We start from the raw sequence: 57671 nt of genomic DNA, 5'->3' as shown, positions 1-57671 counted from the left end.
GCTCCCGCCTGAGATCGCCGAGTCCGTCTCTGTCATGGCGCTCATTGAGCGGGGAAAGGCTGAGGGGCAGATCGCCGGCGACGATGTGCGTCGGGCCTTCGAAGCTGACCAGATTCCGGCCACTCAGTGGAAGAACGTACTGCGCAGCCTCAACCAGATCCTCGAGGAAGAGGGTGTGACGCTGATGGTCAGTGCCGCGGAGCCCAAGCGCACCCGAAAGAGCGTCGCAGCGAAGAGTCCGGCCAAGCGCACCGCCACCAAGACGGTCGCGGCGAAGGCGGTGACCACGAGGAAGGCCACCGCCACGGCCGCCCCGGCCACCCCGGCCGCTCCCACTGTGGACGATTCCGCAGACGAAGCCGCCCCTGCCAAGAAGGCGGCTGCCAAGAAGACGACCGCCAAGAAGGCGGTCGCGAAGAAGACCGTCGCCAAGAAGACGGCGGCCAAGAAGACCGCAGGCAAGGACGACGCCGAGGTTGCCGAGGACGAGGTCCTCGAGGACGCCAAGCCCGGCGAAGAGGAAGAGGAGGGGACCGAGAACAAGGGTTTCGTCCTCTCCGACGACGACGAGGACGACGCGCCCGCCCAGCAGGTCGCCGTGGCCGGTGCCACCGCCGACCCGGTGAAGGACTACCTCAAGCAGATCGGCAAGGTCCCGCTGCTCAACGCCGAGCAGGAGGTCGAGCTCGCCAAGCGCATCGAGGCCGGTCTGTTCGCCGAGGACAAGCTGGCCAACGCCGACAAGCTCGCCCCGAAGCTCAAGCGCGAGCTGGAGATCATCGCCGAGGACGGCCGACGCGCCAAGAACCACCTCCTGGAGGCCAACCTCCGTCTGGTGGTCTCCCTGGCCAAGCGTTACACCGGTCGCGGCATGCTCTTCCTGGATCTCATCCAGGAGGGCAACCTCGGTCTGATCCGCGCGGTCGAGAAGTTCGACTACACCAAGGGCTACAAGTTCTCCACGTACGCCACCTGGTGGATCCGTCAGGCGATCACCCGCGCCATGGCCGACCAGGCCCGCACCATCCGTATCCCGGTGCACATGGTCGAGGTCATCAACAAGCTCGCGCGCGTGCAGCGCCAGATGCTCCAGGACCTGGGCCGCGAGCCCACCCCGGAGGAGCTGGCCAAGGAACTCGACATGACTCCGGAGAAGGTCATCGAGGTCCAGAAGTACGGCCGTGAGCCCATCTCGCTGCACACCCCGCTGGGTGAGGACGGTGACAGCGAGTTCGGTGACCTCATCGAGGACTCCGAGGCCGTGGTCCCGGCCGACGCGGTCAGCTTCACGCTCCTCCAGGAGCAGCTGCACTCCGTCCTCGACACCCTGTCCGAGCGCGAGGCGGGCGTCGTCTCCATGCGGTTCGGTCTCACCGACGGTCAGCCGAAGACCCTCGACGAGATCGGCAAGGTGTACGGCGTGACGCGCGAGCGCATCCGCCAGATCGAGTCCAAGACCATGTCCAAGCTGCGCCACCCGTCCCGTTCGCAGGTGCTGCGCGACTACCTCGACTAGGTCGTAGCCGTACGAAGCCGAAGGCCCGGTCTCCCGTCGAGGGGGCCGGGCCTTCGGCTTCGGCGCGGGGGTGCGGGCTGCCGCGTGCTGGATCACTCTGGGTGTCCATCAGTCACTTCAGAGTGAGGAGCACGCATGCGTCGTCCCCTTGTCCGGGCCTTGTCCCGGCCGTTGATCCTGGCGGCCGCGGCGGTGGCCATACCCTTGGGCTCCGCCGCCCCGGCGGCCTCCGACGGTGTTGTCGTGGGCGGCTTCCCGGTCGATGTCTCCCAGAGCCCGTGGACGGTCGCGCTGTCCAGTCGTGACCGGTTCGGAGGTATGCGCTCCGGGCAGTTCTGCGGAGGCGTGGCGGTCGGCCCCTCCACCGTGCTCACTGCGGCCCACTGCATGGGCGAGGACGTCCTGGGGGCACCGCCTGGGCAGCTGGCCGACCTGAAGGTCGTCGCGGGCCGTACGGACCTGCACAGGGACACCGGACAGGAGGTCTCCGTGCGTAGCGTCTGGGTGAATCCGGGCTACGACGGTGTCAGCAACGCCGGCGACTTCGCCGTACTCACCCTTGCCCAGCCGCTTCCGGCGGCGGCGGTCATCCCCATGGCCGCCGAGGGTGATCCGGCGTACGACGCCGGCACGGAGGCCGTGGTCTACGGCTGGGGCGACAGCACCGGGTTCGGTGCGTACGCCCACAGTCTGCGAGCGGCTCGTGTGCATGTGCTGTCCGACGCGTCCTGCGAGCGGGCCTACCCGGGAACCTCCGACGGCACCTACGACGCGCGGAGCATGGTGTGCGCCGGCGAGGAGCGCGGTGGTCGCGATGCCTGCCAGGGGGACAGCGGCGGGCCGCTGGTCGCACAGGGCCGACTCATCGGGCTCGTGTCGTGGGGCAGCGGCTGTGGGCGGCCGGGAAATCCCGGTGTCTACACGCGTGTGTCCGACGCCGTGAAGACGCTCGGCTGGTCGCGGGCGCTCGGGGACCCCACGAGGCTTCCTGGGGGCGCCTGAGCAAGCCCCGCCCCCTCGTGGTTGATCTGCGGGTCACGAGAGCGGGCGGCCGCCCCTGAAGCAGGGGCGGCCGCCCGTATACCGGCCTGTGCCGGTCATGGCTCGTCGTGGACGCGCAGATCAGCGCTCTTCTTCCGGGGTAGAGGCCGGAACGGTCGTCAGCCGCTCTGTCTCGTCCTGTATCTCAGCGGCGATCTTCTTGAGTTCCGGCTCGAACTTGCGGCCGTGGTGGGCGCAGAAGAGCAGTTCTCCGCCGCTGAGCAGCACGACGCGTACGTACGCCTGGGCGCCGCAGCGGTCGCAGCGGTCCGCGGCCGTCAGCGGGCTCGCGGGGGTCAGAACAGTAGTCACGTCGCCTCTTCTCTAGCTCGACGAGCTGTCGTACCAGGGTCAACATCCAACCAGCCCCAAAACGTTCCCGCTCGTGGCTTGTCCTCGAAAAAATCTTTCCGAGGTGGCCGTCTGCTGCCGGTTTGGCGGCGAATGTGCCGTATTGCGTGGTCTGTAGTGCTTACGGTTTCGCGCTGTCGGTCATGGTTCGATCCTCCCGGCTGGGTTGCCGGTTGTTCATGAGGACGTGCCCGGAGCCTAAATGGTTCATGCCCCGAAGGGAACGTGATATGTACTTCACTCAATCGAGGGATCGAACACGTATGCGAAGCTGGACTAGTCTCAGTTCCACACGAGGGTGGCGTTACAACGGCTCTACCAGGCCTCGGTACCCTCTTGGCGGCAACCCAAGCCGCGCCCTTGCCCAGAAGGGCCTCAAGTGAAATTCAGCGAGGAGCGAACCGCGTGACCGCCGAAACGTCCGTGCCGTCCACAGCGCTGCTGGCAGGAGCAGACCGGGACGGTTCCAACTACACCGCGCGGCACCTGCTCGTCCTCGAGGGACTCGAGGCCGTGCGGAAGCGCCCGGGTATGTACATCGGCTCGACCGACAGCCGTGGTCTGATGCACTGCCTGTGGGAAATCATCGACAACTCCGTCGACGAGGCCCTTGGCGGCTATTGCGACCACATCGAGGTGATCCTCCACGACGACGCCTCGGTCGAGGTCCGTGACAACGGCCGTGGCATCCCGGTCGACGTCGAGCCCAAGACGGGCCTGTCCGGCGTCGAGGTCGTCATGACCAAGCTGCACGCCGGCGGCAAGTTCGGCGGCGGCTCCTACGCGGCCTCCGGCGGTCTTCACGGTGTCGGCGCCTCCGTGGTCAACGCCCTGTCCGCCCGCCTCGACGTCGAGGTGGACCGCGGCGGCCACACGCACGCGATCAGCTTCCGGCGCGGTGTTCCGGGCGCCTTCGCCGCGGACGGCCCCGACTCCAAGTTCGAGACGGGCGGCCTTCGGAAGATCAAGAGGGTCGCCAAGAACCGGACCGGCACGCGCGTGCGCTACTGGGCCGACCGTCAGATCTTCCTCAAGGACGCCAAGCTCTCCCTCGAGAACCTCCATCAGCGCGCCCGCCAGACCGCCTTCCTGGTGCCCGGCCTGACCATCGTCGTCCGCGACGAGTACGGGCTCGGCGAGGGCGGCAGCAAGGGCGAGGAGTCCTTCCGCTTCGACGGTGGCATCAGTGAGTTCTGCGAGTACCTGGCCACCGACAAGCCCGTCTGCGATGTCCTCCGCTTCACCGGACAGGGCACCTTCAAGGAGACCGTCCCGGTCCTGGACGAGCACGGCCAGATGACTCCGACGGAGGTCACCCGTGAGCTCGGCGTCGACGTGGCGCTGCGCTGGGGCACGGGCTACGACGTGAACCTCAAGTCGTTCGTCAACATCATCGCCACGCCCAAGGGCGGCACTCACGTCGCGGGCTTCGAGCAGGCGGTCGCCAAGACGATGAACGAGGTGCTGCGCGCCAAGAAGCTGCTGCGCGTGGCCGAGGACGACATCGTGAAGGACGACGCTCTGGAGGGCCTGACCGCCGTCGTCACGGTGCGTCTCGCCGAGCCCCAGTTCGAGGGCCAGACCAAGGAGGTCCTCGGGACCTCGGCGGCCCGGCGCATCGTGAACACCGTGATCGCCAGGGAGCTCAAAGCGTTCCTGACCTCCGCCAAGCGCGATGCCGCAGCTCAGGCGCGGGTCGTCATGGAGAAGGCGGTCGCCGCCGCACGCACGCGTATCGCGGCCCGGCAGCACAAGGACGCGCAACGTCGCAAGACGGCTCTGGAGTCATCGTCCCTGCCCGCCAAGCTCGCCGACTGCCGCAGCGACGACGTCGAGCGCAGCGAGCTGTTCATCGTCGAGGGGGACTCCGCGCTCGGTACGGCCAAGCTCGCCCGGAACTCCGAGTTCCAGGCACTGCTGCCGATCCGGGGCAAGATCCTCAACGTCCAGAAGTCGTCCGTCACCGACATGCTCAAGAACGCCGAGTGCGGCGCGATCATCCAGGTCATAGGAGCGGGCTCCGGGCGCACCTTCGACATCGACGCGGCCCGCTACGGCAAGATCATCATGATGACCGACGCCGATGTGGACGGTTCCCACATCCGGACGCTGCTCCTGACGCTGTTCCACCGCTACATGCGGCCCATGGTCGAGGCCGGGCGGGTCTTCGCCGCGGTCCCGCCGCTGCATCGCATCGAGCTCATCCAGCCCAAGAAGGGCCAGGACAAGTACGTGTACACGTACTCGGACCGTGAGCTGCGCGACAAGCTGATGGAGTTCCAGAGCAAGAACGTCCGGTACAAGGACTCCATCCAGCGCTACAAGGGTCTCGGTGAGATGGACGCCGACCAGCTGGCCGAGACGACGATGGACCCGCGTTACCGCACCCTGCGCCGCATCAATCTCTCCGACCTGGAGGCGGCCGAGCAGGTGTTCGATCTGCTCATGGGCAATGACGTGGCACCGCGCAAGGAGTTCATCTCCAGCTCGGCGGCGACGCTGGACCGGTCCCGTATCGACGCGTAGACGCCGTGTTCGGTCCGGCCGGGCCCCAGGTGGATCCGGCCGGATCTCGTACAGGTCCGGCCGGTCGCCGGGCAGGTCCGGCTGGGGGTTCTCCACCCATGGGTGGAGAACCCGGGCTTCCCGAGATCCACCCATGATCCACCCCCGCTCCGATCTGTGGACCGGCCCGTTTCCGTAGCGTCGAAGGCGTCGGCAGCGCTCGCTGCCGGCCTCCCCTTCCCGCTCACGGAGGCTGCGATGTCCGGGCTCGTCAACGCGCTGGTGATCGTGGCGGTGGCCGCACTCGTGATCGTGCGGCAGTTCCGCGCAAGCCGCATCGACACGGACCGGCGATGGTGGCTCCTGCCGGGAATCGTGGCCGTCATAGCGCTGCGCGAACCCGATCTGCTCGGCACCCGTCACCACACCGAATCGGCCCTGGTGCTCGGCGCCGAACTGATCGTCGCCCTGGCCATGGGAGCCGCCTGGGCATGGACCACTCGTATCTGGGTGGAGCCGGACGGCGCCGTGTGGAGCAAGAGCACCAGAGCGAGCGTGGCCGTGTGGGGAGCCGGCATCGGTCTGCGGGTGGGTCTCTTCGGGGTGGGCGCACTGCTGGGCATCCACCAGGACAGCGCGGCCCTGATGCTGGGACTCGCGGCCACTCTGCTGGTCCGTTCCGGGATCCTGACCTGGCGCGTGCGGTCTTCGGACCAGGCTCCGGTGTACGCCGCGGCGTACGGTGACCCCGTGCCCCGGTCCTCGTGGAAGGAGCGCGTGTGACGGAGAACGTCTGGACACGCTGGCCCTCACGGGAGGCGCTGGGCCCCAGAGGGGTATCGCGCCCCAGGAGGCTGCTGGCCTGGGCCGTGAGGCTGCTGGTCGTGGGCGCCCTGGTGTGGAGCGCCCTCCACGACAGCCGCATCCAGGGGTGGATCGCGGTCGCCGGCGTCGGGGGCGTTCTTGTGGCCGGTGGCCTGGCGTGGGCCTTGTTCCGGACCACGCTCGAGCATCGGCTGTGGCCGTCCTTGGCCGTTCTCATGCTGCTGCTGGGGCTGGCGGCCGGCGCCGAGGCCGCGGACTTCCACTCCCCGGCCGCGGTCCTGTGGTGCGGATGCGCCATCGCGGCACTCGAGCGACTGCCTCTGGGCGCGGCGCTGCCGGCGGCTTCGGCCGGGTTCGCCGCCTTCGCCGTGGTCAACGGCGTCTCGGGGGTGACCACGGCCACCGCCATAGCGGGCATGGCCCTCGCCGGATACGCACTGCGTCTGGACGCCGAAGCCAGAGGCACCACACAGCGACTGCTCACCCAGGAGCGGGCCGCGCGCGCGGCCGAGGCCGAGTCGGCCGCACTCGCGGAGCGGGCCCGCATCGCCCGGGAGATCCACGACGTCCTGGCCCACAGTCTCTCGGCGCAGCTCGTGCACCTGGAGGCGGCCCGGCTGCTCATCGAGCGGGGAGCGGACCGCGACCAGATTCTCGACCGAGTGGTGGCGGCACGGGGAATGGCCCGCGACGGGCTCGAGGAGACCAGACAGTCGCTCTCCGCCTTGCGCGGTGAACTGACGCCGCTGGAGGACTTCCTGACGGATCTCGTCCGCACGTCCGACGGCGCCGAGGTCACCGTGGGCGGTGAACGCAGACCGCTGCCGGTCGAGGCGTCGCAGGCCGTGCGCCGGGCCGCTCAGGAGGCCTTGACGAACGTTCACAAACACGCACCGGGCGCCAAGGTCCGTGTCCGGCTGGAGTACGGCCGGCAGGAAGTGACCCTGGACGTGCGGGACTCGGGTGGCTCGCCGGGCGAACTCGCCGAGGCCGGCGGCGGGTACGGTCTGCTGGGTATGCGGGAGCGCGCCGAACTGCTGGGTGGTTCGCTCGCTGCCGGGCCGGACGAGGAAGGGTTCGTGGTGACGCTGAAGGTGCCGGTATGACGGAGGCGGCGGCGAGGGAGCCCGCCAGGGTGGTGGTCGCGGACGACCAGACGGTCGTCCGGGAAGGCATCGTGATGCTGCTCGGGCTGCTGCCGGGAGTCGAGGTCGTCGGTGCCGCAGGGGATGGGGAAGAGGCCGTGCGGCTGGTCGCCGAACTCGCCCCCGACGTGGTGCTGATGGACCTGCGCATGCCTCGCTGTGACGGGGTCGAGGCGACCCGGCGCATCCGGGCCGAGTATCCCGGGACACAGGTCGTGGTCCTCACGACCTACGCGGACGACGAATCCCTCTTCCCGGCGCTGAAGGCGGGCGCACGCGGGTACCTCACCAAGGACGCGGGTGGGGACGAGATCGTACGGGCCGTGCACAGTGTGCTGTCCGGGGACGCGGGGCTGTCGCCCAGTGTCCAGCGGAGGCTGCTGGAGCGCCTGTCGGCCCCCGAACCGGAACCGGCCGCGCCCGCTGTCGTCCCCGACGGGCTCACGACACGCGAGGCGGAGGTGCTGGTCCTGATCGCCGAGGGGCTCAGCAACCAGGAGATCGCACGCAGGCTGAGCGTGTCCACCGCGACGGTGAAGACACACATCAACAACATGTTCTCCAAGACGGGACTCAAGGACCGGGCCCAGGCGGTGCGTTACGCGTACGGGAAGGGGCTGGTCCGGCCGCCTGCGGGGTGAACGGCGCGTTGGTCACCTGATGGGGTGAAGTGTTCGGGGAACAATAGTCGGGGATCTTCCCGTTCTGTCCATCCTTGGGCATGCAGTCAAGCAACGGTCGTGCCCGCGCCGACGGGGACGGTCCCGATAGCGGTCCCCCCACACCACACACGTACGAGCACCATCAAGGCCAGGGCCAGGCGTACGCCGAGGTGCCAGGCGAAGTGCGCTACGAGGACCCGTGGTACGACGCGCTCGCCTCGGGCTGGGGCGAGTCGGCCATCATGGGCACGCCAGGACCCGAGGTTCCGGCGGCACGTCGGCGGGCGACCGGAACCGCCGCGGCGGCTCAGATCTACCTCGAGGTGCAGCACAGCGCGGCCTTCCAGGAGGTGCGCAGCCGGTACCGGCGGTTCGTGGTGCCCGCCGCCGCCGGGTTCTTCGTCTGGTACGTGGCGTACGTGGTCACCGCGACGACCGCGCCCGGACTCATGGCGCGGCCGGTGGCGGGCGCGGTGAACGTGGCACTGCTCGCCGGGCTGGGGCAGTTCCTCAGCACGTTCCTGCTCACCTGGGCCTACGCCCGGCACGCGCGGCTGCGCCGGGACCGTGCCGCGCTCGAACTGCGCTGGGACACACAGGAACTGACCCGGGGAGCAAAGGGCGGTGCGTCGTGACCGGCAACCATCAGGCGCTGGCGTTGTTGCTGTTCAGCGCCTTCGTCGCGGTCACGTTGGGGATCACGACCTGGGTCAGCCGCAACCGCCATGGCTCGGAGGAGGAGTTCTACGTCGGCGGGCGTCTCTTCTCGCCGATGGAGAACGGATTCGCCATCGCGGGCGACTACATGTCCGCCGCCTCCTTCCTCGGGGTCGCCGGGCTCATCGCGCTGTTCGGGTACGACGGGCTGCTGTACGGGGTCGGCTTCCTCGTGGCCTGGCTGGTGGTGCTGTTCCTCGTCGCCGAACTGGTGCGCAACTGCGGGCGGTTCACGCTCGCCGACGTGGTCGCCGCGCGGATGAGCGAGAGGCCGGTGCGGATCGCGGCGGGAACCGCCTCGGTCACCGTGTCCGTGCTCTACCTGGTGGCCCAGATGGTGGGCGCCGGCAGCCTGGTCGCGCTGCTCCTCGGGAACACCGGCGAGGCGGCCCAGTACTGGGCCGTCATCGGGGTGGGTGCGCTCATGGTGATCTATGTGTCGTTGGGAGGGATGCGGGCGACCACATGGATCCAGATCGTCAAGGCGGTGCTGTTGCTGGCCGGCACGGTCGCGCTCACCGTCCTCGTCCTGGTGCGTTTCCACGGTGACTTCGACCAGTTGCTGCGCACGGCTGCCGCGCGCAGTGGGCACGGTGACGCGTTCCTGGTACCCGGGCTGAAGTACGGCGGGGACTGGACCGCGCGTTTCGACTTCATGAGCCTGGGGCTCGCGCTGGTGCTGGGCACGGCGGGACTACCGCACATCCTGTCCCGCTTCTACACCGTGCCGACCGCGCAGGCCGCCCGTCGCTCCGTCGTCTGGGCGATCGGGCTGATCGGCGGCTTCTACCTGATGACGATCGTCCTCGGCTTCGGTGCGGCGGCGATCGTCGGCCCGGAGGCGGTGCGCGGCTCGAACGCGGCAGGGAACACGGCGGTTCCGCTGCTGGCACTCGACCTGGGCGGCGGCGCCGACTCCACCGGCGGAGCGGTGCTGTTCGCGGTCGTGGGGGCCATCGCCTTCGCCACGATCCTCGCCGTCGTCGCCGGGATCACGCTCGCCTCCTCGGCATCGGTGGCGCACGACCTGTACGCCTCCCTGCGCCGCCGGCAGGCCAAACCCCGCAGCGAGGTCGCGGTGGCGCGGGTAGCCGCCGTGGGCGTCGGCGTGGTCGCGATCGCACTCGGCCTGCTGGCCCGCGATCTCAACGTCGCCTTCCTGGTCGGGCTGGCCTTCGCCGTCGCGGCGTCCGCGAACCTGCCGGTCCTGATGTACTCGCTGTTCTGGCGGGGTTTCACCACGCGGGGAGCCGTGTGGGCGGTGTACGGCGGACTGGTTCCGGCCCTGGCGCTCGTCGTGCTGTCCCCGGTGGTCTCCGGCAGCCCCGAGTCGCTCTTCCCGACCGTGGACTTCCAGTACTTCCCGCTGCAGAACCCCGGCCTGGTCTCGATTCCACTGGGCTTCCTGGCGGGCTGGCTCGGCACGGTCACCTCGGCCGAGGTCGCGGACGAGGCCAAGCACGCGGAGACCGAGGTGCGGTCACTGACCGGGGCGGGAGCCGCGTAACGGGCTACGCCGCACCGCCGTACCGCATCGGGGTGCCTGCGCGCGGCTACGGCGCCACCCAGGCGTAGCGGTGCTCCGGGCGGCCCGTGTCGCCGTACTTGAGGGAGAGGTGCAGGCGTCCCGCCTGTTCCAGGTGGCGCAGGTAGCGCTGGGCGGTCGAGCGGCTCAGGCCGGTCTCGGCGGCGACCTCGTGGGCCGACAGAGGGTGGTTCGCGCGGTGCAGAACGTCGCAGATCAGGTCCGTGGTCGGTTCCGAGTGGCCGCTCGGCAGGCCGGGCGAGGACGGCGCCGGTCCGGTGCGCAGGGCGCCGAAGATCCGGTCGACCTGCTCCTGGCCGGCGATCCCGTGCCCGCCGACCCGGTCCACCGTGCGGCGCAGGGCGGCGTACGAGTCGAGGCGGGTGCGCAGGGCGGCGAAGGTGAACGGTTTGACCAGATAGTGCAGGGCCCCGAGGCGCATCGCGGTCTGGACCGTCGTGACGTCACCGGCCGCCGTGATCATGATGACGTCGGTGCCGTGGCCCTGCTCACGCATGCGGTGGATGAGCTGGAGGCCGGTCTGGTCGGGCAGGTAGTGGTCGAGCAGCACCAGGTCGATGGTTCCACGCTCGATGGTTCCCAGCGCCTGGGCGGCACTGTGCGCGCGGGCGGCCACCCGGAAGCCGGGAACCTTTCCCACGTACTTGGCGTTGATCTCGGCGACACGGAAGTCGTCGTCCACCACCAGGACGTCAATCATCGGGCCTCTCTCCGTCAAGGCCAGGCGGGCGTTGAGCCCGTGTTTCGGCTTCGCTGTTCTAGCGCGAGCAAAACGAGCACAACAGGCTACTGCAGGCAAAAGAAGCGCATGCGCCCAGAAGGCTGATGCCGCTTCCCGGGTCGCCTCTACCGTCCCCGGCCATGAGCGCACACACCAGCCCCGCCATCGAGCTGCGGGGCGCGAGCAAGGTCTTCAGGACCCCGTCGGGGGCTCCGCACACCGCCGTGCGGGAACTCGACCTCACGGTCGGCCGTGGCGAGTTCGTGGCCGTCGTCGGCCCGACCGGTTGCGGCAAGTCGACCACGCTGACCCTGGTCAGCGGCCTGGAAGAGCCCACCCAGGGCGAGGTCATGGTCGCCGGGCAGCCCGTGCGTGGCGTCGGTGACAAGGTCGGTTTCGTCTTCCAGCAGGACGCCACCTTTCCCTGGCGTACGGTCCTGTCCAACGTCATGGCCGGGCCCCGCTTTCGCGGTGTGCCCAAGGCGGAGGCGAAGCGGAGAGCGCGCGAGTGGCTCGCCCGGGTCGGGCTCACCGCCTTCGAGGACCGCTACCCGCATCAGCTCTCCGGCGGTCAGCGCAAGCGCGTGGCCCTCGCCGCGACCTTCGTGAACGACCCCGAGATCCTCCTCATGGACGAGCCCTTCTCGGCGCTCGACGTGCAGACCAGGGCACTGATGTCGGACGAGCTCCTGGAGCTGTGGGAGGGCACGGGCGCGTCCGTCGTCTTCGTCACCCACGACCTGGAGGAGTCCATCGCGCTGGCCGACAAGGTCGTCGTGATGACCGCCGGCCCCGCCACCGTGAAACAGGTCTTCGACATCGACCTGCCGAGGCCGCGCAAGGTCGAGTCGGTGCGTCTGGAGCCGCGGTTCATCGAGATCTACCGCGAGATCTGGGAGTCCCTCGGCGAAGAGGTCCGCATCACCCGCGAGAGAGGTGCCGCCCATGTCGCCTGAGGTTCTCAGCACACCGCTCGTCGACACGGCCAAGGTGCCGGACCGGGCCCGCTCACGCGCGCGTGCCGCTCGCAGACGCAAGGCCGTGGTGACGGCGGCGCGCGTCCTGCTCCTGGTGGCCGTGCTCGCGCTGTGGGAGGCGCTCTCCCGGGCCGAGGTCATCGATCCCTTCAACTTCTCGATGCCGTCCAGGATCTGGGACCAGATCTGGACCTGGGTGACGCACGGGACCGCGCTCGGTTCTCTGGGCGAGCAGATCTGGTACACGCTCTACGAAGCCCTGCTCGGCTGGATCATCGGTGTGGTCGCCGGTGTCGTGTGCGGTATCGCACTGGGGCGGATCACCTTCCTCGCCGACATCCTTGGTCCGTACATCAAGGTGCTCAACTCCATACCGAGGATCGTGCTGGCCCCGATCTTCGTGATCTGGTTCGGCCTCGGCCCCGCCTCCAAGGTCGCCTCGGCCGTCGTCCTGGTGTTCTTCCCGGTCTTCTTCAACGCCTTCCAGGGCGCCCGCGAGGTGGACCGCAACCTCGTCGCCAACGCCCGCATCCTCGGCGCGAGCGACCGCAGGGTGACCCTCCAGGTCGTCGTCCCGTCCGCCACCTCCTGGATCTTCACCAGCCTCCACGTGAGCTTCGGATTCGCTCTGATCGGTGCCATCGTCGGTGAGTACATCGGCGCGACCAAGGGGATCGGACTGCTCGTCGCGCAGTCGCAGGGCACGTTCAACGCGGCGGGTGTGTACGCCGCGATGGTCATCCTCGCCGTCGTCGCGCTCGTCGCGGAGGGGCTGCTGACCTTCGCCGAGCGCCGCATCTTCCGGTGGAAGCCGTCGGGCTCCGACAGCTGACTCTTCGTTCGACGATCCAACGAGGATTCGTTCCCGCGAAAGGGTCCTCCGGACCTTCCTCGGGGCAGATCCCCGCCCCCTCACTGCCGCCCCATCCCCGCATCGCCCTCTCACAAGGACGTGAACCCGCCATGCGCACAACCGCCAGATACACGGCCCTGGCCGCCGCCGGTCTGCTCGCCCTCTCCTCGCTCACCGCCTGTGCCGACGACGCGGCGAGCACCGCGTCCACGGGGTCCGGTGGCAAGGGAGACGGCAAGGGCACCAAGGTCAAGATCATGGTCGGTGGCCTGGACAAGGTCATCTACCTGCCCGCCATGCTCACCCAGCGCCTGGGCTACTTCGACGCCGAGGGCCTGGACGTCGAGATGCTGAGCGAGCCGGCCGGCGTCCAGGCCGAGACGGCGCTCGTCTCGGGCCAGGTGCAGGGAGCCGTCGGCTTCTACGACCACACCCTCGACCTTCAGGTGAAGGGCAAGGAGGTGGAGTCCGTCGTGCAGTTCTCGCACGCGCCCGGTGAGGTGGAGATCGTCTCCACCGAGGCAGAGGGCGACATCACCTCGCCCGAGGACTTCAAGGGCAGGAAACTCGGCGTCACGGGTCTCGGGTCCTCGACCGACTTCCTCACCAAGTACCTCGCGGTCAAGAACGGCGTGAAGGTCAGCGAGTTCACCCCGGTCGCCGTGGGCGCGGGGCCGACCTTCATCGCCGCGCTCCAGCAGGGCGCCATCGACGGCGGTATGACGACCGACCCGACCGTGGCGACCATCCTGGACAAGAAGGCCGGCAAGGTCCTGCTCGACATGCGCACCCCGCAGGGCTCCGAGGACGCGCTCGGCGGACCGTATCCCTCGTCAAGCCTGTACATGCAGACGGACTGGGTCAACAGTCACAAGGAGACCGTCCAGAAGTTGGCCAATGCATTCGTCAGGACGCTCAAGTGGATGTCCACCCACAGCGCGGCCGAGATCGCCGAGAAGATGCCGACGGACTACTCCCAGGGGAACAAGCTGCTGTACTCGGTGGCCATCAAGAACACGCTGCCGATGTTCACCAAGGACGGCGTGATGCCCAAGAACGGTCCCGAGACCGTCGAGAAGGTCCTCAAGGCCTTCAACCCCAACATCCAGAACGCCGACGTGGACCTGAGCAAGACCTACACGACCGAGTTCGTCGAGAAGGCCGTGGGCTGACGGTCGAGCAGGCGGCGGGCCGGGATCCGTATCCCAGGAGGGGCACGTTCCTTCCCCCGCCCCCGAGGACCGTGCCCTTCAGGCGCGGGTCGCCCACACGTAACGGTGTTCCGGGCGGCCCGCGTCGCCGTACTTCAGGGTCAGCCGGGCCCGCCCCGTGCGCTCCAGGAGCTTCAGGTAGCGCTGGGCGGTCTGGCGGCTCACCCCGGTCCGGTCGGCGATCTCCTGGGCCGAGAGGGGCCCTTCGGCGTTCATCAGGGACTGGCGTACGAGTTCGGCGGTGGTGGGGGAGTGGCCCTTGGGCAGACCGGGCTCCGAGGAGGCGGACAGCGCGCCGAAGATGCGGTCGACATCGGCCTGCTCGGCCTCCCCGCCGCCGTCGAGCGTCCGCCGCAGCTCGGCGTACGCCTCCAGCTTGGCGCGCAGACCCGCGAAGGCGAACGGCTTCACCAGGTACTGGAGGGCACCCTGGCGCATCGCGGCCTGCACCGTCGTGACGTCCCGCGCGGCGGTCACCATGATCACGTCCGTCTGGTGGCCGCGCCGGCGCATCTCCTGGACGACCTCGAGACCCGTCTCGTCGGGCAGGTAGTGGTCCAGCAGAACGAGGTCCAGGCGGGGCAGCAGCTCGAGCTGACGGAGCGCTTCGGCCGCGCTGTGGGCCTCGCCGGCGACGTGGAAGCCCGGGACCTTCCCGACGTAGGCGGCGTTGACCTGGGCGACCCGGGTGTCGTCGTCCACGACCAGGACCTCGATCATCGCGCCTCCTCCTCGGCGGTGCTCTTCGCCGGTGCCGCCAGCGCGGGTTCCAGGTCGGGCTCGGTGAGTGCCTCGGGCAGGACGACGGTGAACTCGGCGCCCCCGCCGTCCGCCTCGTCCACCGTGGCGTGGCCGCCCTGCCGCTCGGCGAGCCTGCGCACCAGGGAGAGCCCGATCCCGCGCTTGCCGTGCGCCGGGGGCTTCTTCGTGGACCAGCCCTCGGTGAAGATCAACTCGCGCTGCTCGGCCGGGATGCCCGGGCCGGTGTCGCGCACTCGCAGGACCGCGGTACGGCCCTCCGCGCGCAGTTCGACCTCCACGCGCGCGTGCGGCTTGCCCCCGACGGCGTCGAGCGCGTTGTCCACGAGGTTGCCCACGACCGTGACCAGCCCGCGCGGGTCGATCAGGCGATCGGGCAGCCGGGTGCGATCGGAGACCCACAGGGCGACACCGCGCTCGGCAGCGACGGTCGCCTTGCCCACCAGCAGGGCGGCGAGCAGCGGGTCCTCGATCTTCTCGGTCACCTGCTCGGCGGTCGCCCGGTGATCGCCGACCACCTCCCCGACGAAGTCCACCGCGTCGTCGTACATCTCCAGTTCGAGCAGCCCCAGCAGCGTGTGCATGCGGTTGGCGTGCTCGTGGTCCTGGGCGCGCAGCGCGTCGATGAGGCCGTGCGTCGAGTCGAGTTCGCGCCCGAGTTGCTCCAGCTCGGTGCGGTCGCGCAGGGTGGCCACGGCGCCGCCGTCGTCGGTGGGCATGCGGTTGACGACCAGGACGCGCTGTCCGCGGACGGCGATCAGGTCCGTGCCGGTCACCCGGCCCGCCAGGACATCGGCCGTACGTCCGTCGCCGAGCGCCTCGTCGGGCGAAGCGCCCACCGCCTCCTCCCCGATGCCGAGGAGGCGCTGGGCCTCGTCGTTGAGCAGCCGGACGCGGCCGGCGCGGTCCAGGGCGACGACACCTTCCCGGATGCCGTGCAGCATCGCCTCACGTTCGGCGAGCAGTGCCGAGATGTCCGAGAAGGCCAGGTCGCGGGTCTGTCGCTGGACCCGCCGGGAGATCAGCCAGGCGGCCAGCGCGCCCACGGCGAGGGCCCCGCCCGCATAGGCGAACAGTCCTGGGATCGCGTGGATCAGACGGGCGCGCACGCTGTCGTACTCGATGCCGACCGAGACCGCGCCGATGATCCTGCCGTCGCCGTCGCGCAGGGGCACCTTGCCCCGGGCCGAGCGGCCCAGGGTGCCGCTGTCGATCTCCATGACGTCCTTGCCCGCCAGGGCCTGGCTCGGGTCCGTCGACACATGGCCACCGACCTGCTCGGGGTCGGCGTGCGACCAGCGGGTGCCGTGCAGGTCCATCACCACGACGTACTCCGCGCCGCTGGCCTTGCGGATCCGCTCGGCCTCGTGCTGCACCGGTCCGTCGACCGACGGCCGCGTGCTCCGAAGGTCCTCGGCGATCTGCGGCACAGCCGCGGTGGTCTGCGCGATGGCGAGGGCGCGGCGCATCGCCTGGTCGTCCAGCTGATCGCTGAGCGGAGCGAGGAACAGCCCGGTCGCGAGCACCACGACTCCCGCGGCGATCGTCAGCTGCATGAGCAGGACCTGCGAGAACATGCGCCGCGGCATGCCGAGGCGCAGGCGGCGGGCGGGGGGAGTGGGGCTCATACCCAAGACGGTACGTGGGTGGACCGGCGCAGCCGTAGGGCTGGGTGGTGTGGATCTCTTGACCGACTCAAGAGGAAACGATTCCTCCGTGCCCTGCAAGGGGTGCGGCCGCACGGCGTCCGGAGGTGTGTCAGCCCACCAGGGCCGTTCCGGCCAGCTCGCGTACCGCCACGACGTCCATCCGCGCGGGTGAACCGAGGACCGAGGCGCCGCAGCTCTCCGGCCGGGGCGGCAGTGCGGCGCCCTGGTCCACGACGACCTGCCAGTGGCGTCCGTCCCGGTGCGCGACGGTCACCTCCCAGCGCGGCGCGCCGCCCGTGGTCCGGACGACGCTCAGCGCCTCCGCCGCGTCCTCTCCGGTCGCCGAGCGCACCGCCAGTTCCGCCGCCTGGCCGGGCCGCTCCCAGGCTGAGCAACCGCGGCACCCCTCCACGACGATGCGCCCGTCCCTGACGCCGTGCAGGGCCTCCTTGACGGCATGGGCATCGGCGCGGCCGTACGCGTACCCGTACGGGAGGACGAGCAGGGTGGGGGAGAAGCGATGCCCCCCCAGATGGGTGACCTCCCAGGCGCCCCGCACCCCCGAGGCGGCGAGCTGGGCGGCCAGCGGACGGCCGAGGAGCGCACAGCAGCGGTCGCGCTTGCCGTTGGTGCAGACCAGGGCGAGCGGGTCGCCCGTGTGGGGCCCGCCCCGCAGTGCCGTGTCGAAGGTGCGGTGGTCGCCCCTGCCGAGCGCGGCGAAATCGAGGTCCAGCAGCTGCCGTGGGTCGCGGGTGGCGGCGCTGCGCAGCCACACGTTTCCGGGGACGGTGTGGGCCGCGTACACCTGCCGCAGGGCCGGTGCGCCGAAGTCCGCGTGGCGCCCGGGGCGCCGGATGAGCGCGACGCGTACGCCCGTGTCCCGCGCGGCGGCATCCAGGGCTCGGCCCAGGGCCGGGTCCAGATGGCTCGACACCAGCGCTTCGGCGCCCCAGGGGCCGGGCTGTTCCAGGAGGAGCCAGGTCGTTGCCGTGGCCGCGGTTCCGGAAACGGGCTCTTCGAGATCCCGCGAGACGGTCGTGCACGTACTCACAGAGGTGAGCCTAACCTGACTTGCCGGAGTGCGGCTTCCGGCCGGGGTATGTGCTCGGCCGTGTGGGTACGCGTGCGCGTGCGGCGAGGGACGGGCAGCCTGGCCTGCCCGATCGTCGTCCCTGGTCGCAGCGGTGCCGCCGCCCGAGCAGGGGCGGCGTCCGAGCGCCGATGACACCCGAGCGGGGATGGCACCGAGCAGGGGGTGGCACCGAGCAGGGGGTGGCGCCCTGAACGGTGACGCGAGCCCGCTCGCGCGGCGGCTTGCGCGGTCCTCCTACTTCGGCAGCGGCTGGGGCGGCTTCCGCCCCACGTAGTGCCCGCTCGGGCGCATTCGCAGCGGACGTTCGCCGTACTCCTCCAGGGCGTGGGCGATCCAGCCCGCCGTACGGGCGACGGCGAAGATCGTCTCGCTGGCCGAGGACTCCATGCCGCAGGACGCGGTGAGAACGGCGAGCGCCAGGTCCACGTTGGCGTGCAGTGGTGCGTGGCGCGCGGTCGTGGCCACGATGTCCCGGGCCGCGGCGAGGGCGGGCCCGGCGGCGGGAATCTCCTCCAGGAGGGCGAACAGGGCACGCGCGCGTGGGTCCTCGCCGGCGTACAGCCGGTGACCGAGACCCGGAATGCGGCGGCCCGCGCGCAGCTCCTCGGCGATCACCGGGGCGGCACTGCCGACGTCGAGCACCTCGAGCAGCATGCGGTGGGCCAGGCCCCCGGCCGCGCCGTGCAGCGGTCCCTCGAGCACTCCGAGCCCGGCGGAGACGGCCGCGTAGGCGTGCGCACGGGCCGAAGCGGCGACACGCACCGCGAGCGTCGAGGCGGCCAGGTCGTGATCGACGAGCAGGCCGAGCGCCGTGTCGAGGACGTGCAGCTGTGCCCTCTCGGCGGGCCGTCCGCTGAGTCGGCCCCACAGGCGCAGGGCGAGCGGGCCTTCGTCGCGGTGCGTGGGCAGTTTCGGGGGCAGGGCGGCGACGAGGGTGGGGATCAGGATGCGCGCGGTGCCGAGCACGGCGTCCTCGGACAGGTCGAACCGCAGCGGGTCCGAGGCCGCGGCGGCGACCGCGGCGACCCGCAACCGGTCGGTGGGCCCGGTGTGTTCGGGCAGTGCCTCGACGACGCGTCGGGCGGCCTCGACGGATGCCTCGGGCGCGGTGAAGGTGACGCCGGGCCGCAACCGACCGGTCCACAGCCACTCCGCGACCTCTTCGTAGGAGTGCCGGGAGGCCAGTTCGACCGCGTCGACGCCCCGGAAGTAGTAGCGGTCCTGGTCGATGAAGGTGACGCGCGTGCGTACGGACAGTCCCGCCCCGGAACCCGGAATCCCGCTGCTCTCCCGCTTGTTGCGCCGCGCGAGCGCCTCGACCTCCGTGGTGTCGAAGGTGCTGCCCCGGCCCCCGGGCGTGGGCCGGCTGCTCAGCCGGCCACGACTGACGTACGCGTACACGGTCTCGGGTTTCACACCGAGCAGTTCGGCGGCCTCCTTGGTGCTCAGCCGTCGTTCGAGGGGGCCGGGTTCGTGATCGCGCATGGGGGTCACCGTATCCACGGAACAGGTGTGGACTCGGCCAATGTGAACAGATCCGTTTCCGGATGCGGTGGGCTAATGCGGTGTAGGTGCACCACCGTCCTGTGCTTCTCGGATTGCCTGCTCGAACAGCCGGAACAATCGGCCTTCGGCACTGTCTGCAGGAAGTTCTTCCTTTGCGGCGCGCGAAGCTTCCCAGTACCGCTGAAATGGCGCGCTTCGGACCAGGGAGCGCGCGTACACCAGTACCTCCGCTTCGGTGCTTCCTCCCCACCGGTAAGTGAGCAGATAGTGACCGAAGACAAGGTTGGCGAACAGATGCTGGCGCACTACTTCGGTGGATTCGCCGGGGTAGTCGTTCCAGACGTCGGCAAGGGCGGGATCGTCCATCGCCATCTGGGTCAACTGAACGTGCAGAGCGCGCATGTCCGACTCGGCACTCCGGCGCAGCTCATCTCGGGAGGAAACCAGCTCCTGACGTTGCATGGAGAGCTCATGACGCTGCAGCCGCAACTCCCGCTGTTGGAACATCAGCGTGGCGACGAGCAGCAGCAGGGCCATTCCTGAGAAAACGGCACTTATTCCGCCGAAATAGTCCCCGATGGCACTGCGCTCCGCAGCGGCGTGTCGTCCTCCGTTGGCCTCCTCTACGCCAGCGAGAAGCCAACCGCTCATCACAATGGACGCAGCCCCGATGGCCGCGGCGCAGACGGCGGTCGCGACGCTCCATGCTGATATCCGGAGCAGTGAACGTCCTATCGGTTGATGCTCCACGTCGTCCTCCCCAGGTCTGCAGAATCGTTCCGGTGTGCATTCCCGGGAACCGGGCCACGCCGTAGGAGGCCGGCCTGCGTCGCAGGGACGCAGGCCCTTCACTGCGCCGGTTTACCGGGCCGGTCCATGACCGCAAAGGCGCGGCCACATGGATTAGATGTCGGGAATGTCCATCTTGGCGCGGACGAGAGTCGCCCTGGTGATCACAACGATCCGCTCCTTTGGGCCTCGCGACGCATCGGACGGAAGTTCTCCGTCCAGCTTCTCTGTGGCGTCCGTCCCGATGACGGCGAAGTTCCCGTCGCTCAGTTCGAAGATGTCGGGGCAGTTCGCGCCCGAAACGCTTCCTCGCGCACGCGGGGGAGCGCCGATCCGTCGGACGATTTCACTCACTGCTGTTCCCTCTGGTCCATGGCTCGAGGCCTGGGCGGCGGTAGGACAAGGTGTGCGGGAAGCGGCCCTGTAGGGCGTCTCGCGCCTCGGCGGGAGTGGGCGATTCTTGTGGAATCGCTCCGCTGGTGAGGCAGTAAAACCTACTGACGCGGCCGGTGTTGGCGAGCTTGGGCCGTTCGTTACCAAGCAGGTGTCCGGGATGTGCCGTATGAGAGTCGAGGACCCGTCATTGAGTGCTCGGTCGCTCCCCGATCGAGCGGCCGTGCGCCGGTCGTCGGGGTGCGGGTGGGCGTGACGGGGACCGGCGAGCGGTGGGCGGCGCTTGCCGTCTCCCAGAGTGCCGAGCGGCTCTGATCGGCGGGGGAGGCGGAGGGGAGGCGCACGGAGGGAAGCGAGGGTCGCACGCCAGGGCGCCTTGCCCAGGATCTGCCCCGCGGATGCTGCTAACAATCGTTCACTTCGCGGTGATTCCCACGGCTCGTATCCTGGGGCGGCAGTCAATCCTCGTACGCGCGCCCGGGCCGCGCGCCGGTGCACGCGTAGGTTTCGGAAAGGTCGCACGTGTCGCAGAGCCGCAGTCCGCAGCAGATCCCGGTCGTCGTACTCGCCGGATTCCTCGGATCCGGCAAGACGACCCTGCTCAACCATCTCCTGCACCGCAGCGGCGGCAGCCGCATCGGTGCGATCGTGAACGACTTCGGCGCCATCGAGATCGACGCCATGGCCGTGGCCGGTGCGCTCGGTGACTCCACCGTCTCCCTCGGCAACGGCTGTCTGTGCTGCGCCGTCGACGCCGGCGAACTCGACGTGTACCTCGAACGGCTCGCCGGGCCGGCCGCCGGTATCGATGTGATCGTCATCGAGGCCAGCGGTCTCGCCGAGCCCCAGGAACTCGTGCGTATGGTGCTGGCCAGTGAGCATCCCGGCATCGTCTACGGCGGGCTCGTCGAGGTCGTCGACGCCGCCGAGTTCGAAGAGACCCGGACGAAGCACCCCGGGATCGACCGGCACCTCGCCCTCGCCGACCTCGTCGTGGTGAACAAACTCGACCGCGCGTCCGACGCCGACCGGGTCCTCGGGCTCGTCCACTCGCTCACCGACCGGGCCGCCGTCGTCCCCGCCACCTTCGGCCGTGTCGACCCCGAGTTCCTCTTCGACTGCCGGCCGGGCGAGGAGCGTGTCGGGCAGCTCTCCTTCGACGACCTGCACGACCGCTCCGGGGACGATCACGCCGACCACCTCCACAGCTCTTACGACAGCCTCTCCTTCACCTCCGAGGTACCGCTCGGCCCCCGCCGGTTGATGGAGTTCCTCGACAGCAGGCCTGAGGGGCTGTACCGCATCAAGGGGTATGTCGACTTCGGTCCGCACGACCCGGCCAACCGGTACGCCGTGCATGCCGTCGGGCGCTTCCTCCGCTTCTACCCGGAACCCTGGCCGGCCGCCGACGCCCGCCTGACCCAGCTCGTACTCATCGGATCCGGCACTGACGCCGTGGCCCTCGGCAAGGAACTCGAGGCGTGCAAGGACGACGCCCCACACGCCGACGAGCACGGCATGTGGGGCGTCCTGCGCTACGTGCAGGCCCCCGACGGCGAGGCCTTTCAGGAGGCCGAGGCCTAGACCGGCCCGGCCACCACCGAGACCGTCTTGGTCAGCGACACGCCCGAGCCGTCACGGCGCGGGTCCATCTCCGGCAGCTCGGCCGGGAGGCCGCTCTTCTGCGCGGCCTTGGCGGGTACGGGACCCGCCCAGGCCAGCGACAGGCAGTCCTCGCCCTTGAGGAACCGCTGGCAGCGCACACCGCCCGTGGCGCGGCCCTTGCGCGGGTACTGGTCGAACGGGGTGAGCTTGGCGGTCGTCTGGACGGAGTCGTCCAGGGTTCCGCGCGAGCCCGCGATCGTGAAGACCACCGCGTCCACCGCGGGATCCACGGCCGTGAACGAGATGACCTTCGCGCCCTCGGTGAGCTTGATGCCCGCCATACCGCCCGCCGCGCGGCCCTGCGGACGCACCTGCGAGGCCTGATAGCGCAGCAGCTGGGCGTCGTCGGCGATGAAGACCAGGTCCTCCTCGCCGGTCCGCAGTTCGACGGCACCGACGATCCGGTCGCCGTCCCGCAGGGTGATGACCTCCAGCTCGTCCTTGTTGGTCGGGTAGTCGGGCACGACCCGCTTGACGACGCCCTGTTCCGTGCCGATGGCCAGGCCCGGTGACGACTCGTCGAGCGTGGTCAGACAGATCACCGTCTCGTCGCCCTCCAGGGAGACGAACTCCGCCAGCGGGGCGCCGCCCGAGAGGTTCGGCGCCGAGGCCGTGTCCGGGAGCTGCGGCAGGTCGACGACGTTGATCCGCAGCAGGCGGCCCGAGGAGGTGACGGCACCGATCTCCCCGCGCGCGGTGGCCGACACCGCCGAGATGATCACATCGTGCTTGGTGCGCTTGCCACCCCCGTCCTCGGCGTCCTCGGCGTTCTCCGTGAAGGGCTCGCCGTTCGCCGTGCGGGCCAGCAGGCCGGTGGAGGACAGCAGGACACGGCACGGGTCGTCCGCGACCTGGAGGGGCACGGCGGTGGCCGTGGTACCCGACGACTCCAGCAGGACCGTACGGCGCTCGGTGCCGAACTTCTTGGCCACCGAGGCCAGTTCGGCCGAGACCAGCTTGCGCAGTTCCGCGTCCGAGTCCAGGATCCGGGTCAGCTCGGCGATCTCCTCGTTGAGCTTCTCCTTCTCCGACTCCAGCTCGATGCGGTCGTACTTGGTGAGCCGGCGCAGCGGGGTGTCCAGGATGTACTGGGTCTGGATCTCCGACAGCGAGAAGCGCTCCATCAGGCGCTGCTTCGCCTCCGCGCTGTTGTCGCTGGAGCGGATCAGCCGGATGACCTCGTCGATGTCGACGAGCGCCGTCAGCAGGCCCTCCACCAGGTGCAGCCGGTCACGGCGCTTGCTGCGGCGGAACTCGCTGCGGCGGCGCACCACGGTGAAGCGGTGGTCGAGGTAGACCTCCAGGAGCTCCTTGAGGCCCAGCGTGAGCGGCTGGCCGTCGACCAGCGCCACGTTGTTGATGCCGAAGGACTCCTCCATCGGGGTCAGCTTGTACAGCTGCTCCAGGACGGCCTCCGGCACGAAGCCGTTCTTGATCTCGATGACCAGGCGCAGACCGTGCGCGCGGTCGGTGAGGTCCTTGACGTCGGCGATGCCCTGGATCTTCTTCGAGCCGACCAGGTCCTTGATCTTGGCGATGACCTTCTCGGGCCCGACGGTGAAGGGCAGTTCGGTGATGACCAGGCCCTTGCGGCGGGCCGTGACGGTCTCCACCGACACCGTGGCACGGATCTTGAACGTGCCGCGCCCGTTCTCGTAGGCGTCCCGGATGCCGGAGAGGCCGACGATCCGGCCGCCGGTGGGCAGGTCGGGGCCCGGAACGTACTTCATCAGGGCGTCCAGATCCGCGCCGGGGTAGCGGATCAGGTGGCGGGCGGCCGCGATGACCTCGCCCAGGTTGTGCGGCGGCATGTTGGTGGCCATGCCGACCGCGATCCCGGACGCGCCGTTGACCAGCAGGTTCGGGAAGGCGGCGGGCAGTGCCACCGGCTCCTGCTCCTGGCCGTCGTAGTTGGGCGAGAAGTCGACGGTGTCCTCGTCGATCGACTCCGTCATCAGGCTCGTCGCCTGGGCCTGACGGCACTCGGTGTACCGCATGGCGGCCGGCGGGTCGTCGTTGCCCAGCGAGCCGAAGTTGCCGTGGCCGTCGATCAGCGGTACCCGCATCGAGAAGGGCTGGGCCATCCGCACCAGGGCGTCGTAGATCGACGCGTCACCGTGCGGGTGCAGCTTGCCCATGACCTCGCCGACGACCCGGGCGCACTTCACATAGCCGCGCTCCGGGCGCAGGCCCATCTCGTTCATCTGGTAGACGATGCGGCGGTGCACCGGCTTGAGGCCGTCACGGGCGTCCGGCAGGGCGCGGGAGTAGATGACCGAGTACGCGTACTCGAGGAAGGAGCCCTGCATCTCGTCGACGACGTCGATGTCGAGGATCCGCTCCTCGAACGACTCGTCGGGCGGCGGGGTCTTCGTGCTGCGGCGGGCCATCGCTGCCGGCTCCTTGCTGGGGCGTGATACGGGATCTGACGCGGACCATTGTGGACCGTGGCACTGACAGCGCGGGCGGGACCCGGCGTCGGCCGTCCGGCCCGAACGCAGAGGCATCTCCTCCACGGCTGCCCGCAGGCTACGCGATCTCGCTCTCGGCGTATGTCGTCCGGGAACTTCGCGGACCGTCCGCACGCTTGCATACAGTGGCAGGACCGGCAGGAAAACCGCGGTTTCGACGACCGCGTCCGCGATCGGAAGGGACGTACATGCCCATGGGTCACACGGCCACAGCCCAGGCAGGCTCCGGGGGCCTGACAGCGACCGAGCACCGTCTGGCCAACGGCCTGCGCGTGGTGCTCTCGGAGGACCACCTGACCCCCGTCGCGGCGGTGTGCCTCTGGTACGACGTCGGTTCACGCCACGAAGTCAAGGGGCGTACGGGTCTTGCTCACCTTTTCGAGCACCTGATGTTCCAGGGTTCCGGCCAGGTCAAGGGCAACGGGCACTTCGAGCTGGTCCAGGGGGCCGGCGGCTCGCTCAACGGCACCACCAGCTTCGAGCGCACGAACTACTTCGAGACCATGCCCACCCACCAGCTGGAGCTCGCCCTCTGGCTGGAGGCCGACCGCATGGGCTCGCTGCTCACCGCGCTGGACGACGAGTCGATGGAGAACCAGCGCGACGTCGTCAAGAACGAGCGCCGCCAGCGCTACGACAACGTCCCCTACGGCACGGCCTTCGAGAAGCTGACCGCTCTCGCCTACCCGGAAGGCCACCCGTACCACCACACGCCGATCGGCTCGATGGCCGACCTGGACGCGGCGACCCTGGAGGACGCGCGCGCGTTCTTCCGCACGTACTACGCGCCCAACAACGCGGTCCTCTCCGTGGTCGGTGACATCGACCCGGAGCAGACCCTCGCCTGGGTCGAGAAGTACTTCGGCTCCATCCCCGGCCACGACGGCAAGCCCGCCCCCCGTGACGGCGGGCTGCCCGACGTCATCGGCGAGCAGCTGCGCGAGATCGTCGAGGAGGAGGTGCCGGCCCGCGCGCTGATGGCCGCCTACCGCCTGCCCGAGGACGGCACGCGCGCGTGCGACGCCGTCGACCTGGCGCTCACCGTCCTCGGCGGCGGCGAGTCCTCCCGCCTCTACAACCGGCTGGTGCGCCGCGACCGTACGGCCGTCGCGGCCGGCTTCGGCCTGCTGCGGCTCGCCGGAGCGCCCTCCCTGGGCTGGCTGGACGTGAAGACGTCCGGTGACGTGGAGGTGCCCGTCATCGAGGCCGCCATCGACGAGGAGCTCGCCCGGTTCGCCGAGGAGGGCCCCACGGCCGAGGAAATGGAGCGTGCACAGGCGCAGTTGGAGCGCGAGTGGCTCGACCGGCTCGGCACGGTCGCCGGCCGCGCCGACGAACTGTGCCGGTTCGCCGTCCTGTTCGGCGACCCGCAGCTCGCCCTCAACGCCGTCCAGCGTGTGCTGGACGTGACGCCGGACGAGGTGCAGGAGATCGCCAAGGCCCGCCTGCGCCCCGACAACCGAGCGGTGCTCGTCTACGAGCCGACCGCCGCCGAAGCCCCCGCCGACCAGGACGAGAACGAGGAGGCGGCCCGGTGACCGAGCTCGCCACGATGGACTTCCACCCCCAGCCCCGGGCGGGCGAGGCCAGGCCGTGGGCGTTCCCGGCGCCCGAGCGCACCGCGCTGGCCAACGGCCTGACCGTGCTGCACTGCCACCGTCCCGGCCAGCAGGTCGTCGCCGTCGAGATCCTCCTCGACGCACCCCTGGACGCCGAACCGGCCGGCCTCGACGGCGTCGCCACGATCATGGCGCGGGCCTTCTCAGAGGGCACCGACAAGCACTCCGCCGAGGAGTTCGCCGCCGAACTGGAGCGCTGCGGCGCCACTCTGGACGCGCACGCCGATCACCCCGGTGTCCGGCTGAGCCTCGAAGTGCCGGCCTCGCGCCTGGCCAAGGGCGTCGGTCTGCTCGCCGACGCCCTCAGGGCCCCCGCGTTCGCCGACAGCGAGGTCGAGCGCCTCGTCCGCAACCGCCTGGACGAGATCCCGCACGAGCTGGCCAACCCCTCCCGGCGCGCCGCCAAGGAGCTCTCCAAGGAGCTGTTCCCGGCCACCGCGCGGATGTCGCGGCCGCGCCAGGGCACCGCGGAGACGGTCGAGAAGATCGACTCCGCCGCCGTACGCGCCTTCTACGAGAGGCACGTCCGTCCCGCCACGGCCACCGCCGTGGTCGTCGGCGACCTCACCGGTGTCGGCCTGGAGGCGCTTCTCGGCGACACCCTGGGCGCCTGGAAGGGCTCCTCGGCCCAGGCGCGGCCCGTGCCGCCGGTGACCGCCGACGACGCCGGCCGGGTCGTCATCGTGGACCGTCCGGGCGCCGTCCAGACGCAGTTGCTGATCGGCCGGATCGGCGCCGACCGGCACGACCGTGTGTGGCCCGCGCAGGTGCTCGGCACGTACTGCCTCGGTGGCACCCTCACCTCCCGGCTGGACCGTGTCCTGCGCGAGGAGAAGGGCTACACCTACGGGGTCCGCGCGTTCGGACAGGTCCTGCGGTCCGCCCCCGACGGCACGGGGGCCGCGATGCTCGCCATCAGCGGCTCCGTCGACACCCCGAACACCGGCCCCGCCCTGGACGACCTGTGGAAGGTGCTGCGTACCCTCGCCGCCGAGGGGCTGACCGACGCCGAGCGTGACGTCGCCGTGCAGAACCTGGTCGGTGTGGCGCCGCTGAAGTTCGAGACCGCCGCGGCCGTCGCCGGCACGCTGGCGGACCAGGTCGAGCAGCACCTGCCGGACGACTTCCAGGCCACGCTGTACCAGCAGCTCGCCGCGACCGGCACCGTGGAGGCCACCGCGGCGGCCGTGAACGCCTTCCCGGTGGACCGACTGGTGACCGTGCTGGTCGGTGACGCGGCCCAGATCAAGGAGCCGGTCGAGGCCCTCGGCATCGGCGAGGTGAAGGTCGTGTCCGCGGAGTAGGTCCCGGCAACGGCACGCGCTTGTGGGGGCCCTGGTCGGCGAAAGCGTCACCAGGGCTTCCCTATGTCCGAATTGATGCGGAGGTTGCCCGTCTGCCCTGTGGGATGCGCTACAAAAACCGGGATCCGTTTGAGGATTGAAACCCGCGCCGCTTAGCGTCATGCGGGCTGTTCGTCAGGCAGTGCGCCGCAGCCGCGGCACCGGACAGTCATCGCCGAGTCCCCGTACGGCGCGAGCCAGGGGAGCCGGGGACCCATGTGCAGTCCCTGGGGTGAATCGGACGCCCGCGCGTGATCGCGAGGGGGTCCGTAGGAGACCTTCCTGCTCCGAACCCGTCAGCTAACCCGGTAGGCGAGAAGGAAGGAAAGGACACACCCGACTTCATGGCGTTCACCTGCGCGCCCGGCAAGCACCGTCGTCCCGGCCGGATGCAGCGGACCACCGCTCGCGCGGCGGGCGTCGCGGCGCTCACCACCACCGGCGTGATGGCCACCGTCGCCGCCACCCCGGCCCTCGCCGCCGAGCCCAGCCCCGAGCAGACCGGCCTGATCCCCGTCGTCACCGCGTCCGAGGCCGTCGCGGAGCAGGTCGACGACCAGGTCGCCGTGCAGAAGCACGCGGCCTTCGAGGAGGCCGCCCGGCAGGCCGCCGCCAAGAAGGCCGTGGAGGAGCGCGAGGCACGCGTGCGTGCGGCCCGCGAGGCCGAGCGCAAGCGCCTCAACACCTTCGTCTCGCCGATCACCGGCTCCTACGTGTCGACCAGCTACCAGGCCAGCAGCTCCCTGTGGTCCTCCGGCAGCCACACCGGCATCGACTTCCACGCGGCCAGCGGCACCACCGTGCACGCGGTCGGCCTGGGCACCGTCGTCGAGGCCGGCTGGGGCGGGTCGTACGGCAACCAGATCGTCATCAAGATGAACGACGGGACGTACACCCAGTACGGTCACCTGTCGTCCATCGAGGTGTCGGTGGGCCAGCAGGTCACCCCGGGCCAGCGGATCGCCCTGTCCGGCGCCACCGGCAACGTCACCGGCGCGCATCTGCACTTCGAGGCCCGCACCACCGCGGAGTACGGCTCGGACATCGACCCGGTCGCCTACCTCCGCAACCACGGCGTGAACGTCTGACGACCCACGGCGACAGATCGTCTTGCCCCGGCCCTCCCGGCCGGGGCTTTCGCCGTTTTCGAGGCCCCGCTGTCCAAAAAATATCCCTGGATTCCGGCCCGCCATCGGAAATCCCCGCCCATTGCAATAGAGTCACGGAACACACGTCAATCGTCGACGTTTCACGGGGATTAAGGCGGAGGTCCGTCATGCGTATTCCGGCGCACTCGGTGTGCACGGCCATTCGGGACGACATCGTCGCGGGTGTCTACGAGCGCGGCAGCCGCCTCACCGAGGAACTCCTCGCTCGCCGCTACGGCGTTTCCCGCGTGCCCGTCCGGGAGGCGCTGCGCACGCTGGAGGCCGAGGGCTTCGTCGTCACGCGGCGGCACGCGGGCGCGTGCGTCGCGGAGCCGACCGAGCAGGAGGCCGCGGACCTGTTGGAGATGCGCATGCTCCTGGAGCCGCTCGGCGCCTCCCGGGCCGCCCAGCGCCGCACCGAGGCCCATCTGAAGGTGCTGCGCGGCCTCGTCCGGCTGGGCCAGGAGCGGGCCAGGCGGGGCAACAGCGAGGACCTGCGCTCCCTGGGGGGCTGGTTCCACGAGACGCTCGCCCAGTCCTCCGGGAGCCATGCCCTGACGTCGATGCTCACCCAGCTGCGCCACAAGATCGCCTGGATGTACGCGGTGGAGGCCCCGGCCAACCCCGTGGAGTCCTGGGCGGAGCACGGCGCGATCGTGGACGCGGTGGCGCGCGGCGACGGCGAGCGTGCGCGGGCGATCACGGCGCTGCACACCGAGCGCGCGACGGGCGCGCACCGGCTGCGCTTTTCCGGCGGGCCCGAGCGCGCCGACCGTGTGAGGACTTCGCAACCTCCCGTAAACATGACGGGTCTGCGGCATTAACACGAGGGCCGTATACAAAGAGGGGATAATTCGCGGGGGATTATTTCTGCTGCCCGTAGCGGGAAATGCGAAGGGCTCGCCCGATAATTCGGACGAGCCCTTCGTGGTTTAGCGGGACGACACCTTTGAAGTGACGAACGCCATCACCGTCAATTGAGCACCCCCGATGACGCACGACCGCATCCGCGAGTGCGGTGGCGGCTCAGGCGCAAAGGGGGCCACGCGCTCAGACGGTCTCGGGGAGCTCCTCGAGACCCTCGGCGACCAGCTTCGCCAGACGGTCGAGCGCGGCGTCCGCGCCGTCGGCCTCGGAGGCGAGGACGATCTCCTCGCCGCCCTGGGCGCCCAGGCCGAGAACGGCCAGCATGGAGGCCGCGTTGACGGGGTTGCCGTCAGCCTTGGCGATCGTCACCGGGATACCTGCGGCCGTGGCGGCCCGGACGAAGATGGAAGCGGGGCGGGCGTGAAGGCCCTCGGCCCAGCCGACGTTGACGCGGCGCTCAGCCATGTGATGCTGCCCTTCAGTGTTCAGGTTGTCTAGACCAGTGTTCCACACGTGAAGCGTGTGAGGGAGGGGTCGTGCGACCCCTCCCGACGTGGGCGTCGGATCGCGGCCTCGATCCGACGAACGTCCTCCACAGACTGCCTCGCGCCGTTGTCGTACGCGAGCCGTACTCTGGGCCCCATGCAGAGCGCGTCGGACCGGCACGAGTACCCCGCCCACTGGGAGGCCGACGTGGTGCTGCGCGACGGCGGCACCGCGCGCATCCGCCCCATCACCGTCGATGACGCCGAGCGCCTGGTCAGCTTCTACGAGCAGGTTTCGGACGAGTCGAAGTACTACCGGTTCTTCGCGCCCTACCCGCGCCTGTCCGACAAGGACGTCCACCGCTTCACGCACCACGACTTTGTGGACCGGGTGGGACTCGCGGCCACGGTCGGCGGCGAGTTCATCGCCACCGTACGCTATGACCGCATTGGTGCCGACGGCATGGCCGCCTCGGCCCCGGCCGACGAGGCCGAGGTCGCGTTCCTCGTCCAGGACGCCCACCAGGGAAGGGGCGTCGCCTCCGCGCTGCTCGAGCACATCGCGGCCGTGGCGCGCGAGCGGGACATCCGCCGCTTCGCGGCCGAGGTGCTTCCCGCCAACAACAAGATGATCAAGGTGTTCACGGACGCCGGATACACCCAGAGGCGCAGCTTCGAGGACGGCGTCGTGCGCCTGGAGTTCGGCCTCGAACCCACCGAACGCTCCGTCGCCGTGCAGCGCGCGCGGGAACAGCGCGCCGAGGCGCACTCCGTGGGGCGGCTGCTTGCGCCCGGTTCCGTGGCCGTCGTCGGCGCCGGCCGCAGCCCCGGCGGCGTCGGCCGAAGCGTCCTCGGCAACCTCCGCGAGGCGGGCTTCACCGGGCGGCTGTACGCCGTGAACAAGGCCTTCCCCGAGGACCTGAAGGAACTGGACGGGGTGCCCGCCCACCGCTCGGTGCGCGACATAGCGGCGCCCGTCGACCTCGCGGTCGTCGCCGTTCCGGCGGAGCAGGTCCCCGAGGCCGTCACCGAATGCGGCGAGCACGGCGTGCAGGGACTCGTGGTCCTCTCGGCCGGCTACGCCGAGAGCGGCCCCGACGGACGGGAGCGCCAGCGCGAGCTGGTCCGGCACGCGCGCGCGTACGGCATGCGGATCATCGGCCCCAACGCCTTCGGGGTCATCAACACATCCCCCCAGGTGCGGCTGAACGCCTCGCTGGCCCCGGAGATGCCGAGACCCGGCCGCATCGGCCTGTTCGCCCAGTCCGGCGCCATCGGCATCGCCCTGCTGTCCCGCCTCCACCGGCGTGGTGGCGGCGTCACCGGCGTCACCGGCGTATCGACCTTCATCTCCTCCGGCAACCGCGCGGACGTCTCGGGCAACGACGTCCTCCAGTACTGGTACGACGACCCCGACACCGACGTCGCCCTCATGTACCTGGAATCCATCGGCAACCCGCGCAAGTTCACCCGCCTCGCGCGGCGCACGGCGGCGGCCAAGCCCCTGGTCGTCGTCCAGGGCGCCGGTTCCGCCCCGCAGGGGCACGCCGTACGGGCGACCCGGCTGCCCCACGCGACGGTGTCGGCGCTGCTGCGGCAGGCCGGCGTGATCCGTGTGGACACCATCACGGAACTGGTCGACGCGGGCCTGCTGCTCGCCCGTCAGCCGCTGCCTACGGGCCCGCGGGTGGCGATCCTCGGCAACTCCGAGTCGCTGGGCCTGCTGACCTACGACGCCTGTCTCTCGGAAGGGCTGCGTCCGCTGCCGCCGCTGGACCTGACGACCGAGGCGTCGGCCCAGGACTTCCACGCGGCGCTGGCCCGGGCGCTGGCCGACGAGAGGTGCGACGCGGTGGTCGTGACGGCGATCCCGGCGATCGGCGAGAGGTCGCCCGGGGACGCGGAACTCGCGGAGGCCCTGCGCTCGGCCGCGGCGGCCGCTCCCGCCAAACCGGTGCTCGTCGTGCACGTGGAACTCGGTGGTCTCGCCATGGCGCTGTCCGCCGCGACGAGCACCGCACCGCGCCCGGAGACGGCCCCACGCGCGCGTACGGACGTCTCCGACGGCGCGCAGCCGGTGCCCACCGCCGTCGCGGCACCCGAGGGAACGCATCTCATCCCCGCCTACCCCGCCGCCGAACGCGCCGTCCGCGCGCTCGCGGAGGCCGTGAAGTACGCCCATTGGCGGCGTGAGGCGGCCGACGCCGGCAAGGTGCCCGAGTACGAGGACATCGACGAGAAGGGCGCCGCCGATCTGATCGGCGGGCTCCTCGCGCGCGGGCAGGGTCTGACCCTCGGCACCGACGAGACGTGCGAACTCCTCGGCCGCTACGGCATCCGCACCCGCCGGGCCATCCCCGCGCCCACCCCGGACGAGGCGGCGCGGGCCGCGGCCGACCTCGGCTACCCCGTCGCCGTCAAGGCCACCGCCCCGCACCTGCGGCACCGCGCCGACCTGGGCGGCGTACGGCTCGATGTGGCCGACGAGGAGCAACTGCGCCGTTCGTACACCGAGTTGACCGAGCTCTTCGGCAAGCCGGAGGAGATCCGCCCGGTCGTCCAGGCGATGGCACCGCGCGGAGTCGACACGGTCGTCCGCGCGGTCATCGACCCGGCGGCCGGAGCCGTACTGTCCTTCGGGCTCGCCGGGGCCGCCTCACAGCTGCTCGGAGACATGGCGCACCGGCTGGTTCCGGTCACCGACCGCGAGGCCACCTCGCTGATCCGGTCCATCCGGACCGCCCCGCTCCTCTTCGGCTGGCGCGGGTCGACGCCCGTCGACACCGCCGCGCTGGAGGAACTGCTGCTGCGGGTGTCCCGGCTGGTCGACGACCACCCCGAGGTCGTCGCGGTCACCCTGGAGCCTGTCGTCGTCGCCCCGCACGGGCTGAGCGTCCTCGGCGCCTCCGTCCGCCTGGCACCCCCGCCGGCGCGCGACGACCTCGGACCGAGGACGCTGCCGACGTACTGAGCGGGCCGTCCGGGAGCGCGTCGTCGGGCACGCGCGCGAGGTCGCGCCGTCCCGGCAGCGGCTCGCCCCGCAGAGGCGTGTCCCCCGGAGCACGGCCGGAGCGCGCCCCGGCCGCAGCCGACGTACCGAAGCGGTCCTGAGCGGTGCCTCGCAGTCAGTGGGTCCCCGTAGGATGGAGGGCATGGCCAAGACCAGTACGACGACCCAGGGGCTGCGCGCGGCGATCGAGCGCAGCGGCTACTACCCGGCCCTCGTGGCCGAGGCGGTGGAGGCCGCTGTGGGCGGCGAGCCGATCCGGTCGTACCTGGTCCACCAGGAGACCACGTTCGACCAGAACGAGGTGCGTCGGCATGTGACCGTGCTGGTCCTCACCGGCAACCGCTTCATCGTCAGCCACACCGACGAGCAGGCCGCCGACACCACCTCCCCGACGCCGTACGCCACGACGTCCACGGAGTCCGTGAAGCTCGGCCGGATCTCGTCCGTCGTCCTCAGCCGGGTGGTCGCCAACCCGGAGTCGTACACGCCGGGCACCCTGCCGCGAGAGATCGTGCTGACCATCGGCTGGGGCGCCGTCTCCCGTATCGACCTGGAGCCGGCCGCGTGCGGTGACCCCAACTGCGACGCCGACCACGGCTACACCGGCAGCTCGACGGCGGACGACCTCAGCCTGCGGGTGAGCGAGGCCGGCGACGGCCCGGAGACGGTCCGCCAGGCACTCGTCTTCGCACAGTCGCTGTCCGAGGCGACAGCGGACGTAACCCGCTGATGTCGAGCTCCGTGCCCACCCCTTCCGACTCGGCCCCCTGGGACTTCCCCGAACCGCTCGCGGTCGGCTCCGCGCCCGTCCCCGAGTACGGCTCCGGCTCCCTCGCCGACCTGCTGCCCACGCTGGCCGCCGGCATGGGCGTACCCGGCACGACGGCGGCGATCCCGGAGCTGGCCCCGGCCGACCGCAACTGCGTCTTCCTGATCGACGGCCTCGGCTGGGAGCAGATCAAGGACCACCCCGACGAGGCGCCCTACCTCCACGCGCTGCTCGGCAGCTCGCGCGGCGGCACCGGACGTCCGCTGACCGCCGGCTACCCGGCGACCACCGCGACCTCCCTCGCCTCCGTCGGCACCGGCCTTCCCCCGGGCGCGCACGGCCTGCCCGGCTACACCGTGCGCAACCCGGCGACCGGCGCCCTGATGAACCAGCTCCGCTGGCAGCCCTGGACGGCCCCGGGCGCCTGGCAGCCGTACCCCACCGTCTTCCAGCTCGCCCACGAGGCGGGGGTGCACGCCGCCCAGGTGTCGTCCCCCACCTTCCAGAACACCCCGCTGACCAAGGTCGCGCTGAGCGGCGGAACGTTTCACGGGCGGCTGACCGGCGAGGAGCGCATGGACTTCGCCGCCGAGCAACTGGCCGCCGGCGACCGCTCCCTCGTCTACACGTACTACGCGGAACTGGACGGCGCCGGGCACCGCTACGGCGTCGCCTCCGACACGTGGCGTGGCCAGCTCATGTACGTCGACCGGCTCGTCCAGCGCCTCGCCGAGCAGCTCCCGCCGCGCAGCGCGCTCTACGTCACCGCCGACCACGGCATGGTCGACGTGCCCTTCGACGAGGAACACCGCATCGACTTCGACGCGGACTGGGAGCTGCGCGCCGGGGTCGCTCTCCTGGGCGGCGAGGGCCGCGCCCGCCACGTGTACGCCGTACCGGGCGCCGAGAACGACGTCCTGACCTGCTGGCGCGAGGTGCTCGGCGAGCAGTTCTGGATCGCCTCGCGCGACGAGGCGATCGCCGCGGGCTGGTTCGGGCCGCAGGTCGACGAGCGGGTGTACGCCCGCCTCGGCGACGTGATCGCGGCCGCCCGGGACGACGTCCTGATCATCGCCTCCGAACGGGAGCCCAAGGAGTCGGCGATGGTCGGCAACCACGGCTCGATGACCCCTGCCGAGCAGCTGGTCCCGCTGCTCGAAGTACGCTCCTGACGCCCCGAACCGTTTCCGCTCCACCTTCACCGAAAGGCGCTCAACTCCCCATGCCCGAGCTGGTTTTCTTCTCCGGAACCATGGACTGCGGGAAGTCGACGCTGGCTCTCCAGATAGAGCACAACCGCTCCTCGCGCGGCCTCCAGGGCATGATCTTCACGCGGGACGACCGCGCGGGCGAGGGGAAGCTGTCCTCCCGCCTGGGCCTGGTCACCGACGCCGTCGAGGTCGAGGACGGCCAGGACCTCTACGCCTCCCTGGTCGACCACCTCTCGCAGGGCGGCCGCGCGGACTACGTGATCGCGGACGAGGCGCAGTTCCTGGCCGAGGAGCAGATCGACCAGCTCGCGCGCGTGGTCGACGACCTGGACATCGACGTCTACGCCTTCGGGATCACGACCGACTTCCGCTCCAAGCTGTTCCCCGGCTCCCAGCGGCTCGTCGAACTCGCCGACCGCGTCGAGGTCCTCCAGGTCGAGGCCCTGTGCTGGTGCGGCGCCCGCGCCACGCACAACGCCCGCACGGTGGGCGGGTTCATGGTCGTGGAGGGCGCCCAGGTCGTCGTCGGTGACGTCGACCAGGCGGACACGGTCGGCTACGAGGTCCTGTGCAGGCGCCACCACCGCCGCCGCATGACCTCGGCGTCGGCGCGGGCGGCGGCCCTGTCGCCGGACGTGCTGCCGGTGCAGCCGGTCTAGCCTCGGCGGCATTCAGGGACCGTCCGTCACCGAGGCCCCTGGATCAGGGAGAAGCGGGCCCCCTCGGGGTCGGCCACGCCCGCCACGCGCCCGTGCTCGCTGTCCTGGGCCGGCTCGAGGACCTGCCCGCCGAGACCGACGACGAGGCCGAGCGCCGCGTCCGTGTCGGCCACCTCGAAGTACGTCGTCCAGTGCGGTCCCCGGTCCCGGGGCAGCGCGGCGCCCACTCCGTGGATGCCGGCGACCGGGTGGCCGGCGACGTGCAGGGTCACGTGGTCGAAGTCGGCGGACACCACGCTCTCCTCGTAGCCGAAGACCGTCTCGTAGAACTTGCGGACGCTCGCGGCCTCGTAGGTCGTCAGCTCGTTCCAGGCGGGTGTGCCGGGCACGCCGGTGATGGCGGTGCCGACGTGGCCCGCCGCCTGCCAGACGCCGAAGACGGCGCCGGAGGGGTCGGAGCCGATGGCCAGCCGTCCGGCGTCGGGGGCGTCCAGCGGGCCGACGCCGATCGTGCCGCCGCACAGCCGGACCGTTTCGGCAGTCGCGTCCACGTCGTCCGAGGCGAAGTAGGGCGTCCAGGCGACCGGGAGGTGGCGGTCCGGGGGCAGTTGACCGATCCCGGCCACCTCGTGGCCGTCGAGCGCCGCCCGCACGTAGGGCCCCAACTGCTGCGGGCCGGGCCGGAACTCCCAGCCGAAGAGCTCGCCGTAGAACGCCTGCGTCGCGGTCAACCCGTGCGCCATCAGGCTCACCCAGCAGGGTGTACCGGGCGCGTACCGGGCGTGTGCTGCGCCGATCGGGCCGGCCGACCCACCTGCCTCGGTCATCGTCACTCTCTCCTCAGCCCCTTGCGGTGGCCGCGTCGCTTCCGCCCTCGGAGGATGCCTGATAGGGGGTTTCTCGTCGGTTCACGTGCGGTTGTCGCCAGATGTCGATCGCCTGTACGGCATGTGCCCGATCCCGCACGCCGCGTGATCGAGCCTGTCCGGCGGAGCAGAGTAGCCGGACATGAGCGATGGGGCCACCCCGTGCGCGAGGATGGTGACCATGAACGCCATCATCACCGCATCGGAACTGGCCGGCGACCTGGCGGGGGAGAACCCGCCCGTCGTCCTCGACGTCCGCTGGCAGCTCAGCGTGGCGAAGGCGGCGGGGGAGCCGCCGTTCGACGGGCGCGCAGCGTACGAGGCCGGGCATGTGCCCGGCGCGGTCTATGTCGACCTGGACCGGGAGCTCGCGGGGGCTCCGGGCGGCCGCGGCCGGCATCCGCTGCCCGACATCGCGCTGTTCGGTTCCGCGATGCGCAGGGCGGGCGTCTCGGCGGGCCGGCCGGTGGTCGTGTACGACGGCGGGCAGGGCTGGGCGGCGGCCCGCGCGTGGTGGCTGCTGCGCTGGACGGGTCACCCGGACGTGCGGGTCCTCGACGGCGGGTTGCCGTCGTGGCAGGGAGGCCTCTCGGACGACGTCCCCGCGCGCGTGGAGGGCGATTTCGAGCCGCTGCCGGGCGCCACGGGACTCCTCGACGCCGACGGGGCCGCCGCTCTCGCCGGTTCCGGAGTGCTGTTCGACGCCCGCGCGGGGGAGCGGTACCGGGGTGAGGTCGAGCCGATCGACCGGGTCGGCGGGCACATTCCGGGTGCTGTCTCCGCGCCCACGAACGACAACGTGGGCCCTGACGGCCGTTTCCTGTCCGCCGAGGACCTGAGGGACCGTTTCAAGGCGCTGGGGGCGTCCGACGGCACCGCGGTCGGCGTGTACTGCGGCTCGGGCGTCTCCGGCGCCCACGAGGTGCTGGCCCTGGCGGTCGCGGGCATTCCGGCGGCCCTGTACGTCGGCTCCTGGTCGGAGTGGTCCTCGGACCCGGCCCGGCCCGTCGCCGTGGGCCCCGACCCCCGGTAGTCCCGCCGCGCGGACGCCGTGAGGGGGGCCGCACCGAACGGGTGCGGCCCCCCTCACGTATGTACTGGTGTGCCCACCGGATTCCGAGAACCGGCCGACGCCTCGGGCGAGTTGCCCGAGGGCCGGTTACTCCTGCTTCTTCCGCCGGGTGCCGAACACGATCTCGTCCCAGCTCGGCACCGCGGCCCGGCGGCCCGGACGGACACCGTCCGCCTCGGCCTGGCGGTCGGTGGCGCCGACGAGACGGTCGCGGTGGCTGCCGACGGAACGCGGCATGAGAACGTCCGCGTAGGCGGATCCGGCGGAGGCGGCCGGCGCCGGGGGTTCCTCGGCGGCGGGCTCCTGCTCGTCGGGCTCCTCCGGGGCGGGCTCGGCCGGGCGTTCCGGGACGACCATGTCGCCGCGGAAGCTCGGCACCGCCTCCAACAGGCTGGTCAGCGAGTCGCGTTCCCGCTCGCCGGTGCTCTCCTCGGTCGGCTCGGGCGGCTGGGCCGGCAGGCTGGGCCGGTCGAGCGCGCGGTCCAGCGGACGGTCGCGCGGCAGCCGTGCGATACGCGGGACGAACGGAAAGCTGGGCTCGGGAGCGGCCAGGTCGTCGGACTCGCCGATCAGCGAACGTGCCTCGTCGTCGACGGCCTGGACGAGCCGCCGGGGCGGGTCGTACGTCCAGCTCGCCGAGTGCGGCTCGCCCGCCACCAGGTAGACCAGCAGGACTTCCCAGGTGCCGTCGTCGCGACGCCAGGAGTCCCACTGGACGGTGTCCTTGTCGGCGCCGCGCAGCAGCAGCCGTTCCTGGACGGCCTCGCCGAGTTGGGGTCCGGCGTTCTCGCCGGGCCGGCGGACCGGAGTCTTGCGGGCCCGCTCGGCCATGAAGGCGCGCTCGGCCAGCACAGGGCCCTCGAAGCGGCGCACACGGTCGACGGGGATGCCGGCCATCTGGGCGACTTCTTCCGCGGTGGCACCGGCACGTATACGCGCCTGGATGTCACGGGGGCGGAGATGGCTCTCCACCTCGATCTCGATCTGGCCGAGGCGGGGACGGTCGCCGCGGACGGCGGCGCGCAGACGCTCATCGATCGGAAGCGTGTACTCCGTGCTGTCCGCAGCCTTCAGCACCAGCCGTGTGCCGTCATTCGAGACGGCCACGACACGCAGTTCGGGCATGGGGACCTCCCGGGTGGTGCCTGCCGACGTCACGTGCGTCGCTGCTTCCGCTAGTCGAGTGTGGCCTGCCCGGGTGCAGCCTGCCACAACCTTGCCGAGTTGCCCGGCGTGTCGGGCACAGGCCCTGCGCCGCCGTTATGGCACGGTTACCTATTCGCCACGCTAAGTGACCAACACCGTCACCCTGTGCAACTAGCCCCCCTCAAGCGGTCCAGCGAGGCTCCGGACATCCTGGAGGAAGACCGGGCCCAGGGCTCGCAACAGTACTCCATTTGGGCCACGTGCGTGGATTGGCGCGCCATCCAACTTCTGTGGAGAGGTGGGACTTGACCGTCCGTCGTGGGTGTTTATCGATCTTGGACGTGGCGTAGTTCACGCAATCTCCCGAAATGGAACTATCGGTTTCGTCCGTACGTCCCCTTCTCGTGCAGTTGATTGATTAAGTGCGGGAAAGGCAGGCAAGCTCCAGGTATGCGTGAAAGGCCCGAAATCGTTGGTGAGCCGAGCGCCGGGGAGGAGGTGAAACGGAAACGGATCGACCTGAGCGTGCCTCAGGTCGCCGGCAGTGCCGTGGCCGCGGTGGTGGCCGCGAAACTCGCCTCGTACTTCGGGGTCTACGGCACGATCCTCGGCGCGGGCCTCGTCAGTGTCGTCGCCACCTGCGGCGGATCGCTCTTCCAGCACTTCTTCAGGCGTACCGGCGAGCAGTTGCGCGACGCGCAGGTTCGCGACGTACGGGGCCGTGACGTACAGGTTCACGACCCGCAGGTGGCTGGGAAACCGAGGGTGCGCACACCGCCCGCGCCCGGCGAGTTCACCGAGGGCACCGTCCACCGCGCCCGGAGCGGGCGCCGTCGGCGGCCGGTGGTGGCGGCCGCGCTCGTCTTCGGGGTCGCGATGGCCGGGATCACCACGTACGAGCTGGTGTCGGGCGACAGTTTCAGCGGCGCCCGGGGCACGACGGTCACCGAGGCGGTGTCGGGCGGCGGTTCCTCGTCCGGGACCTCGCCCGGTTCCTCCGACGAGGACCAGGACGCCACGCCGTCGCCCTCCTCGTCCTCGTCTTCCTCCCCCTCGGCGGGGGAGTCGCCCTCCTCGGACGGGACCTCCGCCCCGGACGGCGGGGAGGACTCGGGCGACGGCACCGGCGGCGGTGCGACGGCCGGGACGGTGCCGACTCCCACGGCCCCGGAGGGCGGCACGGGAGCCGACGACTCGGCGGCCCCCGCACCCACGGAGTCCGCTACGCCCCCAGAACCCTCCGCAAGTAGTCGTTCTGGAACAGGCGATCAGGATCCAGCCGGTCCCGCAGCGCCGTGAACTCGCCGAAGCGCGGATAGACGCCGGCGAAGTACTCCGCGTCCCGCGTGTGCACCTTGCCCCAGTGCGGCCGCCCCTCGTGGGCGGTGAAGATGCGCTCGGCGGCGGTGAAGTACCCCTGGTAGGGCGTGCCCCTGAACATGTGGACGGCGATGTAGGCGCTGTCGCGCCCGGAGGCGGTGGACAGGGTGATGTCGTCGGCGGGCGCGGTGCGCACCTCGACGGGGAAGCTGACCCGCAGACCCGATCGGTCGAGCATCGCCTTCAGCTCGCGCAGCGTCTCGGTCACCGCCTCGCGCGGGACGGCGTACTCCATCTCGATGAAGCGCACCCGGCGCGGGGACGTGAAGACCTTGTAGGGGATGTCCGTGTAGGTGCGCGCGGACAGGGCCTTGCTGGACACCTGCGCGATCGTCGGGATCGTGGCGGGCGCCGCCCGGCCCACCCACTGGGCCACCTGGAAGACGCCGTTGGAGAGGAACTCGTCCTCGACCCAGCTCGAGACCTGGCTCACCGGCTTGCGGGGACCCGCGCTGCGGTTGTTGCGCTTGGTGTTGGTGCTGCCGGTGTGCGGGAACCAGTAGAACTCGAAGTGCTCGTTCTCGGCCCACAGTTCGTCGAAGTCGGCGAGGACCTTGTCGAGGGGCATCGGTTCCTCCCGCGCGGTGAGCAGGAAGATCGGTTCCACGGCGAAGGTGATCGCGGTGACGATGCCGAGGGCGCCCAGGCCGATCCGGGCGGCGGCGAAGAGCGCGCGCTCCTCCTCGGTCCCCTTCTCCGAGCAGGTGAGCACCGAGCCGTCCGCCGTGACGAGCTCGAGGCCCTTGATCTGGGCGGCGATCGAGGCGGACTCACGGCCGGTGCCGTGCGTGCCGGTGCTGGTGGCCCCGGACACCGTCTGTTCCATGATGTCGCCCATGTTGGTGAGCGACAGGCCTTCGCGCGCGAGCGCCAGGTTGAGTCTCTTGAGCGGGGTGCCGGCCTCGACCGTGACGGTCATGTTGTCGCGATCGATATTGCGGATGCCGGTCAAGAGTTGAGGCCGGATCAATACGCCGTCGGTCGCCGCGATCGACGTGAAGGAGTGGCCGGTGCCGACCGCCTTCACCTTCAGCCCGTCCTCGGCGGCCCGGCGCACGGCCTCGGCCAGTTCGTCGACGGAGGCGGGCGTGACCTCCCGCACGGGGCGTGCGGCGACGTTGCCGCCCCAGTTACGCCACGTGCCGTTCTTCCCGCTCACTGTCCTGCTCAACGGTGCCTCCCCGACCCGGCGCCGGCCTGCTCAGCCGGCGGTACCCCAGAAAACCGACCGCGACCGCGACGGCTCCGGACACCGCCGGAACCCCGTACCCGGCCCGTGCGCCCGCCGCGTCGATGACCCAGCCGGCGATGGAGGAGCCGAGCGCTACGCCGACCGCGAGCCCGGTGCTGATCCAGGTCATGCCCTCGGTCAGTTGTGCGCGTGGTACGTGCTCTTCGATGAGGGACATCGTGGTGATCATCGTGGGAGCGATGGCCAGACCCGCAAAGAACAGCGCCACGGCCAGAAACGGCAAGTTTCCGACCAGTAGGAGGGGGATCATACTCACGCCCATCATGAACACGCCCAGCAGCCAGCGTCGTTCCGGTGCCCCCTTGAGGTGCAACAGGCCGAAGACGAGCCCGGCCACGCAGGAACCGGCCGCGTAGAGCGCCAGGACGACGCTGGCGGCGCCCTTGTGGCCCTGCTCGTCGGCGAAGGCGACGGTGACCACGTCGACCGCCCCGAAGATCGTTCCGGTCGCCACGAAGGTGGCCACCAGAACCTGGAGTCCGGGCGAGCGCAGGGCCGAACCGCCGCCGCGCTGTTCACGCGGATGCGGCGCGGGCTCGGTGGCCCGCTGGGCGGTCAGCCAGAAGACGCCGACGGCGAGGAAGCAGGCCGCCAGCAGCGGCCCCGCCTCCGGGAACCAGGCCGTGGACAGACCGATGGAGATGATCGGCCCGAAGATGAAGCACACCTCGTCCACCACGGACTCGAAGGAGTACGCGGTGTGCAGTTGCGGCGTGCCCCGGTACAGGGCCGCCCAGCGGGCCCGGATCATCGCGCCGAGGCTCGGCACGGATCCGATCCCGGCGGCGCACACGAACAGCACCCAGTCCGGCCACTCGAAGTGCGCGGCCAGCAGCAGCCCGGTCGCGGCGGCGAGCGCGACCAGCGTCGCGGGGCGCAGCACCCGGCGCTGACCGTGCACATCCACCAGCCGCGAGATCTGCGGCCCGAAGGCGGCGGCCGCCAGCGCGATGGTCGCCGACAGCGCGCCCGCCAGCCCGTAGCGCCCCGTGAGCTGGGAGACCATCGTGACCACGCCGATGCCCATCATCGACAGCGGCATCCTGCCGACGAACCCCGCGGCGGAGAAACGCTTGGAGCCGGGGGCGGCGAACAGAGCGCGGTAGGGGCTGGGCACGGGGTCTCCGGGGGGTCCGGGCACGCGCGCGTGACGGCTCGGCGCGGCGTGAGGGAAGGCGGTTCGGCAGGAACTCGGTAAGGCGTGCGGTGAGCCCGGCAGAACCGGTAAGGCGTGAAGGCAGCTCATACAGCTTACGAAGTTAGGCAACCCTAACGCATTCGGGTGCGAGCGGCGCCCGGCCTGCACCCCGCCGTTTCCCGCCTGTCGGAAGGGAGTGGCAGGATCGAGTCATGCGAGACGCGCTCGATGCCACCCCCTACGACGCCCTGCTCCTGCTCTCCTTCGGCGGCCCGGAAGGCCCGGACGACGTGGTTCCGTTCCTGGAGAACGTGACGCGCGGGCGGGGCATCCCCAAGGAACGCCTCAAGGAAGTGGGCCGGCACTACTTCCTGTTCGGCGGGGTCAGCCCCATCAACGACCAGAACCGCGCCCTGCTGGACGCCCTGCACAAGGACTTCGCCGACCACGGCCTGGACCTGCCGATCTACTGGGGCAACCGCAACTGGGCCCCGTACCTCACGGACACGCTGCGCGAGATGGTCACCGACGGCCGTCGCCGCATTCTCGTCCTCGCCACCAGCGCCTACGCCTCGTACTCCGGCTGCCGCCAGTACCGCGAGAACCTCGCCGAGGCGCTGGCCGCGCTGGAGGCCGAGGGGCTCGAGCTGCCGAAGGTCGACAAGCTGCGGCACTACTTCAACCACCCCGGCTTCCTGGAGCCCATGATCGAGGGCGTGCTGCGCTCGCTGGCCGATCTTCCCGATGAGGTCAGGGACGGCGCGCACCTGGCCTTCTCGACCCACTCCATCCCGAACGCCTCCGCGGACACCTCCGGCCCGGTCGAGGACCACGGCGACGGCGGCGCCTACGTGAAGCAGCACCTGGACACCGCGCGGCTCATCGCCGACGCCGTCCGTGAGCGCACCGGCGTGGACCACCCCTGGCAGCTCGTCTACCAGTCCCGCTCCGGCGCCCCGCACATCCCCTGGCTGGAGCCCGACATCTGCGACCACCTGGAGGAGCGGCACGCGGCCGGAGTCCCGGCCGTCGTGATGGCGCCCATCGGCTTCGTCTCCGACCACATGGAGGTCCTCTACGACCTCGACACGGAGGCCAGGGCCAAGGCCGAGGAGCTGGGCCTGCCGGTGCGCCGCTCGGCCACCGTCGGAGCCGACCCCCGCTTCGCCGCCGCGATCCGTGAGCTCGTCCTGGAGCGCGCCGCGGCGGAGAGCGGCCTCGAGGTCACCCCGTGCGCCCTGGGGGCGCTCGGCGCGAGCCACAACCTGTGCCCGGTCGGCTGCTGCCCCGCCCGCGCCCCCAAGCCCGCCGCCGCGGGCGCCGACAGCCCCTACGCGTGAGGAACGGCGTGACCGACCCCCTGCACACCGAACTGCTCGAGCTCGCCAAGGAGGCCGCCCGCCGGGCCGGCGAGCTGCTGCGGGACGGCCGCCCGGCCGACCTCGCGGTCGCCGCCACCAAGTCCAGCCCGATCGACGTGGTCACCGAGATGGACATCGCGGCCGAGAAACTGATCACGGGCCTCATCTCCGAACACCGGCCCGACGACGGCTTCCTCGGCGAGGAGGGCGCCTCCAGTGAGGGCAGCAGCGGCATCCGCTGGGTGATCGACCCCCTCGACGGCACGGTCAACTACCTCTACGGACTGCCCACCTGGGCCGTCTCGATCGCCGCCGAGCAGGACGGCGAGACCGTCGTCGGGGTCGTCGAGATCCCGATGCGCGGCGAGACGTACCACGCGGTGCGCGGCGGCGGGGCGTGGGGGAACGGCGCCCGGGAGGGCGAGCGCGCCCTGTCCTGCCGTGCCGCGGCGCCCCTCGAGCAGGCCCTGGTCTCCACCGGCTTCAACTACGTCACCGAGGTCCGCGCCCACCAGGCGGACGTGGCGCAGCGGCTGATCCCGCTGCTGCGGGACATCCGGCGCAGCGGCTCGGCCGCGGTCGACCTGTGCGACGTGGCCGCGGGCCGCCTCGACGGCTACTACGAACGCGGGCTGCACCCCTGGGACCTCGGGGCGGGCGACCTGATCGCCCGGGAAGCGGGCGCGCTGACCGGTGGGCGGCCCGGAGAGCGCCCCGCACGTGACCTGACGGTCGCTGCCACCCCCGGCGTCTTCGAGCCCCTCCAGCGACTCCTGGAGGAGTTCGGCGCCTGGCACGACTGAGCCGCTCACGCGCGGACGCGCGAAGGGGCCCCGGCGCTGGATTCGCCGGGGCCCCTCCGTGTACCTGCGAACTGCTCAGACGCTCGTCGCGCCGACTTCGACACCGTGCTCGGCGGCGAGGCGGCGCAGGTCGTCGAGCTCGGCCTGTTCCACCTCGACGAGGAAGTCGTCGCCCTCGTCGAGAGCCCGCGTCAGGTCGGACTCGGTCGTCCTTATGCGGTGCAGAAGTCCTGCGGTGAATGCGTCCATGCTGCGCCCCCTCGTCCTGGGTCGTGGGTCGGTGGCACGGGGGTGTGCCGGTTGGGAAGGGGCGATCACGTCTGCCATAGGTGCCCAGCGCTGCCCTGCCGGGCGGCGACGGTGCCGGACACCCACGCCCGCTCTGCGGCAAACGGACCGCGGAGTACCGCATGGTGCTGCGGCACATGCAGAGCGTGATCGCGGGGTGTAAAGCCGTCCTCCCCCCGCTCTCTTCCGTGGAAACCTCAACCTCACGAGAAAATCTCGCATTCCCGGGCTTCACACCCGGCCTTCGTCTTCCGCGCACCCGCCTTACCGCCGACTTATGGCCGAAAAGGGCAGGATGGAAGCCCACACTCACCGAAACCCCTGCCCGCGTGCGCTCGCCGAGCGCTACGCGGGTGGACACAGGAAGGACAAGCGACGTGCGCGTACTCGTCGTCGAGGACGAGCAGCTGCTCGCCGATGCGGTGGCCACCGGACTGCGCCGGGAGGCCATGGCCGTCGACGTCGTGTACGACGGAGCGGCCGCCCTGGAGCGCATCGGCGTCAACGACTACGACGTGGTCGTCCTCGACCGCGACCTCCCCCTCGTCCACGGCGACGACGTCTGCCGCAAGATCGTAGAACTCGGCATGCCCACGCGCGTGCTGATGCTCACGGCCTCCGGAGACGTCAGTGACCGAGTCGAGGGTCTGGAGATCGGCGCCGACGACTATCTCCCCAAGCCCTTCGCCTTCAGCGAGCTGATCGCCCGCGTGCGTGCCCTCGGCCGGCGCACCAGCCTGCCGCTGCCGCCCGTCCTGGAGCGGGCGGGCATCAAGCTCGACCCCAACCGCCGCGAGGTCTTCCGCGACGGCAAGGAGGTCCAGCTCGCACCCAAGGAGTTCGCCGTCCTCGAGGTGCTGATGCGCAGCGAGGGCGCGGTGGTCTCCGCGGAGCAGCTCCTCGAGAAGGCCTGGGACGAGAACACCGACCCGTTCACCAACGTCGTACGCGTGACCGTCATGACGCTCCGCCGCAAGCTCGGCGAACCCCCGGTGATCGTCACCGTCCCCGGTTCCGGCTACCGGATCTGATCCGCCGTGGCATCGACGCCCGCGCCTCCCCAGGCGCCCCCGAAACCCACCTGGGACCCCAGGAGCCCGCAGTCCCCCTTCCCGTGGCTGCGCCCGACCATCCGCATACGGCTCACGCTGCTGTACGGCGGCATGTTCCTGATCGCCGGCATCCTGTTGCTGTCGATCATCTATCTGCTGGCCGCCCAGGCCCTGCACACCGGCAACCAGCCGCTGTTCAAGATCATCGACGTCGGGGACCTGAAGGTCTCCAGCACCGACTGTCCCGGGCTCGCGAGCGGCCAGACGCTGGGTGAGTTCAACGACGCGATCAGCCAGTGCATGAACCACCAGCGCCAGGCGGCTCTGGACAACCTCCTGAGCCGGTCCCTGCTGGCCCTGCTGGGCCTCGCGGTGATCGCCTTCGCCTTCGGCTACGCCATGGCCGGCCGGGTGCTGTCCCCGCTCGGCCGGATCACCCGCACCGCCCGCGCGGTGGCGGGCTCGGACCTGTCCCGCCGTATCGAGCTGGACGGGCCGGACGACGAGCTGAAGGAGCTGGCCGACACCTTCGACGACATGCTGGAGCGCCTCCAGCGTGCCTTCACGGCCCAGCAGCGCTTCGTGGGCAACGCCTCGCACGAGCTGAGGACCCCGCTGGCGATCAACCGCACGCTGCTCGAGGTGCACCTTTCCGATCCGGACGCGCCGGTGGAGCTGCAACAGCTCGGCAAGACGCTGCTGGCCACCAACGAGCGCAGCGAGCAGCTCGTCGAGGGCCTGCTGCTGCTCGCCCGCAGCGACAACCAGATCGTCGAGCGCAAGCCGGTCGACCTCGCGGAGGTCGCGGGGCAGGCCATCGACCAGGTGCACGGGGAGGCGGCGGCCAAGGGCGTGGTGATCCGCGGGGAGCAGAAACCCGCCGTCGTCCAGGGCAACGGCGTCCTGTTGGAGCGGATCGCGCTGAATCTCGTACAGAACGCCGTACGGTACAACGTGTCCGAGGGCGGCTGGGTCGAGGTGACCACCGAGGTCCAGCACGGGCAGGCGGTCCTCGTCGTGTCGAACACCGGGCCGGTGGTGCCCGCATATGAGATCGATAATCTGTTCGAGCCCTTCCGTCGCCTGCGTACGGAGCGGACCGGCAGTGACAAGGGGGTCGGGTTGGGCCTGTCCATCGTGCGGTCCGTGGCCCGGGCGCACGGCGGTCATATCGCGGCCCAGCCGCGCGAGGGGGGTGGGCTCGTGATGCGGGTCACCTTCCCCGTCTGAGATCATGTCGCCGACACGCGGGGATGTTCGCTTTGCGCGGAATTTTCTGGATCCCGACCTGGCTGCCCCGTGTGTGATCGATCACAAGGGCGAATTTCCGGCCATCCACTCTCCGTGATCATGAATGCCGTCGTAAAGCCCGGAAAATCCGGGTTTTCAGGGGTCCTGATCACGGGAAGTACACGGTGAGACGCCTTTGAAGTGCGGCATTCGGACCGTGTACGGTCCCGATCGCCATCCAAGCCGATCACTCGTGAGGAGTTCGGTTGGGTGTCGATTGAGTAACAGACCTTGATGTGAGGCAAAATCTCCGCCTCGAGGCGGGCACAAGTCCGGCCTCTCACGCGTTACGTGCGCTGGAGACACCGCAGACACCCAGAGGGGGAGAGGCGAAATGGCTACCGATTACGACACCCCACGCAAGACCGATGACGACGTCGACTCAGACAGTCTCGAAGAGCTGAAGGCCAGGCGGAACGACAAGTCCGCTTCCGCAGTCGACGTCGACGAATTCGAGGCCGCGGAGGGGCTCGAACTGCCCGGCGCAGACCTCTCGAACGAGGAACTGGCCGTCCGGGTGCTGCCGAAGCAGCAGGACGAGTTCACTTGCATGAGCTGCTTCCTGGTGCACCACCGCAGCCAGCTGGCCCGGGAGAAGAACGGCCAGCCGATCTGCCGCGACTGCGACTGAGGCGGGGTCGGCCGTGACTGGCTCGACCCCACCTCGGAAGCGCCGCTTCCCCCTGCGGGGAACGGACAAGGGGCCTTCCCAGGGCCCTCACGGCGTGCGTGACGACGAGCGAGGCTCATCCGGTACGGGAGCGGTCCCGGCAGGATCGGCCTCGCTCGAACCCGCGGCTGACCGGGCTGACCTCCCGGTGCCGACGCGGAACGCCGCCCCCGTCGCCAAGCGACGGGCGGCGGTCATCCGGGACAAGGCGAAGGATCTGGCCCTGGAAGGCGTCCGCAAGGGCGGGAACCGCGCCAGGGCGGGGCTGGGGCACCTCGCCGACCGGATCATCGACCTTGCCCCACGGGTCCCCGTACGGGACCTCCAGACGCTGCGCAGGCAGTTCCCCGGTCTCGGGCCCGAGCAGCTCGCGGACAAGCTCGTGTCGGGCGCGGCGAACGCCACGTCCACCGTCGGCGCGGGCATCGGGGCGGCGGCGATGCTTCCCGTGCCGCCCGCCATGCCGACCGAACTGGCCGCGGAGATCACCGGCGTCGCGGCCATCGAGCTGAAACTGATCGCCGAACTCCACGAGGTCTACGGAGTGCGGCCGGCGGGCGGTCTCAAGGACCGCAGTACCGCGTATCTGCGCTCGTGGTCGGGCGAACGCGGCGTCGATGTCATGAAGCCGTCCTCGGTCAACTCGGCGCTCGGCGGCCAGATGAAGCGTGAGCTGCGCCAGCAGATCATGAAGCGCATGGTCCGCGATCTGCCGATGCTGATGCCCTTCATGGTGGGCGCCGCCGTCGGCGCGGTCATGAACCGGCGGGACACCCGGAGGGTGGCCGCGAAGGTCCGGGCCGACCTGCGGAAGATGCAGGTGCCGTGGGACGCGCTGCCGGCGCTGCCGCCGCTGGAGAAGCCGGCGGATGCCCTGGCCATCGGTGAGATCCCCGAGAACCCCTTGAACCCCCTGGGGCCCGGCAATCCCGAAAGCTCCGGGAACCCTGAGAACCCCGGGAACCCCGAGAGGCCCGGAGGGCTCGGGCGCTGAGGGCTGCGGCTACGCCGTAGCCTCTCGCGCCGCCTTCAGCGCCGCTGCCAGGCGCTCCGGCTCCCGCGTCGACAGGTACAGGTAGGGGGTCGGGTCGGCCGGGTCGGTGACCTCGACCCGCAGGGCCGTGGGGATGTAGGAGCGCAGCAGCAGGAAGGCCCGGGTGTCGGCCTTGTACGTGCGCCAGGCGCGCGCTCCGTCCGCGTCCAGGATCTCCGCCTCGCCCAGGGCCGCGACCGGGATCTTCGCCTCGCCCGCGATCAGCGAGCCGCCCACGACGCGGATGCGCAGGGAACCGTAGGAGCTGGCAACGACCGCGGCGGCCGCGGTGCCGCCGACCAGACCGCCGAGCAACGGCAGGGTGCCGAAGGGCAGCAGGATCAGGGCCATGGAGACACCCACGAGGAACGAGACGAACCACCACGATCGCGGGGCGGTGAGGCGTTCTTCGTACGGGGCGGTCGAGAGCTGCATGGGGCCAAGCTTGGCACGGTGTCCTGATATGGCGGACGCGCGGGTAAGGTCTGCGGCTGTGAGTGGTACTTCCGCAGCTCTTGAGCCTCCGGCCGATGCCGTGAAACCCGTTCGGCACCCCGACGCTCCCGTGCCCGGTGAGCTTCTCGGTGCCCACTACGAACACTGTTTCGGATGTGGCGGCGAGCAGACGCACGGGCTGCATCTGGAGGCGCGGGCCGGCGAGGGCGTGACCGTCACCGCCGAGTTCATCGTGCAGCCCGCGCACCAGGGTGCGCCCGGCCTCGCGCACGGCGGGATCCTGGCCACCGCCCTCGACGAGACGCTCGGCTCGCTGAACTGGCTCCTGCGGACGATCGCCGTGACCGGACGGCTGGAGACCGACTTCGTGCGCCCCGTGCCCGTCGGTACCACGCTCTACCTGGAGGCCGAGGTGACGGCGGTCGCCCGGCGCAAGATCTACTCGAGTGCCACCGGGCGGATCGGCGGCCCCGACGGGCCGCTCGCCGTCCGTGCCGACGCACTCTTCGTCGAGGTCGCGGTCGAGCACTTCGTGAGCCACGGCCGTGAGGCCGAGATCCAGGCCGCCATGAGCGACCCGGACCAGATCAGGCGCACCCGCGCCTTCGAGGTGAACCCGTGAGCCGCGACCCCCTGAACGTCCTGATCCGGCGCGTCGACCCCGACGTACCGCTTCCGGCGTACGAGCACCCGGGTGACGCCGGGGCCGATCTGCGCACCACGCGCAGCCATGAACTCGCTCCGGGGGAGCGGGCCGTGCTGCCCACGGGGGTGTCCATCGCCCTGCCCGAGGGGTACGCGGCCTTCGTGCACCCGCGCTCGGGGCTGGCCGCCCGGTGCGGAGTAGCCCTCGTGAATGCCCCGGGGACGGTTGATGCCGGGTACCGTGGGGAGATCAAGGTGATCGTGGTGAATCTCGACCCGCGCGAGTCCGTGCGGTTCGAGCGCTTCGACCGGATTGCCCAACTGGTCGTCCAGCAGGTCGAGAGGGTCCGCTTCCAGGAGGTGGCGGAGCTTCCCGAATCGGCGCGGGCCGCAGGGGGCTTCGGGTCCACCGGCGGGCATGCCGCCGTGGGCGGTGAAAGCGGTACAAGCGCCTCGGCCGCCGAGGGCGGCGCGACGGGTGGGAATCGATACGCTTCGGTCGTATCCGACCGGGAAGGACAGTGACGTGTTCGGACGTCGCAAGAAGAAGGGTGCCGCCGAGGACGCGGCCGGCGAGGCCGAGCAGGTCGTCGACCATGTCGACGCTGAGGCGGACGACGTAGAGGGCGAGCGCGAGCGGGTGCGGCTCGAGCCCGAGCCGCGGCCCGACGGCCCCTGGGACGACTCGGAGGTGCGCGACCCGGCAGAGGGCCGCGTGGACCTCGGCGGGATCTTCGTGCCCGGGGTCGACGGCATGGAGCTGCGGGTCGAGGTCGCCGGTGACGCGATCGTCGCGGCGACCGTCGTACTGCGCGACAGCGCCATCCAGCTCCAGGCCTTCGCCGCTCCCAAGCGCGAGGGCATCTGGGGCGAGGTGCGCGAGGAGATCGGCTCCGGCATCACTCAGCAGGGTGGCATCGTCGACGAGGTCGAAGGCCCGCTGGGCTGGGAGCTGCGGGCCCAGGTGCCGGTGCAGCTGCCGGACGGCACGGGTGGCTTCCACGTCGTGCGGTTCGTCGGTGTGGACGGTCCCCGCTGGTTCCTGCGCGGGGTGATCTCGGGTCAGGGCGCGGTGCAGCCGCAGGCGGCCGGTCTGCTCGAGCAGATCTTCCGGGACACCGTCGTGGTCCGCGGTGAGGGCCCGATGGCGCCCCGCGACCCGATCGTCCTCAAGCTGCCGAACGACGCGCAGATGGTCCCCGAGGGTGTCCAGCAGCAGGACGAGGGCTCCCGCTTCTCCGGCGGCATGGGCCAGCTCCAGCGCGGACCGGAGATCACCGAGGTCCGCTAGTCCACGACGGCAGACCTTACGGCTGAAAGGGCCGCACCCCGGACGGGGTGCGGCCCTTTGTCGTGTTCGCGTCTCGTGTGCGTGTCTCGCGTTCTTCTCGTGTGTGAACTCTTGACGGTGCATTGGTCTGGACCTACGGTCCCTGCTCAACGCCTGAGTTCATAAGGGCGCTCTGTGTTCACATAAGAGAACGAGAACGGAGCTGCTGTGCGTCGAACCGCATTCCTTGTGACCGTCACCGCCCTGGTCCTGGGCGCTCTCGCGTCCCCGAACGTCCCCCGGGCTCAAGCCGCCCCCGCCGCCTTCGCCCACCCCGGGGTCACCGTCTCCCGGGCGCAACTGGACTTCGTACGGAGCAAGGTCGACTCCGCCGCCCAGCCCTGGAAGGGGGCCTTCGATCAGCTTCTGGCGAGCAAGTACGCCAGTCTGAGCCGCACCCCGAAGCCCCGCGCCGTGGTCGAGTGCGGTTCCTACTCCAACCCGAACCACGGCTGCACGGACGAGCGGGAGGACGCCCTCGCGGCCTACACCGACGCCCTCGCCTGGTACGTCACGCGGGACGAGCGGTACGCGGAGAAGGCCATCGAGCTGATGGACGCCTGGTCGGCCGTCGTCAAGGACCACACGAACAGCAACGCGCCCCTCCAGACCGGCTGGGCCGGCTCGTCCTGGCCGAGGGCCGCCGAGATCATCAAGTACACGTACACCGGCGGCTGGGCCGGCTCCGGCCGCTTCGCGGCCATGCTGCGGGACGTCTACCTGCCCGAGGTCATCAACGGCTCCAACTCCAACGGGAACTGGGAGCTGTCCATGACGGAGGCCGCGATCGGCATCTCCGTCTTCCTCGAGGACAAGACGTCGTACGACAAGGCCATGGCGAAATTCCGCACCCGCACGGCGGCCTACGTCTACCTGGCCTCCGACGGCGAGCTGCCGAGGACCGTGCCGAGCCAGAACCTGAACACCCGGGACAAGGTCGTCGCCTACTGGCAGGGGCAGGGCACCTTCGTCACCGGCCTGACCCAGGAGACCTGCCGCGACCTCACCCACACCGGGTACGGCATCTCCGCGATCTCGCACGTCGCCGAGACCAGCCGGATCCAGGGGCAGGACCTGTACGGCACCGACGTCGGCGAGCGGCTGCGGCAGGCCCTCGGCTTCCAGGCCAAGTACGAGCTCGGCGCGGCCGTCCCGAGCTGGCTGTGCGGCGGCTCGCTGAACCAGGCGCTCGGCCCGGTCACCGAGGTCGGTTACAACGCGCTGCACAACCGTCTGGGCATCGCGATGACCAACACCCGGACGCTGACCCTGCGGAACCGCCCGGCCGGCAGCAACAACCTGTTCGTCGCCTGGGAGACCCTCACCCATGGGGACAATCCCGCGTGACCCCGTGTCCGTGACTTGTGGTGCGTGACCCGGTGTGCGTGAACCGATTCGGGGGGCTCGTCCGATGAAGACGTGAGGGGCGCCGGTGGTCGTCTCGCCGCGTCAGGGTTGCGTCAAAGGCGTCCCTCGCCCTTCAGCTCGTCCCTTATGCCGGAACTGTTGGCCGTAAGGTCGACGCTGCGTACGCAGGAGTCACAGGAAGACAATGAGGCCATGGCACGCGGAAAGCTTCGGATCCACCTCGGTGCGGCACCGGGGGTGGGCAAGACGTACGCGATGCTGTCCGAGGCGCACCGCCGGGTGGAGCGCGGCACGGACTGCGTGGTGGCGTTCGTCGAGCACCACGGGCGGCAGCGCACCGAGGTGATGCTGCACGGCCTCGAGCAGGTCCCGCGCCGGGAACTGGAGTACCGCGGCGGCGTCTTCACCGAGATGGACGTGGACGCGGTGCTCGCCCGCGCCCCGCGGGTCGCCCTGGTGGACGAACTCGCGCACACCAACGTCCCGGGCTCGCGCAACGCCAAGCGCTGGCAGGACGTGCAGGAACTGCTCGCCGCCGGCGTCGACGTGGTCTCGACCGTGAACATCCAGCACCTGGAGTCCCTCGGCGACGTCGTGGAGTCGATCACGGGGGTGCGGCAGCAGGAGACGGTGCCCGACGAGTTCGTCCGGCGCGCCGACCAGATCGAGCTGGTGGACATGTCACCGCAGGCGCTGCGGCGGCGGATGGCGCACGGGAACATCTACAAGCCGGACAAGGTCGACGCGGCCCTGTCCAACTACTTCCGGCCCGGCAACCTCACCGCCCTGCGTGAGCTGGCGCTGCTGTGGGTGGCCGACCGGGTCGACGAGTACCTGAAGCAGTACCGCAGCGAGCACCATGTGTCGGCGATCTGGGGTTCGCGCGAGCGGATCGTGGTCGGGCTGACCGGCGGCCCGGAGGGACGCACCCTGATCCGGCGGGCGGCGCGGCTGGCGGAGAAGGGCGCCGGCGGCGAGGTGCTGGCCGTGTACATCGCGCGCAGCGACGGGCTGACCTCCTCCTCACCCAAGGAACTGGCGGTCCAGCGCACCCTTGTGGAGGACCTGGGCGGCACCTTCCACCACGTGGTCGGCGACGACATCCCGGCCGCGCTGCTCGACTTCGCCCGCGGGGTCAACGCCACGCAGATCGTGCTCGGCTCCTCGCGCCGCAAGGCCTGGCAGTACGTCTTCGGGCCCGGGGTCGGCGCGACCGTCGCCCGGGAGTCGGGGTCCGACCTCGACGTGCACATCGTCACCCACGACGAGGTCGCCAAGGGACGTGGACTGCCGGTGGCCCGGGGCGCCCGGCTCGGGCGGGCCCGGATCATCTGGGGCTGGCTGGTCGGTGTGCTGGGCCCGGCGCTGCTGGCGCTGCTGCTGAACACCGTCCACCTCGGCCTCGCCAACGACATGCTGCTCTTCCTGGCCGTGACGGTGGCGGCGGCGCTGCTCGGCGGGCTGCTGCCGGCCCTGGCCTCCGCGGCGGTGGGCTCGCTGCTGCTCAACTACTTCTACACACCGCCCCTGCACCGATGGACGGTCGCCGACCCGAAGAACATCGTCGCCATCGTGATCTTCGTCGGGGTGGGGGTGTCGGTGGCCTCGGTGGTGGATCTGGCGGCCCGGCGTACGCACCAGGCCGCCCGGCTGCGCGCCGAGTCGGAGATCCTGTCCTACCTGGCGGGCAACGTGCTGCGGGGCGAGACCAGCCTGGAGGCGCTGCTGGAGCGGGTGCGCGAGACCTTCGGGATGGAGTCGGCCGCCCTGTTGGAGCGGGGGGACGACAGGGCGCCGTGGACCCGCGCGGGCCACGTCGGGTTCGGACGGCAGGTCGAGCGGCCCGAGGACGCGGACGTGGAGGTGCCGGTCGGCGACCACCTGGCGCTGGCGCTCACCGGGCGGCTGCTGCCCGCGGAGGACCGGCGGGTGCTGGCCGCGTTCGCCGCGCAGGCGGTCGTCGTACTGGACCGGCGGCGCCTCCTGGAGGAGGCCGACCGAGCCCGCGCGCTGGCCGAGGGCAACCGCATCCGCACGGCCCTGCTGGCCGCCGTGAGCCACGACCTGCGGACCCCGCTGGCCGGGATCAAGGCGGCCGTGTCGAGCCTCAGATCCGACGACGTGGCCTGGTCCGAGGAGGATCAGGCGGAGCTGCTGGAGGGCATCGAGGAGGGCGCGGACCGCCTCGACCACCTGGTGGGCAACCTGCTGGACATGTCCCGCCTCCAGACCGGTACGGTCACGCCGATCATCCGGGAGATCGACCTGGACGAGGTGGTGCCGATGGCGCTCGGCGGGGTGCCCGATCCGGCGGCGAGCGTGGAACTGGACATCCCGGAGTCGCTGCCCATGGTCGCCGTGGACGCCGGGCTGCTGGAGCGGTCGGTCGCCAACCTCGTGGAGAACGCGGTCAAGTACAGTCCGGCCGGCGAGCCCGTGCTGGTCTCGGCGAGCGCGATGTCCGACCGGGTCGAGGTACGGGTCGTGGACCGCGGGCCGGGCGTGCCCGACGAGGCCAAGGAGCGGATATTCGCCCCCTTCCAGCGCTACGGTGACGCTCCCCGCGGGGCCGGGGTGGGGCTGGGGCTCGCGGTCGCGCGCGGCTTCGCCGAGGCCATGGGCGGCACCCTCGACGCGGAGGACACCCCCGGCGGCGGCCTCACCATGGTCCTCACCGTCCGCGCGGCGGGACCGCGCCCAGAGCCGCAGGCCGCACAGTCCGCACAACCCGAAAGGCACGCCTCATGCTGAGCCCGGACGAGGGGACGTCCCAGGCCCCCACGAGAGTGCTCGTGATCGACGACGAGCCGCAGATCGTCCGCGCTCTCGTGATCAACCTCAAGGCCCGCAGGTACGAGGTCGACGCGGCCCACGACGGCGCCACCGCCCTGCGGCTCGCCGCCGCCCGCCACCCGGACGTGATCGTCCTCGACCTGGGGCTGCCGGACATGGACGGCGTCGAGGTGATCAAGGGACTGCGCGGCTGGACCAGGGTGCCGATCCTGGTGCTCTCCGCCCGGCACTCCTCGGACGAGAAGGTCGAGGCGCTGGACGCGGGCGCCGACGACTACGTCACCAAGCCGTTCGGCATGGACGAGCTGCTGGCCCGGCTGCGAGCCGCGGTCCGCCGGGCGGAACCCGCCGGGGGCGGTGAGGACGAGGTCCTGGTGGAGACCGACGGGTTCACCGTCGACCTGGCCGCGAAGAAGGTCAACCGAGCCGGGAGGGACGTACGGCTGACCCCGACGGAGTGGCATCTGCTGGAGGTGCTGGTGCGCAACTCCGGGCGGCTGGTCAGCCAGAAGCAGCTGCTCCAGGAGGTGTGGGGGCCCTCGTACGGAACGGAGACCAACTACCTGCGGGTGTACATGGCGCAGCTGAGACGCAAGCTCGAGGCGGATCCCTCGCATCCCCGGCACTTCGTCACGGAACCCGGGATGGGATACCGGTTCGAGCGTTAGTGCGACGGGTGGGGCGGCGGCTACGGCTCGGTGGGTGTGCCCCGGTACCCTTCAGACATGAGTGCTGTCCCTCGTTCCGAAAAGCCGGTGGGCCGGTTCCGGCGCATGCTCGACCGGCTCTCCTCGTCGCAGGAGGACCTGGAGTCCGAGGAGCTGCGAGAGGACGCCGAGACGGCCGGATGCACGCGGATCGGAGACTGCCAGGACCGCCAGATCGTCACGGTTACTGGTACCTTGCGCACGGTCACCCTGCGGCCACGTGCCGGAGTCCCGGCCCTGGAGGCCGAGCTGTTCGACGGCACCGCGGCGCTGGACGTGGTGTGGCTGGGCAGGCGCTCCATAGTCGGCATAGAGCCGGGACGCAGACTCATCGCATCGGGGCGGGTCTCCATGAGCCGGGGCCGCCGGGTGCTGTTCAACCCCAAGTACGAACTGAGACCCCTGGGTAGGGAGTAGCCGGTGACGTCGCTCGACAAGCCGACCGAAGACACGACCGCGGACGACAAGACCGCGGCCGACGCCCGGGCGGTGACCGAGGCCGCGCTGTTCGAGGCGTTCGGCGGGGTGCGGGGCATGGTCGAGACGGTCGTGCCCGGCCTGCTCTTCGTCACGATCTTCACGATCAACAAGGATCTGCACATGTCCGCGATCGCCGCGCTCGCGGTGTCGCTGATCCTGGTCGTGGTCCGCCTGGCGATGAAGGACACCGTCAAGCACGCCTTCAGCGGGGTCTTCGGCGTCGCCTTCGGCGTCGTCTTCGCGATGATGACCGGCAACGCCAAGGACTTCTATCTGCCGGGCATGCTCTACACGCTCGGCCTCGCCCTCGCCTACATCATCACGACGCTGTGCGGGGTGCCGTTGATCGGCCTGATCCTGGGCCCGGTCTTCAAGGAGAACCTCTCCTGGCGGACCCGCAACCCGGGCCGCAAGAAGGCGTACGCCAAGGCCAGCTGGGCGTGGGGGCTGATCCTGCTCGCCAAGTGCGCGATCCTGTTCCCGCTGTACTGGTGGGCCGACACAGCGCAGCTGGGCTGGGTGCTGATCGCACTGAAGATCCCGCCGTTCCTGCTCGCCGTCTGGCTGACGTGGGTCTTCCTCGCGAAGGCGCCCGCGCCGATCGACGTGTTCGCGGAGATGGAGGCGGAGGAGAAGGCCGCGGCCGCTGCCGCGGAGGCGTCGGAGGCCGGTGGGCGGCACCGTCGGGAGGGCTAGCTCCCGGTGCCGGGGTGACCGTCCCTGGGGGCCGCCCCCAGACCCCCTTCGGCCCTGAAGGGGCCTCGTCCTCGAACGCCGGACGGGCTGGCAGGGACTCGTACGGGCCCGTCGTCGAACGCGGGGCGGGCTGGCAGGGACTCGTACGGGCCCGTCGTCGAACGCGGGGCGGGCTGGCAGGGACTCGTACGGGCCCGTCGTCGAACGCGGGGCGGGCTGGCAGGGACTCGTACGGGCCCGTCGTCGAACGCGGGGCGGGCTGGCAGGGACTCGTACGGGCCCGTCGTCGAACGCGGGGCGGGCTGGCAGGGACTCGTACGGGCCCGTCGTCGAACGCGG

The 57671-nt window shown here is 70.7% G+C and carries 53 protein-coding genes and 1 riboswitch (1 of these 54 running past the window's edge); of the genes, 35 read left to right on the top strand and 18 right to left on the bottom strand.

Features of this window, described 5'->3' with window-relative positions; genetic code table 11:
- A protein-coding gene (locus tag QQM72_RS32875; protein WP_314224476.1) for an RNA polymerase sigma factor crosses the window boundary here: on the top strand, positions 1-1516 show its 3' portion. Its footprint begins 23 nt before the window's first position; only the last 1516 of its 1539 coding nucleotides appear in the window; its start codon lies beyond the left edge, outside the window; its stop codon occupies positions 1514-1516.
- A 135-nt stretch (positions 1517-1651) separates the two neighbouring features.
- On the top strand, positions 1652-2518 hold the full coding sequence (locus QQM72_RS32870; protein ID WP_314224475.1) for a serine protease: 867 nt from the start codon (positions 1652-1654) through the stop codon (positions 2516-2518).
- 120 nt (positions 2519-2638) lie between these two features.
- Here QQM72_RS32870 and QQM72_RS32865 read toward each other — a convergent pair whose 3' ends face one another.
- Entirely contained in the window at positions 2639-2869 is a 231-nt protein-coding gene (locus QQM72_RS32865) for a DUF7455 domain-containing protein (protein ID WP_020125094.1), read from the bottom strand.
- Positions 2870-3313: 444 nt separating this feature from the next.
- Between QQM72_RS32865 and QQM72_RS32860 the strand changes: the two genes are divergently transcribed.
- From QQM72_RS32860 to QQM72_RS32835, 6 genes are all read left to right on the top strand, one after another.
- Positions 3314-5434, top strand: coding sequence for a DNA gyrase/topoisomerase IV subunit B (locus tag QQM72_RS32860; RefSeq protein ID WP_314224474.1), 2121 nt, complete (start codon positions 3314-3316; stop codon positions 5432-5434).
- Between the two features lie 237 nt (positions 5435-5671).
- The gene (locus QQM72_RS32855; protein ID WP_314224473.1) at positions 5672-6196 is read left to right on the top strand and encodes a DUF1453 domain-containing protein; all 525 of its coding nucleotides are present in this window, start codon (positions 5672-5674) and stop codon (positions 6194-6196) included.
- Positions 6193-7344 (top strand): sensor histidine kinase, encoded by a 1152-nt coding sequence (locus QQM72_RS32850; RefSeq protein ID WP_314224472.1) that lies wholly within the window; start codon positions 6193-6195, stop codon positions 7342-7344. The genes QQM72_RS32855 and QQM72_RS32850 overlap by 4 nt, the downstream gene beginning before the upstream one ends.
- A complete protein-coding gene (locus QQM72_RS32845) occupies positions 7341-8024 on the top strand; it encodes a response regulator transcription factor (protein WP_314224471.1) in 684 nt (227 codons plus the stop codon). The genes QQM72_RS32850 and QQM72_RS32845 overlap by 4 nt, the downstream gene beginning before the upstream one ends.
- Before the next feature lie 80 nt (positions 8025-8104).
- A complete protein-coding gene (locus tag QQM72_RS32840; protein ID WP_399079510.1) occupies positions 8105-8680 on the top strand; it encodes a DUF485 domain-containing protein in 576 nt (191 codons plus the stop codon).
- The gene (locus QQM72_RS32835) at positions 8677-10269 is read left to right on the top strand and encodes a solute symporter family protein (RefSeq protein WP_314224470.1); all 1593 of its coding nucleotides are present in this window, start codon (positions 8677-8679) and stop codon (positions 10267-10269) included. Before QQM72_RS32840 ends, QQM72_RS32835 begins: the two co-directional genes overlap by 4 nt.
- A gap of 46 nt (positions 10270-10315) precedes the next feature.
- Here QQM72_RS32835 and QQM72_RS32830 read toward each other — a convergent pair whose 3' ends face one another.
- Entirely contained in the window at positions 10316-11008 is a 693-nt protein-coding gene (locus QQM72_RS32830) for a response regulator (protein WP_020125101.1), read from the bottom strand.
- Positions 11009-11169: 161 nt separating this feature from the next.
- Between QQM72_RS32830 and QQM72_RS32825 the strand changes: the two genes are divergently transcribed.
- From QQM72_RS32825 to QQM72_RS32815, 3 genes are all read left to right on the top strand, one after another.
- A complete protein-coding gene (locus QQM72_RS32825) occupies positions 11170-11985 on the top strand; it encodes an ABC transporter ATP-binding protein (RefSeq protein ID WP_314224469.1) in 816 nt (271 codons plus the stop codon).
- Positions 11975-12838: an ABC transporter permease gene (locus QQM72_RS32820; protein WP_314224468.1), complete on the top strand. Its 864-nt coding sequence runs from the start codon at positions 11975-11977 to the stop codon at positions 12836-12838. Before QQM72_RS32825 ends, QQM72_RS32820 begins: the two co-directional genes overlap by 11 nt.
- 131 nt (positions 12839-12969) lie before the next feature.
- Positions 12970-14031: an ABC transporter substrate-binding protein gene (locus QQM72_RS32815; protein WP_314224467.1), complete on the top strand. Its 1062-nt coding sequence runs from the start codon at positions 12970-12972 to the stop codon at positions 14029-14031.
- Positions 14032-14109: 78 nt separating this feature from the next.
- On the opposite strand, the gene QQM72_RS32810 is transcribed toward QQM72_RS32815, so the two are convergent.
- The 6 genes from QQM72_RS32810 to QQM72_RS32785 form a co-directional block, all read right to left on the bottom strand.
- Positions 14110-14790 carry a response regulator gene (locus tag QQM72_RS32810; protein ID WP_314224466.1) on the bottom strand — a complete coding sequence of 227 codons (681 nt, stop codon included), beginning with the start codon at positions 14788-14790 and terminating at the stop codon, positions 14110-14112.
- Complete coding sequence (locus QQM72_RS32805) at positions 14787-16457, bottom strand: sensor histidine kinase (RefSeq protein ID WP_314224465.1); 1671 nt, start codon at positions 16455-16457, stop codon at positions 14787-14789. Before QQM72_RS32805 ends, QQM72_RS32810 begins: the two co-directional genes overlap by 4 nt.
- Before the next feature lie 130 nt (positions 16458-16587).
- On the bottom strand, positions 16588-17529 hold the full coding sequence (locus QQM72_RS32800) for a sucrase ferredoxin (protein ID WP_314224464.1): 942 nt from the start codon (positions 17527-17529) through the stop codon (positions 16588-16590).
- 276 nt (positions 17530-17805) lie between these two features.
- Complete coding sequence (locus tag QQM72_RS32795; protein WP_314224463.1) at positions 17806-19056, bottom strand: citrate synthase; 1251 nt, start codon at positions 19054-19056, stop codon at positions 17806-17808.
- Between the two features lie 72 nt (positions 19057-19128).
- Positions 19129-19827 (bottom strand): DUF6082 family protein, encoded by a 699-nt coding sequence (locus QQM72_RS32790; RefSeq protein WP_314224462.1) that lies wholly within the window; start codon positions 19825-19827, stop codon positions 19129-19131.
- Between the two features lie 153 nt (positions 19828-19980).
- On the bottom strand, positions 19981-20220 hold the full coding sequence (locus QQM72_RS32785; protein ID WP_314224461.1) for a hypothetical protein: 240 nt from the start codon (positions 20218-20220) through the stop codon (positions 19981-19983).
- Positions 20221-20781: 561 nt separating this feature from the next.
- On the opposite strand from QQM72_RS32785, the gene QQM72_RS32780 reads away from it, so the two are divergent.
- Positions 20782-21843 (top strand): CobW family GTP-binding protein, encoded by a 1062-nt coding sequence (locus tag QQM72_RS32780; protein ID WP_314224460.1) that lies wholly within the window; start codon positions 20782-20784, stop codon positions 21841-21843.
- Here the strand turns inward: QQM72_RS32780 and QQM72_RS32775 are convergent.
- A complete protein-coding gene (locus QQM72_RS32775) occupies positions 21840-24314 on the bottom strand; it encodes a DNA gyrase/topoisomerase IV subunit A (protein WP_314224459.1) in 2475 nt (824 codons plus the stop codon). The two genes, QQM72_RS32780 and QQM72_RS32775, sit on opposite strands and share 4 nt — an antisense overlap.
- A 269-nt stretch (positions 24315-24583) precedes the next feature.
- On the opposite strand from QQM72_RS32775, the gene QQM72_RS32770 reads away from it, so the two are divergent.
- The 4 genes from QQM72_RS32770 to QQM72_RS32755 all read left to right on the top strand — a co-directional run bounded on the left by QQM72_RS32770 (position 24584) and on the right by QQM72_RS32755 (position 29329).
- Complete coding sequence (locus QQM72_RS32770) at positions 24584-25933, top strand: M16 family metallopeptidase (RefSeq protein ID WP_314224458.1); 1350 nt, start codon at positions 24584-24586, stop codon at positions 25931-25933.
- Positions 25930-27318 (top strand): M16 family metallopeptidase, encoded by a 1389-nt coding sequence (locus QQM72_RS32765; protein WP_314224457.1) that lies wholly within the window; start codon positions 25930-25932, stop codon positions 27316-27318. Before QQM72_RS32770 ends, QQM72_RS32765 begins: the two co-directional genes overlap by 4 nt.
- A gap of 202 nt (positions 27319-27520) precedes the next feature.
- Positions 27521-27686: riboswitch (cyclic di-AMP (ydaO/yuaA leader) on the top strand.
- 15 nt (positions 27687-27701) lie between these two features.
- Positions 27702-28445 (top strand): M23 family metallopeptidase, encoded by a 744-nt coding sequence (locus QQM72_RS32760; protein ID WP_314224456.1) that lies wholly within the window; start codon positions 27702-27704, stop codon positions 28443-28445.
- Positions 28446-28633: 188 nt separating this feature from the next.
- Positions 28634-29329 carry a GntR family transcriptional regulator gene (locus QQM72_RS32755; RefSeq protein WP_314224455.1) on the top strand — a complete coding sequence of 232 codons (696 nt, stop codon included), beginning with the start codon at positions 28634-28636 and terminating at the stop codon, positions 29327-29329.
- Positions 29330-29555: 226 nt separating this feature from the next.
- Here QQM72_RS32755 and QQM72_RS32750 read toward each other — a convergent pair whose 3' ends face one another.
- Positions 29556-29837, bottom strand: a complete 282-nt coding sequence (locus tag QQM72_RS32750; protein WP_020125117.1) for an HPr family phosphocarrier protein — start codon at positions 29835-29837, stop codon at positions 29556-29558.
- 177 nt (positions 29838-30014) lie between these two features.
- On the opposite strand from QQM72_RS32750, the gene QQM72_RS32745 reads away from it, so the two are divergent.
- The 4 genes from QQM72_RS32745 (at position 30015) to QQM72_RS32730 (ending at position 35506) form a co-directional block, all read left to right on the top strand.
- Complete coding sequence (locus QQM72_RS32745; RefSeq protein WP_314224454.1) at positions 30015-32828, top strand: bifunctional acetate--CoA ligase family protein/GNAT family N-acetyltransferase; 2814 nt, start codon at positions 30015-30017, stop codon at positions 32826-32828.
- A 172-nt stretch (positions 32829-33000) separates the two neighbouring features.
- A complete protein-coding gene (locus tag QQM72_RS32740) occupies positions 33001-33597 on the top strand; it encodes a DUF5998 family protein (RefSeq protein WP_054243638.1) in 597 nt (198 codons plus the stop codon).
- Positions 33597-34808 (top strand): alkaline phosphatase family protein, encoded by a 1212-nt coding sequence (locus QQM72_RS32735; protein WP_314224453.1) that lies wholly within the window; start codon positions 33597-33599, stop codon positions 34806-34808. The genes QQM72_RS32740 and QQM72_RS32735 overlap by 1 nt, the downstream gene beginning before the upstream one ends.
- Positions 34809-34858: 50 nt before the next feature.
- Positions 34859-35506, top strand: coding sequence for a thymidine kinase (locus QQM72_RS32730; RefSeq protein ID WP_314224452.1), 648 nt, complete (start codon positions 34859-34861; stop codon positions 35504-35506).
- 26 nt (positions 35507-35532) lie between these two features.
- On the opposite strand, the gene QQM72_RS32725 is transcribed toward QQM72_RS32730, so the two are convergent.
- The gene (locus QQM72_RS32725; RefSeq protein ID WP_314224451.1) at positions 35533-36333 is read right to left on the bottom strand and encodes a VOC family protein; all 801 of its coding nucleotides are present in this window, start codon (positions 36331-36333) and stop codon (positions 35533-35535) included.
- Positions 36334-36553: 220 nt separating this feature from the next.
- Here QQM72_RS32725 and QQM72_RS32720 point away from each other — a divergent pair, with 220 nt between their 5' ends.
- Positions 36554-37405 (top strand): sulfurtransferase, encoded by an 852-nt coding sequence (locus QQM72_RS32720; protein ID WP_314224450.1) that lies wholly within the window; start codon positions 36554-36556, stop codon positions 37403-37405.
- Between the two features lie 126 nt (positions 37406-37531).
- On the opposite strand, the gene sepH is transcribed toward QQM72_RS32720, so the two are convergent.
- The 5 genes from sepH to QQM72_RS32695 all read right to left on the bottom strand — a co-directional run bounded on the left by sepH (position 37532) and on the right by QQM72_RS32695 (position 42339).
- Positions 37532-38569 carry a septation protein SepH gene (gene sepH / locus QQM72_RS32715; protein WP_314224449.1) on the bottom strand — a complete coding sequence of 346 codons (1038 nt, stop codon included), beginning with the start codon at positions 38567-38569 and terminating at the stop codon, positions 37532-37534.
- A gap of 372 nt (positions 38570-38941) precedes the next feature.
- On the bottom strand, positions 38942-39328 hold the full coding sequence (locus QQM72_RS32710; protein ID WP_314224448.1) for a hypothetical protein: 387 nt from the start codon (positions 39326-39328) through the stop codon (positions 38942-38944).
- Complete coding sequence (locus QQM72_RS32705; protein ID WP_314224447.1) at positions 39325-39753, bottom strand: hypothetical protein; 429 nt, start codon at positions 39751-39753, stop codon at positions 39325-39327. The genes QQM72_RS32710 and QQM72_RS32705 overlap by 4 nt, the downstream gene beginning before the upstream one ends.
- A gap of 59 nt (positions 39754-39812) precedes the next feature.
- Positions 39813-41141 (bottom strand): D-arabinono-1,4-lactone oxidase, encoded by a 1329-nt coding sequence (locus QQM72_RS32700; protein ID WP_314224446.1) that lies wholly within the window; start codon positions 41139-41141, stop codon positions 39813-39815.
- Complete coding sequence (locus tag QQM72_RS32695) at positions 41101-42339, bottom strand: MFS transporter (protein ID WP_142266554.1); 1239 nt, start codon at positions 42337-42339, stop codon at positions 41101-41103. The genes QQM72_RS32700 and QQM72_RS32695 overlap by 41 nt, the downstream gene beginning before the upstream one ends.
- A gap of 233 nt (positions 42340-42572) precedes the next feature.
- On the opposite strand from QQM72_RS32695, the gene QQM72_RS32690 reads away from it, so the two are divergent.
- Positions 42573-43700 (top strand): ferrochelatase, encoded by a 1128-nt coding sequence (locus tag QQM72_RS32690; RefSeq protein WP_314224445.1) that lies wholly within the window; start codon positions 42573-42575, stop codon positions 43698-43700.
- Between the two features lie 8 nt (positions 43701-43708).
- Entirely contained in the window at positions 43709-44524 is an 816-nt protein-coding gene (locus QQM72_RS32685; protein ID WP_314224444.1) for an inositol monophosphatase family protein, read from the top strand.
- A 75-nt stretch (positions 44525-44599) separates the two neighbouring features.
- On the opposite strand, the gene QQM72_RS32680 is transcribed toward QQM72_RS32685, so the two are convergent.
- A complete protein-coding gene (locus tag QQM72_RS32680; protein ID WP_314224443.1) occupies positions 44600-44773 on the bottom strand; it encodes a hypothetical protein in 174 nt (57 codons plus the stop codon).
- Between the two features lie 416 nt (positions 44774-45189).
- Here QQM72_RS32680 and QQM72_RS32675 point away from each other — a divergent pair, with 416 nt between their 5' ends.
- The 4 genes from QQM72_RS32675 (at position 45190) to QQM72_RS32660 (ending at position 48818) form a co-directional block, all read left to right on the top strand.
- Entirely contained in the window at positions 45190-45843 is a 654-nt protein-coding gene (locus QQM72_RS32675) for a response regulator transcription factor (RefSeq protein ID WP_020125132.1), read from the top strand.
- A gap of 6 nt (positions 45844-45849) precedes the next feature.
- Positions 45850-47094, top strand: a complete 1245-nt coding sequence (locus QQM72_RS32670; protein WP_314224442.1) for a sensor histidine kinase — start codon at positions 45850-45852, stop codon at positions 47092-47094.
- A 394-nt stretch (positions 47095-47488) separates the two neighbouring features.
- Complete coding sequence (locus tag QQM72_RS32665) at positions 47489-47785, top strand: DUF4193 domain-containing protein (RefSeq protein WP_003993510.1); 297 nt, start codon at positions 47489-47491, stop codon at positions 47783-47785.
- A 13-nt stretch (positions 47786-47798) separates the two neighbouring features.
- Positions 47799-48818, top strand: a complete 1020-nt coding sequence (locus QQM72_RS32660) for a hypothetical protein (RefSeq protein ID WP_314224441.1) — start codon at positions 47799-47801, stop codon at positions 48816-48818.
- A 9-nt stretch (positions 48819-48827) separates the two neighbouring features.
- On the opposite strand, the gene QQM72_RS32655 is transcribed toward QQM72_RS32660, so the two are convergent.
- Positions 48828-49292 (bottom strand): DUF3093 domain-containing protein, encoded by a 465-nt coding sequence (locus tag QQM72_RS32655; protein WP_314224440.1) that lies wholly within the window; start codon positions 49290-49292, stop codon positions 48828-48830.
- A 58-nt stretch (positions 49293-49350) separates the two neighbouring features.
- Between QQM72_RS32655 and QQM72_RS32650 the strand changes: the two genes are divergently transcribed.
- From QQM72_RS32650 to QQM72_RS32615, 8 genes are all read left to right on the top strand, one after another.
- A complete protein-coding gene (locus tag QQM72_RS32650) occupies positions 49351-49935 on the top strand; it encodes a PaaI family thioesterase (RefSeq protein WP_314224439.1) in 585 nt (194 codons plus the stop codon).
- Positions 49932-50483 (top strand): dUTP diphosphatase, encoded by a 552-nt coding sequence (dut, locus tag QQM72_RS32645; RefSeq protein ID WP_314224438.1) that lies wholly within the window; start codon positions 49932-49934, stop codon positions 50481-50483. The genes QQM72_RS32650 and dut overlap by 4 nt, the downstream gene beginning before the upstream one ends.
- 1 nt (position 50484) lies before the next feature.
- Positions 50485-51249: a DUF3710 domain-containing protein gene (locus QQM72_RS32640; RefSeq protein ID WP_314224437.1), complete on the top strand. Its 765-nt coding sequence runs from the start codon at positions 50485-50487 to the stop codon at positions 51247-51249.
- A 207-nt stretch (positions 51250-51456) separates the two neighbouring features.
- Entirely contained in the window at positions 51457-52635 is a 1179-nt protein-coding gene (locus QQM72_RS32635; RefSeq protein ID WP_314224436.1) for an alginate lyase family protein, read from the top strand.
- Positions 52636-52848: 213 nt separating this feature from the next.
- Complete coding sequence (locus QQM72_RS32630; RefSeq protein WP_314224435.1) at positions 52849-55407, top strand: sensor histidine kinase; 2559 nt, start codon at positions 52849-52851, stop codon at positions 55405-55407.
- Positions 55401-56117 (top strand): response regulator, encoded by a 717-nt coding sequence (locus tag QQM72_RS32625; RefSeq protein ID WP_314224434.1) that lies wholly within the window; start codon positions 55401-55403, stop codon positions 56115-56117. Before QQM72_RS32630 ends, QQM72_RS32625 begins: the two co-directional genes overlap by 7 nt.
- 57 nt (positions 56118-56174) lie before the next feature.
- On the top strand, positions 56175-56573 hold the full coding sequence (locus QQM72_RS32620) for an OB-fold nucleic acid binding domain-containing protein (RefSeq protein WP_078615454.1): 399 nt from the start codon (positions 56175-56177) through the stop codon (positions 56571-56573).
- A gap of 3 nt (positions 56574-56576) precedes the next feature.
- The gene (locus QQM72_RS32615; RefSeq protein ID WP_314224433.1) at positions 56577-57332 is read left to right on the top strand and encodes a DUF3159 domain-containing protein; all 756 of its coding nucleotides are present in this window, start codon (positions 56577-56579) and stop codon (positions 57330-57332) included.
- The last annotated feature ends 339 nt before the right edge of the window (positions 57333-57671 follow it).

Source organism: Streptomyces zaehneri, assembly GCF_032248645.1.
GTDB lineage: Bacteria > Actinomycetota > Actinomycetes > Streptomycetales > Streptomycetaceae > Streptomyces > Streptomyces coriariae.
This window is presented reverse-complemented; position numbering and strand designations above follow the sequence as displayed.

Excerpts from the sequence above, each read along its gene's own strand:
- QQM72_RS32870 (WP_314224475.1), top strand. The coding sequence starts at position 1,652 with ATGCGTCGTCCCCTTGTCCGGGCCTTGTCCCGGCCGTTGATCCTGGCG.
- QQM72_RS32855 (WP_314224473.1), top strand. The coding sequence starts at position 5,672 with ATGTCCGGGCTCGTCAACGCGCTGGTGATCGTGGCGGTGGCCGCACTC.
- QQM72_RS32845 (WP_314224471.1), top strand. The coding sequence starts at position 7,341 with ATGACGGAGGCGGCGGCGAGGGAGCCCGCCAGGGTGGTGGTCGCGGAC.
- QQM72_RS32840 (WP_399079510.1), top strand. The coding sequence starts at position 8,105 with ATGCAGTCAAGCAACGGTCGTGCCCGCGCCGACGGGGACGGTCCCGAT.
- QQM72_RS32830 (WP_020125101.1), bottom strand. The coding sequence starts at position 11,008 with ATGATTGACGTCCTGGTGGTGGACGACGACTTCCGTGTCGCCGAGATC.
- QQM72_RS32825 (WP_314224469.1), top strand. The coding sequence starts at position 11,170 with ATGAGCGCACACACCAGCCCCGCCATCGAGCTGCGGGGCGCGAGCAAG.
- QQM72_RS32820 (WP_314224468.1), top strand. The coding sequence starts at position 11,975 with ATGTCGCCTGAGGTTCTCAGCACACCGCTCGTCGACACGGCCAAGGTG.
- QQM72_RS32815 (WP_314224467.1), top strand. The coding sequence starts at position 12,970 with ATGCGCACAACCGCCAGATACACGGCCCTGGCCGCCGCCGGTCTGCTC.
- QQM72_RS32810 (WP_314224466.1), bottom strand. The coding sequence starts at position 14,790 with ATGATCGAGGTCCTGGTCGTGGACGACGACACCCGGGTCGCCCAGGTC.
- QQM72_RS32805 (WP_314224465.1), bottom strand. The coding sequence starts at position 16,457 with ATGAGCCCCACTCCCCCCGCCCGCCGCCTGCGCCTCGGCATGCCGCGG.
- QQM72_RS32795 (WP_314224463.1), bottom strand. The coding sequence starts at position 19,056 with ATGCGCGATCACGAACCCGGCCCCCTCGAACGACGGCTGAGCACCAAG.
- QQM72_RS32775 (WP_314224459.1), bottom strand. The coding sequence starts at position 24,314 with ATGGCCCGCCGCAGCACGAAGACCCCGCCGCCCGACGAGTCGTTCGAG.
- QQM72_RS32770 (WP_314224458.1), top strand. The coding sequence starts at position 24,584 with ATGCCCATGGGTCACACGGCCACAGCCCAGGCAGGCTCCGGGGGCCTG.
- QQM72_RS32760 (WP_314224456.1), top strand. The coding sequence starts at position 27,702 with ATGGCGTTCACCTGCGCGCCCGGCAAGCACCGTCGTCCCGGCCGGATG.
- QQM72_RS32755 (WP_314224455.1), top strand. The coding sequence starts at position 28,634 with ATGCGTATTCCGGCGCACTCGGTGTGCACGGCCATTCGGGACGACATC.
- QQM72_RS32750 (WP_020125117.1), bottom strand. The coding sequence starts at position 29,837 with ATGGCTGAGCGCCGCGTCAACGTCGGCTGGGCCGAGGGCCTTCACGCC.
- QQM72_RS32745 (WP_314224454.1), top strand. The coding sequence starts at position 30,015 with ATGCAGAGCGCGTCGGACCGGCACGAGTACCCCGCCCACTGGGAGGCC.
- QQM72_RS32740 (WP_054243638.1), top strand. The coding sequence starts at position 33,001 with ATGGAGGGCATGGCCAAGACCAGTACGACGACCCAGGGGCTGCGCGCG.
- QQM72_RS32735 (WP_314224453.1), top strand. The coding sequence starts at position 33,597 with ATGTCGAGCTCCGTGCCCACCCCTTCCGACTCGGCCCCCTGGGACTTC.
- QQM72_RS32730 (WP_314224452.1), top strand. The coding sequence starts at position 34,859 with ATGCCCGAGCTGGTTTTCTTCTCCGGAACCATGGACTGCGGGAAGTCG.
- QQM72_RS32725 (WP_314224451.1), bottom strand. The coding sequence starts at position 36,333 with ATGACCGAGGCAGGTGGGTCGGCCGGCCCGATCGGCGCAGCACACGCC.
- QQM72_RS32720 (WP_314224450.1), top strand. The coding sequence starts at position 36,554 with ATGAACGCCATCATCACCGCATCGGAACTGGCCGGCGACCTGGCGGGG.
- sepH (WP_314224449.1), bottom strand. The coding sequence starts at position 38,569 with ATGCCCGAACTGCGTGTCGTGGCCGTCTCGAATGACGGCACACGGCTG.
- QQM72_RS32690 (WP_314224445.1), top strand. The coding sequence starts at position 42,573 with ATGCGAGACGCGCTCGATGCCACCCCCTACGACGCCCTGCTCCTGCTC.
- QQM72_RS32680 (WP_314224443.1), bottom strand. The coding sequence starts at position 44,773 with ATGGACGCATTCACCGCAGGACTTCTGCACCGCATAAGGACGACCGAG.
- QQM72_RS32665 (WP_003993510.1), top strand. The coding sequence starts at position 47,489 with ATGGCTACCGATTACGACACCCCACGCAAGACCGATGACGACGTCGAC.
- QQM72_RS32655 (WP_314224440.1), bottom strand. The coding sequence starts at position 49,292 with ATGCAGCTCTCGACCGCCCCGTACGAAGAACGCCTCACCGCCCCGCGA.
- QQM72_RS32630 (WP_314224435.1), top strand. The coding sequence starts at position 52,849 with ATGGCACGCGGAAAGCTTCGGATCCACCTCGGTGCGGCACCGGGGGTG.
- QQM72_RS32625 (WP_314224434.1), top strand. The coding sequence starts at position 55,401 with ATGCTGAGCCCGGACGAGGGGACGTCCCAGGCCCCCACGAGAGTGCTC.
- QQM72_RS32620 (WP_078615454.1), top strand. The coding sequence starts at position 56,175 with ATGAGTGCTGTCCCTCGTTCCGAAAAGCCGGTGGGCCGGTTCCGGCGC.